Source organism: Pectobacterium sp. F1-1, from assembly GCF_025643735.1.
In the GTDB taxonomy this organism is placed as follows: domain Bacteria; phylum Pseudomonadota; class Gammaproteobacteria; order Enterobacterales; family Enterobacteriaceae; genus Pectobacterium; species Pectobacterium colocasium.
The window spans coordinates 1-57,671 of sequence record NZ_CP104733.1; the positions used below are offsets into that span (position 1 = coordinate 1).

Sequence of the window (57,671 nt, forward strand, 5' to 3'; positions counted from 1 at the left end):
GTGGAGTCCGCCGTGTCGCTTTCGCTTTGGCAGCAGTGTCTTGCCCGTTTGCAGGATGAGTTACCTGCCACAGAATTCAGTATGTGGATACGCCCGTTGCAGGCGGAGCTGAGTGATAACACTCTGGCGCTCTACGCCCCCAATCGCTTTGTGCTGGATTGGGTTCGTGATAAATACTTAAATAATATCAATGGCCTGCTGAATGATTTCTGCGGGATGGATGCACCTTTGCTGCGTTTTGAGGTGGGGAGTAAACCGCTGGTCCAGGCTCTCAGCCAGCATGCGCAGCCGCATCACAAGCAGGTCAGTGCTGCGCCTGCGCAGCAGGTACGCTCGGCACCGGTACGTCCAAGCTGGGATAACTCACCGGCACAGGCAGAGCATACCTACCGTTCCAATGTGAATCCCAAGCATACGTTTGATAACTTCGTTGAGGGTAAATCGAACCAGTTAGCGCGTGCGGCGGCGCGTCAGGTGGCCGATAACCCCGGTGGCGCCTATAACCCGCTGTTTCTTTATGGCGGCACAGGTTTGGGTAAAACGCACCTGTTGCACGCGGTGGGAAATGGCATCATTGCCCGCAAACCCAACGCGAAAGTGGTCTACATGCACTCCGAGCGCTTCGTGCAGGATATGGTGAAAGCGTTGCAGAACAACGCGATTGAAGAGTTCAAACGCTACTACCGTTCTGTTGATGCGCTGCTCATCGATGATATTCAATTTTTTGCGAATAAAGAGCGTTCGCAGGAAGAGTTCTTCCATACCTTCAACGCGCTGCTGGAAGGCAACCAGCAAATTATTCTGACGTCTGACCGCTACCCGAAAGAGATCAACGGCGTGGAAGATCGCCTGAAATCCCGCTTCGGCTGGGGCTTAACGGTCGCGATTGAACCGCCAGAGCTGGAAACCCGCGTGGCGATCCTGATGAAAAAGGCAGATGAAAATGACATTCGCCTGCCTGGTGAAGTTGCGTTCTTTATTGCCAAGCGCCTGCGTTCGAATGTGCGTGAGCTGGAAGGCGCACTGAACCGTGTTATCGCTAACGCCAATTTTACCGGCCGCTCCATCACCATTGATTTTGTGCGTGAAGCGCTGCGCGATTTGCTGGCGTTGCAGGAAAAACTGGTTACTATCGACAATATTCAAAAGACGGTGGCGGAATACTATAAAATCAAAGTAGCCGACCTGCTGTCTAAACGTCGTTCCCGCTCGGTGGCGCGTCCGCGCCAGATGGCGATGGCGTTGGCGAAAGAACTGACGAATCACAGCCTGCCGGAAATCGGCGATGCCTTTGGCGGGCGTGACCATACGACGGTGTTGCATGCCTGCCGCAAGATTGAGCAGTTGCGTGAAGAAAGCCACGACATCAAAGAAGATTTTTCCAATTTAATCAGAACTCTATCGTCATAACACTATGAAATTTATTGTTGAACGCGAACGTCTGTTAAAGCCATTACAACAGGTTAGCAGCCCGCTGGGCGGCCGACCGACTTTACCGATTCTGGGCAACCTGCTGATTCAGGTGACGGAAGACGCACTGTCGCTGACTGGTACCGATCTGGAAATGGAGATGGTGGCGAAAGTGGCGCTGACGCAGCCGCATGAGCCGGGTGCCACGACCGTCCCAGCCCGCAAGCTGTTCGATATTTGCCGGGGGCTGCCGGAAGGCGCGGAAATCACCATCATGCTGGATGGCGATCGCATGCTGGTGCGTTCTGGCCGCAGCCGTTTCTCGCTGTCTACGCTACCCGCGGCGGATTTCCCTAATCTGGATGACTGGCAGAGCGACGTTGAATTTTCTCTGCCGCAGGCGACGATGAAGCGTTTGATCGAAGCGACACAGTTTTCGATGGCGCATCAGGATGTTCGCTACTACCTCAACGGTATGTTGTTTGAAACCGAAGGTGAAGAGCTGCGCACGGTCGCGACTGATGGTCACCGTCTGGCGGTCTGTTCCATGCCAGTTGGTCAATCTTTGCCATCACATTCGGTGATCGTGCCGCGTAAAGGTGTGATGGAGCTGGTGCGTTTGCTGGATGGCGGCGATACACCGTTACAGCTGCAAATCGGTAGCAACAATATTCGCGCGCATGTCGGCGACTTCATTTTTACGTCGAAGCTGGTCGATGGGCGTTTCCCTGATTATCGCCGCGTATTGCCGAAGAACCCGGATAAAACGTTGGAAGCCAGCTGTGATTTGCTCAAACAGGCCTTCTCTCGTGCGGCGATTTTATCGAATGAGAAATTCCGCGGCGTACGCCTGCACCTGATTCAGAATCAGCTCAAAATTACTGCCAACAACCCAGAGCAGGAAGAAGCGGAAGAGATTCTGGATGTGCAGTACGACGGCACCGAGATGGAAATTGGCTTTAACGTCAGCTACGTACTGGATGTGCTGAACGCGCTGAAGTGCGAAGGTGTACGTTTGCTGCTGACCGATTCCGTTTCCAGCGTGCAGATCGAAGATAGCGCCAGCCGGGCGGCGGCCTATGTCGTTATGCCAATGCGGTTGTAGAATTATTGGGCAAGTTTACTTGCCCTTTCATCATTAAGATAACTGCAACATGGCTCTCACTCGTCTTCTCATCAAAGATTTCCGCAATATCGAGGCGGCCGATCTGGCGCTGGTTCCCGGCTTTAACTTTTTAGTGGGTGCCAACGGCAGCGGTAAAACCAGCGTACTGGAAGCGATTTATACGCTAGGGCACGGACGGGCGTTTCGTAGCATTCAGGCGGGGCGTGTCATCCGTCATGACCAGCCTGAGTTTGTGCTGCATGGCCGTATTGATGGCACAGAAACGGAGCGATCCGTAGGGTTAAGCAAAAACCGTCAGGGCGACAGTAAGGTGCGGATTGACGGCAGCGACGGCCATAAAGTCGCTGAACTGGCGCAACTGCTGCCGATACAGCTGATCACCCCGGAAGGATTTACCCTGCTCAACGGTGGGCCGAAGTTTCGTCGCGCCTTTCTCGACTGGGGGTGTTTCCATAACGAACCCGGTTTTTTCGCGGCCTGGAGCAACATGAAGCGTTTGTTGCGCCAGCGTAATGCGGCGCTGCGTCAGGTGAGTCACTATGGGCAGCTCAGAGCCTGGGATCAGGAACTGGTGCCACTGGCGGAACGTATCAGCGAGTGGCGCGCACAATACAGTGCGGCGATTGCCAATGATATCGCCACGACCTGTACGCAATTTCTGCCTGAATTTTCTCTCAGTTTCTCTTTCCAGCGCGGCTGGGATAAAGAAAGTGAGTATGCAGAACTGCTGGAACGGCAGTTCGAACGCGACCGTATGTTAGGTTATACGGCGCTGGGGCCGCATAAAGCCGACTTCCGCATCCGCGCCAGCGGCGTGGCGGTCGAGGATATGCTGTCCCGTGGTCAGCTCAAGCTGCTGATGTGTGCGCTGAGGCTGGCTCAGGGTGAATTTCTTACCCGTCAGAACGGACTCCGCTGTCTGTATCTGATTGATGATTTTGCTTCCGAACTGGATAGTACCCGCCGCCGTTTGCTGGCTGAACGGTTGAAAGCCACCCATGCACAGGTTTTTGTCAGCGCGGTCAGCGCTGAGCAGATAGAAGACATGGTTGGTGAAAAGGGCAAGATGTTCCGCGTGGAACAGGGTAAAATAACGGTTCAATCACAGGACTAAAATGAGCGAGAAACGTTGATGTCGAATTCTTATGACTCCTCAAGTATCAAGGTATTGAAAGGGCTGGATGCGGTACGTAAACGCCCAGGTATGTATATCGGCGATACGGACGACGGTACCGGCCTGCATCACATGGTATTCGAGGTTGTGGACAACGCTATCGACGAAGCGCTCGCTGGCTATTGTAAAGACATTATCATCACCATCCATGCCGATAACTCGGTATCGGTGCAGGATGATGGTCGTGGTATTCCGACGGGGATTCACCCGGAAGAGGGCGTGTCTGCGGCTGAAGTGATCATGACCGTGCTGCACGCTGGCGGTAAGTTTGATGATAACTCGTATAAAGTCTCCGGCGGCTTGCACGGCGTAGGGGTTTCCGTGGTTAACGCCCTGTCAGAAAAACTGACACTGGTTATTCACCGCGATGGAAAACTTCACGAGCAGACCTATAAACACGGCGTGCCACAGGCACCGCTGGCCGTGACGGGCGACACCAACAGAACCGGTACCACGGTACGCTTCTGGCCGAGCCATGAGACGTTCACCAACGTGGTGGAGTTCGAGTATGAAATTCTGGCTAAGCGTCTGCGCGAGCTGTCGTTCCTGAACTCCGGTGTTTCCATTCGCTTGATCGACGAGCGTGAGAAAGATAAAGCCGATCACTACCATTATGACGGTGGTATCAAGGCCTTCGTTGATTACCTTAACCGCAACAAAACGCCAATTCACCCGAATGTGTTTTATTTTTCGACGGTGAAAGATGACATCGGCGTGGAAGTGGCATTGCAGTGGAACGATGGTTTCCAGGAAAACATTTACTGCTTTACCAACAACATTCCACAGCGTGACGGTGGTACGCACCTGGCCGGCTTCCGTGCCGCGATGACCCGTACGCTGAATACTTACATGGATAAAGAAGGCTACAGCAAGAAAGCCAAAGTCAGCGCCACCGGTGACGATGCGCGTGAAGGGCTGATTGCCGTGGTTTCCGTGAAAGTGCCGGATCCGAAATTCTCCTCGCAGACCAAAGACAAGCTGGTTTCTTCCGAAGTGAAAACCGCTGTTGAATCCCTGATGAACGAGAAGCTGGTGGATTATCTGATGGAAAACCCGTCAGACGCCAAAATCGTGGTCGGCAAAATTATTGATGCTGCACGTGCTCGCGAAGCGGCGCGTAAAGCCCGTGATATGACACGCCGTAAAGGTGCGCTCGATTTGGCTGGCCTGCCGGGCAAACTGGCGGACTGTCAGGAACGTGATCCGGCGCTGTCTGAACTGTACCTGGTGGAAGGGGACTCAGCGGGCGGCTCTGCCAAGCAGGGGCGTAACCGTAAGAATCAGGCGATTCTGCCGTTGAAGGGTAAAATCCTGAACGTTGAGAAAGCGCGCTTTGACAAGATGCTGTCCTCGCAGGAAGTGGCGACGCTGATCACCGCGCTGGGCTGCGGTATTGGCCGCGATGAGTACAACCCGGACAAACTGCGCTACCACAACATCATCATCATGACCGATGCTGACGTGGATGGTTCGCACATCCGTACCCTGCTGTTGACCTTCTTCTACCGTCAACTGCCTGAAATTGTTGAGCGTGGCCACGTTTATATTGCGCAGCCGCCGCTGTACAAGGTGAAAAAAGGTAAGCAGGAACAGTACATCAAAGATGATGAAGCGATGGATCAGTACCAGATCATGCTGGCACTGGACGGCGCGACGCTGCACACCAATGCACAGGCTCCTGCGCTGGCGGGGGAACCGCTGGAGAAGCTGGTTTCTGAACATTATGCCGTACAGAAGCTGATCGGTCGTATGGAGCGCCGCTTCCCACGTGCATTACTGAACCGTCTGATCTATCAACCGACGCTGTCCGAAGCGGATTTGAGCGAGCGTGAAAAGGTGCAGGCGTGGGCGGAATCGCTGGTTAGCAGCCTGAACGAAAACGAAGTGCACGGCAGCACCTACAGCTTTGTCATTCACCATGATGAAGAACGTAGCGTATTTGAACCGGCGCTGCGTGTACGTACGCACGGTGTGGATACCGATTATCCGCTGGGCGCAGGCTTCGTCGCGGGTAGCGAATATCGCAAATTGAATCAGCTGGGTGAAAAACTGCGCGGCCTAATCGAAGAAGATGCGTACATCGAACGTGGTGAGCGTCGTCAACCGGTTGCCAGCTTTGAGCAGGCGCTGGAGTGGCTGGTGAAAGAGTCCCGCCGTGGTCTGACCGTACAGCGTTATAAAGGTCTGGGTGAAATGAACCCGGAACAATTGTGGGAAACCACGATGGATCCGACCAGCCGCCGCATGCTGCGCGTGACGGTGAAAGACGCTATTGCCGCTGATGAGCTGTTCACGACCCTGATGGGGGATGCCGTTGAACCGCGCCGTGCGTTTATCGAAGAGAACGCCCTGAAAGCGATGAATATCGATATCTGATTTAGATAAATTCTGACCGTTGATAAGTCTTTCTGAAGAGTGAAAACGGTGATAATGGAATAGAAGAGTAAAGCGTTTGCGCCATGGACAAAAGCGTCAGGAGCGCTTTTGAACGTCGCTTGCGACGGCCCTGTAAGGGTGAATCTCAGGGATGAGATTCATATCTGCGCAATCCGAGCGCACAGGGATGTGTTTACAGCGTCTTTACGATCTATCCATTATCACCGCTCGATCGGTTTATCAGCAACCTGAGCCAGCTCCCTGCGAAGCTGGCTTTTTTTAGGTTCATCGCGCTTAAGCGTGAACCAATAGAAAACGGCGGTAAAAGTGGTTAGTTTTGTATTCGCCAAAACACTAACCGACCACTCAACCGCCGTCTGCCATGAATGCTAACCTCTCTTCCCTTTTCTGGGAAGGCTTTACCGTTGACTCCTTTTCCCATTCCTCATCTGATGCGCTGCTTATTACGCTTCGCCCAGACCCCCGTTTTGCACCCCAGTGCCGCCGATGTGGCCGAAGAGACTGTGCCGTTCATGATGTCTCTGTACGTCAGGTTCGTGAGCGGGATTTGCTGCACTGGCGCGTCACCCTTCTGGTTCCTGTTCGTCGTCTTCGCTGCGCCTGCTGCGGTGTTGCCACCGAACGTATCTCCTGGTTGCCTGAGAGGCAGCGTTACACCTCTACATTATCCGTCTGGGTTGAGTCTCTTAGCCGTCTACTCCCCGTGAAGCACGTAGCACAGCTGACAGGCCTGCACTGGCACACCATCAAGAATATCGACCTCCGCCGTTTGCGTCGGGAATTGCAGGAGCCAGAGCGACATACACTTCGCCGCCTGATAATGGATGAGTTCGCCCTGTTTAAAGGCCATCGCTATGCCACTGTGGTCGTGGACGCTGATACGCAGCAGGTGCTGTGGGTCGGGGAAGGTCGCAGCCGCGCGGCCTTCCGCCCGTTCTTCACCTGGCTGGGACCGGAAGGCTGCGCGGCTATCGAGTCTGTCGCAATGGACATGAACACGGCGCTGGACCTTGAAGTCAGGGAGCAATGCCCACAGGCGGAAGTGGTCTATGATTTGTTCCACGTGGTGGCGAAGTTCGGTCGCGAGGTCATCGACAGGGTGCGGGTTGACCAGGCGAATCAGCTACGTGACAACGCGAAAGCCCGGAAGGTTATCAAGCGCAGCCGCTGGCTGTTGCTGCGTAACGCTGAAAATCTGCCAGCAGGTCATGATGTAAAGCTGGCAGAGTTGCTGGAGGCCAACCAGCCGCTGAACACCGTGTACGTGATGAAAACTGCGCTGAAAGAGCTGTGGTATGCGCCGGATAAGGAGGTGGCCCGGCATCGCTGGGATGAATGGTACAGGCAGTCTCAGGAGAGCGATATAAAAGCGCTGCAGCAGTTCGCAGATAAGCTCAAGGGCTACGTGAGCGGGATAATCGCCAGTGCTGAACATCGTCTGAATACGAGTGTGCTGGAGGGGATGAATAACAAAATCAAGGTACTAAAGCGAATGGCTTATGGATACCGGGATAACGACTACTTCTTCCTGAAAATTAAAGCAGCGTTCCCCGGTAAAGCGCGATGAACCTTTTTTTATGACGAGCTTCCTGCCCGCCACGAGCGACGTTGAAAAACGTTCCCTACGTTTTTTATATCTTTTCATCAGGCCGGCGCACGCCGTTTGGCGCTGCGCATTTCCTGTAGCAGAGTGATAAACGCCGTGATCAGCATAAAGATGACGGCAGACCAGAAAATGGCGTGAGGGTGACCGTGATCCAGCAGCCAGCCGAATAGCACCGGCCCCGCCGCCCCGCCGATGTTGAAGCCAGTAGAAACAATCCCAAATACCCGTCCTTCCGCGCCCGGCGGTGAGGCGGCACGCACCAGCATATCCCGAGAGGGCGCGATCATACCGGAGAGGAAACCGGCAGCAGCCAGCAACGGCACCAGCACGAGAGTCGGTAAGGAATACAGGGCAACAATACTGACCAGCACGGCGGTCACGGCCAGCGCCGCTGTCGCTACCAGCCCATGACGCCTGGTTTTATCCGCCAGTGAGCCGCCAGCCAATACGCCAAAGGCGCTGGCGAACAGGAACGCAGTCAGCGCTACGTTAGCCTGTGACAGCGACAAATCGTAGCCCGTGACTAACGCGGTAACCGAGAAGTTCTGAATCGAGCCCGTACTTAAATTCAGCAGCAGGAACAGAATCAACAGCGCCAGAATCGGCAGTGTGAACACAGCTGCACGCACTTTGCCAGGCTGGGTGCTTGCCACCGCAGGCTTCACTCGGCTAGGTTCATCGCGATCGGTCAGAAGCAGTGGTATCGTCAGTAAGCCGATGATACCGGAAACGATAAAGGCGCTATTGATGCCGGAAAAGGCGGCGATGGACAGCAAAATGCCGGGCGCAATGGCCGTACCCAGAAAGCCGGAGAAGGTATGCACCGAGAAGGCGCGGCCCATACGTTTTTCATCAATTCCGCGCGACAGTAAGGCGTAATCCGCCGGGTGATAAACCGCGTTTGCCACGCCAGCCAGCCCCATCGCGGCGACCAGCCAAACATAGCTGCCTGAGAAACCGAGCGAGAGAAAACAGAGGCTTCCGAGCGCTAAGCCCGCGGTTAATGTGCGGCGCGCGCCGATGCGGTCCACCATAAAGCCAATCGGCGTCTGTACACAGGCGGAGACGATGTTGAATACGCTAAGCGCAAACCCAAGTTCAACAAAACTGATATCGCGCTGGGCTGATAGCAGCGGAATAAGTGCAGGTAGCACCATCATATGGAAGTGACTCACCAAATGCGCTGATGAGATTTGCGCCAGTAGCGGTAATTTTATGAATTTCATATATATTTGCAGCTTACGGGTCTGTAGATTTTATTCTCGTGAGAGCTGGCGCAAGGACTGGGCGTCACTCCCTGGCAAAGGGATCATAAGGTTAGCATATTACTTATATCATCTATGGCGAATATTGATACCCGCCTTTTCGGCAGAATAGGGAGAGAGTAGCGTGACGATCAAATCATATTTGGGTGGGTGTTTATGTGGGCAGATTCGGTTCAGAGCCACGGGTGAACCGGGCAATCCCCATGCCTGCTCCTGTACTTATTGCCAGCAGCATTCCGGTGCGCCAACGCTGCTGTGGGTTGAGTTTCCCCGGTCAGCGGTTGAGTGGATTGGTGAAGGCGGAGAGCCCGCGCGCTATCGGTCGTCTGATTACTCCAGCCGGGCTTTTTGCCCGCACTGCGGCAGCACGCTGGGAGCGATTGATGATGAGCCAACCATTGCGCTGACAATTGGAAATTTTGATGAGAAAAACAGCCCGGAGCTGAAGCCAACGTCACATTCGTTCGAGGACGGCTGCCCACGTTGGGAATAATGCACGGGCCGTTTCCGGCCCGTGTGGGGAGTGGGTGAAGAAGGAGGATTACGAGAGCTTGAAGACCAGCACTGTCTGGGCGAGCTGTCTGGCCTGTTCTTCCAGCGACGCGGCCGCAGCCGTGGCTTCCTGCACCAGTGCGGCGTTCTGCTGGGTGACGCCGTCCATCTCATGAACGGCCTGTGTCACCTGGCTGATCCCACGCGATTGTTCGTCCGATGCGGAGACGATCTCATCCATGATGTCTTTTACCGACGTGACGGCACGCAGCATGTCCTGCATGGTCTCACCGGCGCTCTGAACCAGCGTGACGCCGCTGTCGACGCGGCTGGCGGATTCCGTAATCAGCGCGGTGATATCTTTTACGGCACTGGCGCTGCGCTGCGCGAGGTTACGCACCTCGTTGGCAACAACGGCAAAACCGCGCCCTTGTTCGCCCGCTCTGGCGGCTTCCACCGCCGCGTTGAGTGCCAGAATATTGGTTTGGAACGCGATACCATTGATGATGCTGGTAATGTCGGCAATTTTCTTCGAACTGTCGTCGATTTCACTCATAATGTGAACAACCTGACCGACTATCTTGTCACCTTTCTGAGCGATGTGGGCCGCGTTCTGCGCCAGTGTGGTGGCGTTATGGGCGTTATCCGCATTCTGTTTTACCGTCGCCGTAATCTGCTCCATGCTGGCGGCAGTTTCTTCCAGAGCCGCCGCCTGTTGCTCGGTACGGGAAGCCAGATCGGTGTTGCCTGCCGCAATTTCCGTCGCGCCGTGGCTGACGGATTCGCTGGTGCTAATCAGCTGCTCGGCGATATCCCTCAACTGTGCCTGCATGGCGTTCATGGCGTAAAAAATACTGCTGTCGTCCTTCGGTTGTACGGGGATGGTTTGCGTTAAATCCCCTTGCGCGACGGACAGGGCGATCTGTGCCGCCTGAGAAGGTTCCCCACCGATAGGACGAGCGACCTTGCGGTTAAATATGATGCCCAGTACGCCGGAAACCACCACGATACTCAGCACCATAAGCAGCAGCCCCAGGTTCCGCTGCTGCACCGTTTTCGCCATCACCACATTGACCGGAGCTGACAGGCCGAGTATCCAGGGCGTGCCGGTATTGCCGATGGTGACTGGCACATACACGTTAAACGCTGGCGTGTTCAGCACAGCATTGTCACGTTCAATCTGATAAGGCTGCCCTGTCGTGACATGCTCAAGCAGCGTTGGGTCGTTTTCAATTTTTTTGGTCACCCGGGCTTTGTCGGGGTGAGAAATGTAGGCGCCAGTGTGGGACAGCAGTTGGGCGTAGCCCGTTCCCTCATAGGGTTTTATGTTGTTGGTCAGCTGTTGCAGCGTATCCAGCGAGAAATCCGCGGTAACGGAGCCGTAAAATTTGTTGTTGATGATGATGGGCACGGCAATAGAGGTCAGCAGGACATCGACGCCGTTGTAAGGGTAGCTATACGGTTCCAGAATTACTTCTTTCTGGAGTTTCTTCGGCAGTAGATAGTAATCGCCGCTGCCGGGCGTTTCATAATCCACCAGATTATGCAGCGCAACATTGCCTGCGGTATCGCGGTCGACATAACGGACGAAGCGGCCTTGCGGATCCTGATCGGGCTGGCCAGCGTACTCTCGATCTTTGCCGTCGAACGCATCTGGTTCCCATGCCAGCGACATCGAAAGGAAATCAGGGTGGCTCTTCAGCGCATTCTTCAGCAGTGTTTCTGCGGTTTTCCGATCGGCGTTGCCTGCTTCTTGCAGGCTGACAACGCTCTGCACCAGATTGCGCGCTGCATGGAGTGCGACATCCAGTTTTTGCTGAATCAGGTAGCTGTTGGTATACGCCGTTTGCTCAAGATACTGCTGTGCGATGCTCTTTTGCTGCTGGCCGGATTGCCAGATCAGCAGGCCGATAGTGAGAATAAAACCGAGTGAGCGATGGGTTAAGCGGCGGGGCCTTTGCTGATGGAGTCGCGGATAATCAATTCGCCTTTGAAGTCTGGCGCAGGCAGGATGGTTTCACCTTCCAGCCGACACAGCAGCTTCTCAAGGGTATAGTTAATCATCTCTGCGACGGGGACGTGCACGGTAGTGAGCGGCGGGTAGAACCATGAGGCCATCGGCAAATCGTCGAACCCCAACAGCGAAACGTCCTGCGGAATCGTCAGGCCGTGTTCGCGCAACGCTTTTGCCGCGCCAATCGCCATATCGTCATTGCTGGCGACCAGTGCACTGAAGGTGGCCGCCTGTTGCAGCAGGATTTTTGCTGCCGTATAGCCGCTATCATGGGTCCAGTCGCCGGGTGCAACCCGCTTGTCGCTATAGGGAATCCCATTTTCCTCCAGCGCTTGCCGGTAGCCCGCTAGTCGGCTCGCGCCAGTGGGAGAATTCGCCGATCCGCAGATAAACGCAATATCACGGTGACCCTGCGCAATCAGGTAGTTGACGGCATTATGGCCGTGTTGTTGGTGGTCGGCGCAGATACTGTTGTCACCGTGCCGATGCAGCGTACGGTTGACGACCATGATCGGCTGTTCATGCTGTTCGATGATGCTTTCCAGTGCATCGATAGAAAGAAAGCGCGGATAGATAATGACGGCATCGCAGCGTAAATCGAGCAGAAACTGAATCGCTTCCCGTTCTTCTTCGGCGCTGTGTTTGCCGTCCGCCATGATGAGCTGCCGCCCGTATTTTTCCGTCATCGTCGCCGTTTGGAACAGCAATTCACTGAAATAGGGGCCGCTGTATAGCGTGTTGGTCACGACCAAACCAATGATTTGCGATTTGCTCGTGGCGAGCTGGCGCGCCAGCAGGTTGGGCCGGTAGCCAATCTCTTCGATCGCCCGGAATACCCGATCCCGCGTGGTTTTACTGACGTAGTTATTTCCCGTCAGCACGCGTGATACGGTGGCCTTGGAGACACCGGCTTTTTTCGCTACATCGAGCATGGTTACCATCGTACTTTCCCGTTCTCCTTTTGCGCAGCTTGATGCCGTCATTATAGGGAAAAATCCTCCTTTTTTATCATCAATGGCGAATGTAGGGATAAAAATATTCTCCACTTGCGCTATTTATGATCGCCTTCAAAAAACAGTAAAAACAATATGAAACCGGTTGCATATTATTTTTCGTCTTGCTTGAATAATAAAAAAACGGACGGTGAGGTGCAGTATGAATAAGATTTTACTCTGTTGCGCAGCAGGAATGTCTACCAGCATGCTGGTACAGCGAATGGAAAAGGTCGCCGAGCAAAAAGCGATCGCTGTTGAGATAAAAGCCGTAGGTTTTGAAGAGTTTAATGAACTCATTGAGCAATATGATTGCTGCCTTCTTGGTCCGCAGATTAAGTATAAACTTCCTGAATTCAAAGCAATAGCTGACGAAAAAGCGAAGCCGATTGCGGTTATTAATATGGTTGATTACGGCATGATGAATGGGGAGAAAGTCCTTAACGATGCCCTGGCGATGATCGCGTAATGTAACGGGAGGAATAATGAGTAAATTCACTGAGTCATTATTCAGCGTTATCGAAAACCGTATTAGCCCGATTGCGGCGAAACTTTCCAGCCAGCGTCATGTTGTGGCAATTAAGGATGGATTCATTGCCTCCATGCCTTTCTTAATTGTCGGCTCTTTTATGATGTTATTTGCTCATCCGCCTTTTAGCCCGAACAGTGAATGGGCGTTTGCGCAGTGGTGGCTGGGGATGGTGGAACGCCACGGCGAACAGATCATGATGCCCTACAATATGACGATGGGCATTATGGCGGTGTATATCACCAGCTCCATCGCTTATAACCTGGCGCAGAGCTATAAAATGAACGGTTTCATGGCGGCCAGCCTGGCGCTGATGTCGTTTATGGTCGTGGCGGCGCCGCAAATCGACAAAAGCCTGCCAGTTGGATCGCTGGGCGGCGAGGGGATTTTCACCGCGATTATCGTGGCGATCTATTCGACGGAGCTGATGCATTTTTTGCAGAAGCACAATATTGGCATCCGCCTGCCGGAACAAGTACCACCGAAAATCCGCCAGTCTTTCGATCTGCTGATCCCGATTCTTGCTATCTTCCTGACGCTTTTCCCGCTTAGCCTGTTTATGCAGAGCCAGTTCGGCATGCTGCTACCGCAGGCGATCATGGCTGTCTTTGCGCCGATTATTTCGGCATCTGACTCATTACCCGCCATTCTGATCGCGGTGCTGCTCTGTCACCTGCTGTGGTTTGCCGGGATTCACGGCGCTGTTATTGTCGGCGGCATTTTGCAGGCATTCTGGCTGACCAATTTAGGAATCAATCAGGAAGCGTTTAACGCGGGCGCACCGATCACCAAAATCTTTATTGAACCCTTCTGGCAGTTTTTCATCACGATAGGCGGCTCGGGAGCGACCATGGGGCTGGTCTTTCTCTATCTGCGCAGCCGTTCTGCTCACCTGCGCTCCATCGGCAAACTGGCCGTGGTGCCGAGCATGTTCAACATCAACGAACCGGTGATTTTTGGTTCACCCGTTGTGATGAACCCGCTGCTGTTCATCCCGTTTATTACTGCGCCGTTGGTGAATGCCACCCTTGCCTATATCGCGTTAAAAACCGATTTAGTGCATCGCGTCATTTCTCTTGCGCCCTGGACAACGCCGGGCCCGATTGGCGCAGCCTGGTCTACGGGGTGGGACTGGCGTGCGGTAGTGCTGGTGGGTACTGATTGTTGTTTCGTTCCTAATCTATTACCCCTTCTTCAAAATGTATGAACGTCAGTTGATCGAACAAGAAGTGGGTACAGCAGAGGAGGCCGTGAGTGATGCGCGATAAAACCATGCTTGATGAAACGACAGTCATGGAACTGATTATCTATGCGGGAGAGGCACGCTCCAGCTCAATGGAGGCGCTGAGCGCCGCCAGAAAATATGATTGGAACAAGGCTGAAGAACTGTTGAACACGGCTTCCGTTGCGGCGCGCAAAGCCCATCAAATCCAGACGGCCTTGATTGGTGCCGATGAGGGCAGCGGGAAAATCCCGGTCAACCTGATTCTGGTTCACGCGCAAGATCACCTGATGAACGCCATGCTATGCCGTGAATTGGTGGAGGAGCTGATTCAACTGCATCGGGAAATCGCCACCCTGAAGCAGTCTATTTATTAAACAGTCTATTCATTAAACCGTTTATAAATTAATAACATGTAAATCTGAACTAACGAAAAGGAAACAAGATGTCTGCTGAACAATTACCGAAAGACTTTCTGTGGGGCGGCGCGGTTGCGGCGCATCAAGTTGAAGGTGGTTGGGATCAAGGCGGCAAAGGCGTCAGCATCTGCGATGTCCTGTCCGGCGGCGCCCACGGCGTTGATCGTGTGATTACCGATGGCGTACAGCCTAGTGTCAGTTATCCGAATCATCAGGCGGTGGAGTTCTATTCCCACTATAAGCAGGACGTTGCCCTGTTCGCCGAAATGGGCTTCAAATGCTTCCGTACCTCGATTGCCTGGACACGTATTTTCCCCAATGGCGATGAGCTGGAGCCGAATGAAGCGGGTCTGCAATTCTATGACGACCTGTTCGATGAACTGCTGAAATACAACATCGAGCCCGTGATTACGCTGTCCCACTTCGAGATGCCGCATCATCTGGTTAAGCAGTACGGCGGCTGGCTGAACCGTAAAGTGGTGGATTGCTTTGTGCGTTACAGCGAAGTGGTCATGAAGCGTTACCAGGCCAAAGTGAAATACTGGATGACCTTCAATGAGATCAACAACCAGCGTAACTGGCAGTATCCGCTGTTTGGCTACTGCTGTTCCGGCGTGATTTTTACCGATCACGACAAGCCGGAGCAGGCGATGTACCAAACGCTGCACCATCAGTTTGTCGCCAGTGCGAAAGTGGTGAAGCTGGGTCATGAGATTAACCCGAACTTCAAAATTGGCTGCATGCTGGCGCTGGTACCGATCTATCCGTGGTCATGCCACCCGGATGACGTGATGTTTGCACAGGAAGCGATGCGTGAACGCCACCTGTTTGGTGATGTGCAACTGCGCGGTTATTACCCGTCTTACATCCTGAAAGAGTGGGCGCGCAAAGGCTACCAGATTGACATGCAGCCGGAAGATGAACAGACGCTGCGTGAAGGCTGCACGGATTATCTGGGCTTCAGCTACTACATGAGCAGCGCGGTACAGCTGGCGGCAAAAGGCCAGAAAAAAGAAGATGCGATCACGGGCTTTGACGGTGGCGTGAAAAACCCGCATGTGAAGGCATCGGAGTGGGGCTGGCAGATCGACCCGGTTGGTCTGCGCTATACGCTGAACAGCTTCTACGAGCGTTATCAGAAACCAATGTTCATCGTTGAAAACGGCTTTGGCGCGGTGGACAAGGTGGAAGCCGATGGCAGCATTAACGACGATTACCGCATCGAATATCTCAAAGCGCATATCGAGCAGATGAAAAAAGCCGTCGTGGAAGATGGCGTGGAGCTGATGGGCTATACCCCGTGGGGCTGCATTGACTGTGTGTCGTTCACCACCGGTCAGTACAGCAAACGCTATGGTTTCATTTACGTGGATAAACACGACGATGGCACCGGTACGTTCAAGCGCTCGAAGAAAAAGAGCTTTGACTGGTATAAGACAGTGATCTCCAGCAACGGTGCCGAGCTATAACGGCGATTGCAGAACATGTTTGCCATATAGCCGTGCGTAACCGCACGGCTTTTTACGTTGTGCGTCATACGCCTGTCACCCTGCCGTATTTCACTAACGACTTCATCGCTGAATCGCGTTAGCATGAAAACAGATAACTTGATGCTGGAAAAACTATGTCTGTAAAACTGATCGCTATTGATATGGACGGGACGTTGCTGACGCCCCAAAATCAAATTTCACCTGCGGTAAAAGTCGCGATTGCCGCTGCCAGAGAGAAAGGCGTGCAGGTGGTGCTGGCTACCGGCCGCCCTTACATCGGCGTTGAGCGTTATTTGATGGAGCTGGATTTACAGCAGGAAGGCTGTTATTGCATCACCAACAACGGTGCGCTGGTGCAGCGTACGGTCAACGGTGACTGCGTAGCGCAAACCGCGTTGAGCTTCGACGATTATCTCTATTTCGAAGCGCTGGCTTGCAAACTCGGCGTCCATTTCCACGCGTTGGACTTCAATTTCGTCTATACCGCCAATAAAGACATCAGCCCTTACACCATTCATGAATCTCACCTGACCGGGATGCCGTTGAAGTACCGTGCGGTTGAGGAAATGGATCGCAGCCTGACGTTCCCGAAAGTGATGATGATTGATGAACCAGAGATATTGGATCGCGCCATCAGCCAGATTCCACCGGAAGCCTTTGAACGCTACACCATCATGAAGAGCGCCGAATACTATCTGGAAATTTTGGATAAGCGCGTCAACAAAGGCGAAGGCGTGAAGATGCTGGCGGAGCACCTCGGCATTCCACGCGAAAGCGTCATGACGCTGGGCGACCAGCAGAACGATCTGGCGATGATTCGCTATGCGGGTATCGGCGTCGCGATGGGCAATGCCATCGACGAAGTGAAAGAAGCCAGCCAGTTTGTCACTAGAACCAATACGGAAGACGGCGTCGCTTATGCGATCGAGAAATTTGTGCTGAATTCTTAGAGGTGATAGGAATATCGAAGAACTATAAGGCTACTTTTAATGTAGCCTTACAGGATGGTTATTATTTCAATTCATTGCTTGAATGTTTTTTACTTCAGCAATGAAATCTACAACACTTTGCAAATCGCTAATGAATGACACTGGATATACTGACTGAACAGAATAAGGAACAACTAACTGAAGTGATTTATTCTTCATTTCTGTCAACTGTTGCTCACTAATTCCTGGTTGTATAGTAATTAGATGCTTACGTCCGATCTTATCCCCTTCGGCCAGAACTTGTCTCCATCTATCCTTGCATGTTGTTTTAGCGCCAAGCAGTCTTAGTTTTTCCTGAGGGAAAAGTGGATCATGGTAAGCAGAAAAATCAGGAAAGAGAAAGTCTGGTTTAGATTTATTTTCAGTCGTATTTTTTGACGAACCTTGCTGAAATTTTAACCCATGCAGACTAAATAAATAGTTCAAATGGTTTTCAAACGCAAAGCCAACACGGGACTTGCGTCTATTTTGTACACTTAGGGAAAAATCAATAAAATCATCAACATTATCGCCATTTTCACCAAACCCCTGAGCAAGTTTTTTAGCTACCTCAAAACGTTCGTATGTTCTGAACAATTTTTCTTCTTGCTCCAGCCATAACATTAAGGTTTCATCAGGTCCATATAATGGTTCTCCTGGCGTTTGCTCCCTTGCAAAAGAAGAGAATTCTTTTGATTTTGGAAAGCCATTAGGAAAACGCCTCAGCAATATTTCGAGTAAGTTATCATTCTTGCTTTCTGACTCTTCAAGCTCTATTCCCAAATCTTCAAATAGCATTCTTACTGGAAGAATAAGAGACTTGCCTTCGATAGACGATTGAGAAAATTCACTACTAATATTATTAATTCCAAATAAAGTTTTTAGCTGGAATTCTATAGCAGAACCTGACGGAGTAATAATTATTAACAAATCTCCGTTAATTTTTTTGATAATAAGAAAGAAGTCCCCTTCATTCATCATTGAAGATACGGGATTGGTTTTATAATACATTCTATATTCTGGTTTTCTATTCTTTTGATTATGGCGAGTATCATACCATGTCAGCGTATCCTCGTAAGAAATAGGATCGATTTCTTCACCTGATATATAAATAAGGTTGGCATTAAATAATATCTTTTCACCATTTTGGGGAACGGGAAGGTACCTGGCAAACCCTGCTTTTACTAACCCACCAATTTCGTGCTGATTAGATTTTTTAGAGTCAACATCGACAGCAGAAAGGTATTTAGCAACAGCGACTTCAAAATGGTTAGATAATTTTTCAAGCATTTTTATTATGTATCCCTTTAGTATCGATTTCTACTGAGCTACTTCCAGCACAAACCCACTCTTCTATCCTTTCTGAGAGATCTTGAATAGACAGTCTGTGTTTACCTTTTATAGCACATTCCCAAATAGTCATAATATGCCAGTTTTCATTCTTGAGTTCTTTGTGGATATTATTATCTCTGGTAACATTTTTTCCAATTTTCCCCATCCAAAATTCAGTTCTCGTTGCTGGGATTTTGAAAAGATAACATTCATGATGATGCCAAAAACATCCATGCGTAAAGATAATTTTTTTATACTCATCAATAACAAAGTCAGGCCTTCCAGGTAAATCCTTTACCTGTTTTCGAAACTTTAAGCCTAAGTCCTCAAGGATTTTTTCCAGTTTAACTTCAATGGCTGTATCACAGTTGCGAATCGCCTTCATATTTTTACTACGAATCGCAGGGTTATGAACATCAGCCATTTTTATACCTTACGCGACTTTTTTGCTGTTTTTTGACTTAATTGCATTCGCAATATAAGGCTTTAGCAGTTTTGCAACGGCTGAAAAAACAGGAACAACGACCGAATTCCCAAACTGCCGATATGCCTGGGTATCTGATACAGGAATACAGAATGATTTTTCACCAGGAGACTCGAATCCCATTAAGCGAGCACATTCACGAGGAGTTAACCTTCTTGGCCTATTTTCCAGATTTTTTTCATTATCGAAATCTTCTTCTCCTAGCTCCCGATCCCATCCGCGGTCTATCAGTATTTCTGAGCCATCTTTGTGGTAACGGGCTGACAAAGTACGGGCGACACTATCTGGATTACCAGGTGATACCAAGCCAAACCCAAATCCATTTCCCTTGGCCTGATGTTTTTTTGCGTAATTATATAAATATTTCCACAAAGTAGGAGTAAGGATATATTTTTTATCAACATTATCGTCGAGTAATTCTTTGATAGTTAATTTTTTATCTGGAAAGAATTGGTTAATTTCTTTCAGAGAAAATCCTTTGTGAATGTTGAGATCACGTCTAAATCCCACAAGAACAATGCGTTCTCTATGTTGGGGTAAGAAGTTCTTACCATCAATAACTTTAGGATCATTCGCTCCTGAATGTTCAGCGTCAGCAACCACATATCCCAGTTCATCCAGTGTTTGCATGATGACCCGAAATGTTTTTCCCTTATCATGGCTTTTCAGGTTTTTCACATTTTCTAATAAGAAAATAGGGGGTTTTTTGGCCGCAATAATTCTTGCAACATCAAAAAATAAAGTCCCTTGTGTGTCACATTCAAATCCATGGGCACGGCCTAAAGCGTTTTTCTTTGATACACCAGCAAGCGAAAAAGGCTGGCAAGGGAAACCCGCCAGCAATACATCATGGTCTGGGATTTCTCTATCTATGTTTTCATATGCTTCTTTTTCACTAACTGAAGAAGCATTGCTCAGTGTAATGTCTCTGATATCAGAGTTAAAAATATGACTTTTGGGGTCACAGTACCAATTCGCTTTGTAAGTTCTGGCTGCATTTTTGTCCCATTCACTGGTAAAAACACATTGCCCGCCAATATCTTCAAATCCTTTTCTTATCCCGCCTATACCAGCAAATAGATCGATAAACTGGAACGAATAGTCAGGATGATGGGCTGGGGGGGGTGGGAGCAAACTGTTAAGCATTTTTACTTCCAGATCGGTCAATGGCTTTTGTGGCATTTTCCCGTTCAGCCAGCGATTTAGGGTTTCACGAGTCCATTCACTGTGACTAATAGCACGAAGCGCTTCAGAGACATGTTTTTGATCATAAATATCAACAAGTTTTTTGACCAGGTCTTTATCTTCCTTTCTTTTATGAAGCTGATCTTGCTCATTATCTTTAATTAATTTTTGTGCAATCAGTTCAACATTTTTCATTTTTAACACCATTTAAAAAGGGAGATACTAGTGATAGAATATCACTAAATGGCACCATTATGAATGAAAAGTTTAAAGAAAATTACATCATGTTTGAAACTAGCTTTGTGCCTTAAAGTCATTTTCAAGCTAAACTCAATGGCAGATCGCATTAATGAAAAATTATTCTATTATTTCTTGATGTTAGTTTATTCGCAGTTACTATAATTCCTTTTCTTAATGCCAGTTTTTACGGATTTTATAAGAGGTTATATATGTCAAAATCCCCTTTTTCTCTTGAAAGATCGTGCATCAAAACATTGTCAGCAGTAGAAGCAGAAAGAAATCGCTCAAATCAGCATGAATTTAATGGTGTTAGAGCATTGAAGAATCTTTTTGGATTAGAAAAGTTTAAGCAAGATGCTTATTTTTCTATCCGAGGTGAGTGTGTAAGTTGTATTAAACCAATTACCTGGTATGATGCCAGAGAAGAACACAGTACAAGAACGGAACATCGATTATATTTTAGCGGGAATATTGTAATGAACGAGGCTCAGGAAGGAGATAACATTGTAATCGGTTTTGATAATAGTAATAAAATCCATATAATATTAATTAAAAGAAATACTCCTGAGCATAAAGGATCTATATGTAATTGGGAAGGAAAATGATCCTCTCTTTTTAATTAATGAAATTCTATGGTGCTATTTTTATTTAAAACAATAACTATGCTATTTGTTTTTTATAAATCTATTCCCCCATCGTCATTATTTAATAAATACATTAATAAAAATAACGACTTTGGCTGGAAATTATTTTAATTCCAGGCTATCCGTTATTTTTTCTTTCATAACCTGAGTGATGTGATTCACCACCTGACTGCGGGGAATTTGCGGGGGATAAACCGCGCAATACGCCATTTTTATATCAGGATTGAAAGGCTTAACGATAACCGGCGAAGGGCTGTTCAGGGCGGTAATAAAATCCACCACGCCGATGCCGACGTTTCTTGACGCCAGCACGCAGCAGTTAGCCATTGAGGTTTCGATGGGGTTATGCAAATAGATTTGTTCTTTTCTGGCGGAGATATCGATCTGTGCCCGCAGCGGTGTAGTTCTGCCGGGCAAAATAGCGCGCGTACCGGCCAGATCGGCGAGTGTAATTTCATCCACCGTCGCAAGCGGGTGATCCATCGCTAACACCGCGACAGCGCTTGCGTCTGCCAGCGGTTCGGCTTCCAGCCCTTTAATGCCGGGCTGGCCAAAATAAAACCCACGTCATAGTGATTTTCCGCAATCGCGTCCGTAATACGACTGCTGCTCTCGATGTCCAGAAACAGGGACAGATCGGGGTATTTCTTGAGTAAGGTCGGGAGAACCTGGTCGGAACAAAGAAACGAGAGCGCCTGAACGGCCGCAATACGCAGTATGCTGCCTTTGGCGTGGCGAATTTCATCGGCAATCAGCCCGATGTGATCCAACCCTAAGTAAAGGCGCTCGACTTCCCGGTATAGCTTCATCGCCTCGGCGCGTGGAATCAGGCCGCGCCCGTCTCTATCAAATAATTTCAGATTCAGCGCGTCTTCAAAATCTTTAATGAGCCGACTGACCGCGGGCTGGGTGATGTACATCATGTTGGCGGCGGCAGTGATGCCTCCGGTGAGGATGACTTTATGAAAGGCTTCAACCTGACGGGGATTGATACGCATGCTCGTCACCTTAAAACATAACATTTAGTTATCAATTTAACACAAAATGCAATTTTTCATTATCCAATCTGGCGCATAGACTCACAATCATAAGATTTAATACACTTCATCAGTACTCAATCATGGAATAGAGGGTTAGTGAATGAAGAAATCAACGCTGGCGTTATTGTTTACCGTTTTATTTTCATCTTCACCTTTGGTTTATAGCGCGGACCTGAATATCGGTTTGGCTTCCTCCACCACATCAATGGATCCGCAGTTTTATGTGAGTGGGGCGAATAGCGCAATGGCGCGCAATATTTTTGACGGTTTGGTTGTACAGGATGAAAAACAGCAGATTGCACCTGCCCTGGCAACCAGTTGGAAAGTGATTGACGACAAGACGTGGGAATTTGTATTGCGTCCTGGCGTTAAGTTTCACGACGGCAGTGATTTTACGGCTAAAGATGTGATTGCCAGCATTAAGCGTGTTGCGCTGGCATCAAAAAACAGCCCCAGCTCTTACGCACCTTACGTCAGCGACATTGCTGAAGTAATAGAAGTTAATCCACTAACGGTGCGGATTAAGACAAAAGAGGCTTCGCCGCTGCTGCTGAATAATTTAAGTCGGATTTCCATTTTACCGGCCCGACTTGAAAACGTCCCGACGGAAACGTTGAATTCAGGAAAAGATGTGATTGGTACAGGGCCATTCAAATTTGTTTCCTTGGGTGCCGGACGACCGGGTAGTCCTTAGTCGTAATGATGATTACTGGGGAGGAAAAGCAGAGTGGGACAACGTTACTGTCCGTGTATTTAAGAACAGTAGTGCACGTGTAGCAGCCGTATTATCCGGTGATGTGGACATGATCGAAAACGTTCCAACAGCCGACAGCAGTAATATTGAAAAAAATCAGCAGTTAAAAACGATTTCAACACCAGGGAATCGTGTTATTTACCTTCACATGGACCAGCAGCGAGAGGAATCACCGTTCGCCAAAGGTCCTGATGGTAAAAACCCATTACTAAAAAAAGAAGTACGCCAGGCGATGTCTTTAGCTATTAATCGTCAGGCAATCGTCGACCGTGTGATGGAGGGGCAGGCTGTTGTTGCCTCTCAGCTTGTACCGAAGGGGTACCCAGGCTATTCCGCTTCCATTCCTGCGCCGGTTTATAATCCGGAGAAAGCCAAACAGGAACTGGCGGCGGCGGGTTACCCCGACGGCTTCACGCTGACCTTCCACGCGTCGAACGATCGTTATCCTAATGATTCTAAAATTGCTCAGGCCATTGGCCAAATGTTCACGCGCGCCGGCATCAAAACCGAAGTCGTTACGATGCCCGGCAGTGTGTACTTCTCACGTGCGTCTCGTCTCGAATTCAGTTTGATTATGGGCGGGGCCGCGATTGAAACCGGGGAAGCTTCTGGCGTATTGGGGCCATTGTTGGAAACCTTTGGCCCCAATGCAGGACAGGGGAATCGTGGTCGCTATTCCAATCCTGTCTTTGATAAAACGCTGAACGAAGCACGCGTCACGCTGGATGAAACCAAACGTGATGCGCTGCTGGCTGAGGCGATGAACATTGGCATGAACGATCTGGGGGTCATTCCGGTCATGTTCCTGTCCAACACCTGGGCGATGAAAAAGCAGTATACCTATGTGGGCCGTTCCGATGCCTACACGCTGCCGTACTTCGTCCGTACTGCCAAATAGTCACCTGTCATTTATGGTTCAAATAAGGGGTGAATATTCACCCCTTATTTATCTCGTGATAAGGAGAACGGTGTGAATACATTTAGCCGTGTTTTTCCTTCCCTTATTACCGTTAGCATTACTTCTTTTGCCCCGTCATGGCGTGGTTTTCTGCACCCTGAAATCTGTTATGAATAACCTTAAAAGAAAAAAGGAATCATCGAAGGATGAGCGCGTTACCTATTATTATTGATTGTGATCCGGGGATAGATGACGCGATTGCGTTATTAAGTGCATTTGTGGCACCCGAGTTGGATATTCGCGGTATTTGCACGGTGTGCGGTAACCAATCGTTGGACAAGACGGTGCATAACGCGCTGCAAATTGTTGAACTGGGCCAGCGCACGGATATTCCCGTTTTCGCCGGCTGCCATCGGCCGCTGTTGCGTGAACCGATCCACGGTCAGTTCCACGGGGAAAGCGGACTGGGCCAGACGGTGCTGCCTGAGCCACAAAAACAGGCCGAAGTGCAGCATGCCGTGAGTTTTATTATTGCGCAGTGCAAGCAGGCAATCGCTGACGGCACGCCGATCACGCTCTGTACGTTAGGGCCGTTAACTAATGTGGCCATGGCGCTGCGTATGGCTCCTGAGATTGCTGACGGTATTGCGCGCATTGTGATGATGGGCGGCGCCTACCGTGAAGCAGGCAACCGCAGCCTGACGTCTGAATTTAATATGCTCGCCGACCCACAGGCGGCGAAGATAGTGTTTGATTCATCGATTGCCCTTGTCGCGCTACCGCTGGATGTCACGCATCAGGTGATTTTGACGCCGGAATTGGTGGCGCGTTTCATCGCGCTATCCGGGCGGATTTCCGCGCCGTTGGGTGAAATGATGGCGTTTTGGGATCGCAATGACATCCGTCGCTATGGTTCACGCGGCGGCCCGCTGCACGATCCGCTGGTTATCGCCTGGGTGCTGGCGCCACACTGTTTCACGACGGAAAAAGCCAGCGTTTACATTGAGCAGGAAAGCGAGCTGTGCATGGGGCAGACCGTTGCCGACTGGTACGGAAAAACTGACCGTCAGCCGAATGTGGATGTGGTGACGGGGGTTGATGCCAAACAGGTTGTCGAGCTGTTTGCTGACCTATTGAGCCGCTATGGAGAGGGTGTCTGATATGGTTCAAGAACGCATTATTATTGATACCGATCCCGGCGTTGACGATGCGATAGCCATCTGGCTGGCATTGGCTTCACCCGAGCTAGACGTACTGGGGATTACCGTTGTGGCAGGCAATGTGCCGCTTGCCGCCACGCTACCGAATGCGTGCAACGTAGTGGGTGTGACGGGCAGAACCGATGTGCCCATTTTTGCTGGTGCTTCACGCCCGCTCATCCGCGATCAGGTTTTCGGTAAATACGCCCATATCGGCAAATTCTCTGCTGACTGGGTACCGGAGAGCACGCTGTCGCCGGAACAGGAACACGCTGTTGATTTTCTGGTGCGGATGACGCGTCAGGCGGCGGCCGACAATAACCCCATCACCATTTGCGCACTTGGCCCGCTGACGAATCTGGCGTTGGCGCTGTGCTTCCATCCTGATGTCGCACGCGGCATCAAACAGATTGTTTCCATGAGCTGTGCCTTTACCGCGATGGGGAATCGCGTACCGTGGGCGGATTTTAACGTCTATGCCGATCCGCATGCGGCGGAAATCGTTTTTTCTTCCGGTGTTCCCCTCGTCATCATGCCGTTGGATGTGACCTTTCAGGCATTAATTCAGACGGAACAGGTTGAGGACATCGAACGCAGCGGCGGCGCGCCGGGTAAGGCGATGGCCGCGCTGTTGCGCATGTTTGATCGTAGTGAAGTTGAGCGCTTTGGTCGCGAAGGTGGACCGATTCATGATGCGACCGTCATTGCGTGGCTGTTAAAACCGGAGCTGTTCACATCAAAACGTGCGCGCATTGGGGTAGAAGTTGCCGGTAAAACCGCGGGTTATGCGTTTGCCGATTTTTATCACAAACTGGGTGAGCCTGAGAATGCGCTGGTCGCGCGGGAAATCGACGAACAAGGGTTTCTCGGGCTGATTGCCGATCGCCTGCGCCGCTATTCTTGTGAAGAAATCAATGCTTCTGAAGACCTAAACGGTTCCGGGAGGCGCTAATGATAGCCTACCTGCTGAGCCGAATCGGACAAACGCTGCTGACGCTGGCTGTGATGTCGGTGCTGGTGTTTGTGGGTGTCTATCTGGTTGGTAATCCGATCGATATGTTGTTGGGGGCGACGGCCACGCCAGCGGAACGGCTGGCGGTGATTCAGTCCTTCGGTCTGGATAAGCCCGTCTGGGAACAGTACGGGCTATTTGTCTGGAACGCCTTTCAGGGCGATATGGGCAACTCGTTTATCTTTAATCAACCCGCGCTGACGCTGATTTTTCAGCGCATGCCTGCCACGCTCGAACTGGCGATGTTGGCGTTCGTGATGGCGCTGGTTGTTGGTATCCCGCTGGGGATTTACGCTGGCCTGAAGCCGGACAGCGCAGTGTCCAAATCCATTATGACTTTCTCCATCCTCGGTTTTAGCCTGCCCACGTTCTGGATCGGGCTGGTGATGATCATGCTGTTTAGCGTGAAGCTGGGTTGGTTGCCTTCCTCTGGCCGGGGCGATGTCCATGAACTGTTCGGTATTCCATTCAGTTTTCTGACCCGCGATGGTCTCGAACACCTGCTTTTGCCCGCGTTTAACCTCGCGCTGTTTAAAATCTCGCTGGTTATCCGCCTGATGCGCGCGGGTGTGATGGAGTGCCTGCAACAGGATTATGTGCAGTTTGCCCGTGCGAAAGGGCTGTCGGAAACCCGTATCGTACTGGTTCATGTGCTGCGCAACACGCTGATTCCGCTGATTACCGTGCTGGGGCTGGAACTGGGGTCGCTGATCGCGTTCGCGGTGGTGACGGAAACCATTTATGCCTGGCCGGGCATGGGCAAGCTGATTATCGACTCGATCGCCGTGCTCGACCGTCCGGTTATCCTGGCTTATCTGATGATTACCGTCGTGATGTTCAGCGTGATCAACCTGCTGGTCGATTTGCTGTATGTGCTGGTCGATCCGCGCGTGCGACTGGGAGGAGACAAGGGATGACAGGGAATACGATACACCAGCCCGCTGCCGTGCAAAAAAACGCTCACCCGGTAATGCGCGTGGTGATGGCGCTGCTCAACGATCGGCTGGCGCTGTGCGGACTGATTATGCTGGCGGTTTTCGTGCTGCTGGCACTGCTTGCCCCACTGCTGTCGCCGCAGAATCCCTACGATCTGATGCAGCTCGACATCATGGATGGCCGGCTCGCACCGGGTGCGCAGAGCATGGCGGGCATGACGTATTGGCTGGGGACGGACGATCAAGGGCGTGACCTGTTCAGCGCGATTCTGTACGGTACCCGCATCAGCCTGATGGTGGGCTTCTCCAGTGCGGTGCTTGCGCTGCTGATTGGTGCTTCGTTGGGGCTGATTAGCGCCTACGTCGGTGGAAAAACGGACGCGACGATCATGCGTATCGTCGATATCCAGCTCAGTTTCCCGCCTATCCTGATCGCGCTGATTCTGCTGGCGGTGCTGGGGCAAGGGGTTGATAAGATCATCATGGCGCTGGTGGTGACGCAGTGGGCTTACTACGCCCGGACGATTCGCGGGTCGGCGCTGGTGGAACGTCGCCGCAGCTACGTGGACGCGGCGCGTAGCATGGCGCTGTCCAACCGTCGCATTCTGTTTCGCCATATTTTACCCAACTGTCTGGCACCGCTGATCGTGGTGGCAACGATGCGCATTGCCTACGCCATCATGCTGGAAGCCACACTTTCATTTCTGGGGATCGGGCTGCCCGTGACGGAACCGTCACTGGGGCTGCTGATCTCTAACGGTTTTGAATACCTGATGTCGGGCGACTATTGGATCAGCTTCTTTCCGGGGCTGACACTACTGCTGCTGATTGTGGCGATCAATCTGGTCGGGGATGCGCTACGCGACATCCTCAACCCGCGGAACTAAGCCGTGGGAACGCCCATAGGAATGAGGGGTAACGAACACATGACAGCGCCGATTATGTCCGTTTCGCATCTGACCACCGCCTTTCAGGTGAACGGCGAGTGGATGAACGTGGTGCGGGATTTATCTTTCACGATTGGCGAGAAAGAGACAGTCGCCGTGGTGGGGGAATCTGGTTCAGGGAAAAGCGTGATGGCGAAATCCATCATGCGCTTGCTGCCACCCGGCCAAAGCCGAATTGAGGGGCAGATTCATTTTGGCGACACCGAACTGCTCTCGCTCCCCAATAAGGCGATGCAGGATGTGCGTGGCAACCGTATCGGCATGATTTTTCAGGAGCCGATGACCAGCCTGAATCCGGTCTTGCCGATTGGCTACCAGATTACGGAAGTGCTGCGCCGCCATCGCGGCATGGGCAAAGCCGAAGCGCGCGCCGAAGCGGTGCGCCTGCTGGAGAAAGTACGCATTCCGGCGGCCAAATCGCGGCTGAACGAGTACCCACAGAGCTTCTCTGGCGGGATGCGTCAGCGCGTGGTGATTGCGATTGCGCTGGCCTGCCATCCAAAGCTGTTGATTGCCGATGAACCGACGACGGCGCTGGACGTCACGATTCAGGCACAAATTCTGACGCTGATAAAAACCCTTCAGGAAGAAGAAGGGATGTCGGTGCTGTTTATCACCCACGACATGGGCGTGGTGGCGGAAGTGTCCGACCGCACGCTGGTGATGTATCAGGGTGAAATGGTAGAAAACGCCGTCACGCGAGAGATCTTTCATCATCCGCAACAGCCCTATACCCGTATGTTGCTGTCTGCGGTACCCAAATTAGGCTCGATGTCTGGCAGCGCATGGCCACAGCGTTTCCCGCTGATCGATCTCAAAACGGGCGAACGCCAGCCGGTGCCGGAGGCGGTGAATACCGTGTCGGGTGAGGAACCGGTGCTGACGGTAAAAAATCTGGTCACCCGATTTGATATCCGATCAGGTTTTTTCCGTCGGCTGTCCGGGCGGGTTCATGCGGTGGAAAATATCTCGTTCGATCTCTGGCCGGGCGAAACGCTTGCGCTGGTTGGGGAATCGGGCTGCGGTAAATCCACCACCGGACGGTCGATTATTCGCCTCAACGACGCCGTCAGCGGCGACATTCAGCTGCTGGGAAAAAATATCCTGACGGCGGATAAGCGTGAGCTGACCGAGTCGCGGCGGCAGATTCAAATGGTGTTTCAGGATCCGTATGAAAGCCTGAATCCGCGTATGCGGATAGGGGAAGCCATCGCCGAACCGATGCTGCTGCACGGTCTGGCGACCCGCCAGAATGTGAGTGCGCGAGTGAGCGAACTGCTGGAACAGGTAGGGTTATCTGGCGATATGGCTTCGCGTTTCCCGCACCAGTTCTCCGGCGGGCAGCGGCAGCGAGTGTGTATTGCGCGCGCGCTGGCGTTGGAGCCGAAAGTGATTATTGCCGATGAATCGGTATCGGCGCTGGATGTGTCCGTCAAAGCGCAGGTGATCAACCTGATGCTGGATCTCCAGCAGAAGCTGGGGCTGTCATTCCTGTTTATCTCGCACGATATGGCGGTTGTCGAGCGTATCAGCCATCGTGTGGCGGTGATGTATCTTGGCGAAATTGTGGAGATCGGTCCACGTTCGGCGATCTTCGACAATCCGCAGCATGATTACACCCGGCGTCTGATTTCTGCGGTGCCCGTGCCTGACCCGGATACCCGTCCGGTGCGCAATATCACCAATGATGAATTGCGCAGTCCGGTGCGTGCCCCTGATTTCCATCCTCCAGCACGCCGCTATAAACAGGTTGGCGAAGGGCATTTCGTTCTGGAGTGAACGAATCGCGTTTACTGAAAATCCAGAACGACTTAATTACAAAGTAAGCGCGATACGCTTACCATCAGGCAAGGTCACATCTAGCGTAAGCTTGCCGCCTAGGGCAGTGACATAGCGTTTCAGCGTTGACAGTTTTGGGTCATTCTCGACCTTCTCCATCTTAACAATAGATGGCTGCTTGACGCCCAGAGCTAATGCAAGCTGAGTCTGCGACATGTTCAGCTCTTCGCGTAGTTTCGCTAAAGTGATTTCCTGACGGATCTCAGCCGTGCGCGCTTCAATGCGGGCGCGGCTCTCCGGTGAACGTTTAGCCATCATTTCTTTAAATGTCGCCATCTTCTTTTACCTCCGGTGATATCAGATGCGATGTAAACTCAGCGTCTGCGATCTTAATCATACGTTCGTAGAACAATTTTTCATTTTCGCCTTTCTTATCTCCCGCACATAAAACAATCGCTTTACGTGTCCGATCAAATGCGAAGAATGTTCGGAATGGGTGGCCGCCAACCTGAACTCGAAGCTCCTTCATATTTTTGTATTGTGAGCCTTTAATCTGATCAACCTGTGGTCGCCCTAGCTGTGGGCCATCTTCTTCGAGTATACCGAGGTGTGCCAAAACCTCTTCCTGTACCGTTTCGGTTTGCTCATCAAACCACGTATCGAATAGTGCCCGTGTGACTATTTCTCATGCCAATCTGTAAACCTCCATGTCCTGCACTCTGTAAGTACAATATAACCTTAAGGCTATATTAGCAAGCGTTCCTCGTTAGCAATAGTGGGTATATGACTAGGTGAGCTATCCCTAGCTTGGACGAAAAATATTATCTGGTGGACGGCATGGACAACGATGATTTTAAGCTAACGTTGTATTTTACAACGCAATAGTATTATGGGTCTTTTCAAGGTGGCAGGAGGGCTGTAGGAATGGCGACTTTTGCAGTACGTCGTATAAACAATAGCGATCTAGACGAGTTCAGGCGAGTAAGGCTCGAAGCACTTAAGCTTCATCCAGAAGCATTCGGTGCGTCTTTTGAAGAAGAAAGCCAGAAACCAGAAACATTCTTTGCTGAACGCCTCCGCCTAAACTCGATTTTTGGAGGATATGACCTCGAAAACAGGTTGCAGGGTATCGTGGGTGTAAGCGTCAACACTGCACCAAAACTGAGTCATGTGGTCATGATTTGGGGAATGTATGTTCGAGCTGAAATGAGAGGGACTGGCCTGTCTCGATCGCTTTTGGAAGCGGCATTACAGGCATCTTGCAATGCGAAAACAGTGAAACTTTCAGTCGCTGCAACCAACAAATTGGCACAAGCCCTTTATTGTTCTTTTGGATTTAGAGAGTGGGCAATAGATACCGCTGCACTGTACATTGATGGTAAATATCATGACGAAATCTTGATGAGGCTTGATATTAATTAGATAAGTCGTAATCCCAGACTTTTTTGCACTGGCTACTACGTACTTGCTAAAACACTCACGGAGACACTTCGTGCTGCGCCACCGAATGGCCTACGGGATCGTCTCAAAGTGAATTTGGCATTATTATCCCATAAAAAAACGGACTTTCCTCTTGAATGAGGAAAGTCTGTTTAATTTTTTGATTGTTTATCAGCAGCCATTATTTGTAGATAACAGCGACGCCGCGCAGTTGGTTGTCACCCGTGGCAGACGTGATAGTGAAGGCGCTGGCACCAGCTTTTTCTGCTTTCTGAGCCAGCTGTGCTTGCAGTGAATCCAGGCTACGAGCGGTAGCGCTCACTACGCCAACTTTCTCCAGGCTCTGTGCCTGTTGTGAAGAGACCTGATCGGCAGCGAAAGCACCGAAAGACAGGGTAGAAAGTACGACAGCAGCGGCGAAGAATTTTACGTTTTTCATGTGATGTATCCTGTTCAATGTTGTTTGGAGTGAAAGGACATTTCCTTTCGATGAAGAGGATATTACGCCGCTGCGGGGAGAAGGGAAAACGGAGTGTTTTGAGAATATCTGTCAATATTTTTGATGTTTAATCTGGCGATAAGATACCCTATCTCGATCGCCAGAACGAAGGCTATATCGCCGCCTGGTGAGGTAAAGGAGGCGCGGTGGGTGCCAACACGCGCTCCAACACGCGGGCTTCCAGCTCTGCCAGCTTTGCCGAACCACGACGCCGTGGCCGGGGTAAATCGACCGTAATATCCAGCCCCACACGCCCTTCTTCGATCAGAATCACCCTGTCGGCCAGCGCAATAGCTTCAGAGACATCGTGCGTGACCAGCAGTACGGTAAATCCGTGCTGGAGCCACAGATTTTCGATCAGGCTTTGCATCTCGATGCGGGTTAAGGCATCCAGCGCGCCCAGTGGTTCATCCAACAGCAGTAAACGCGGGTGGTGAATGAGCGCGCGTGCCAGCGCGACGCGCTGTTTCTGACCGCCGGACAGCGCTGCTGGCCAGTCGTTCGCGCGATCCGCCAGCCCGACGGAGGCCAGTGCCTCCTGCGCTTTCTCACGCCAGTTGCCGCGCAGCCCCAGCCCGACATTGTCGATCACCTTTTTCCACGGCAGTAGGCGCGCTTCTTGAAACATCAGCCGCGTGTCATCTTTTGCGCTGCTGAGTGGTGCGGTGCCGGTCAGCAGTTCGCCGCTGCTGGCGGCTTCCAGCCCGGCGAGCAGGCGCAGCAGGGTACTTTTGCCGCAGCCGCTGCGGCCGACGATGGCAACAAACTGCCCGGACGGAATGCGCAGCTGCACGTCATTCAGCACGGTGCGGTGGCCGTAGTGTTTGGTGATGGCATCCAGCGCCAGCGGCGTCCCTTTGGTGAGCGGCGACGGTGAATGCGCGTGCGTTGCAGAATCGGTAAAAGCGGTCATGATGCGTCCCCCGATGAGGTTTGATAAGCCGGATTCCAGCGCAGCCAAATGCGCTCCAGACCCTGAGCACTGACATCGGCCAGCTTGCCGAGCAGGGCGTAAAGAATGATGGCCACCACCACCACGTCCGTTTGCAGGAACTCGCGGGCGTTCATGGCGAGGTAGCCGATGCCGGAATTGGCAGAAATGGTCTCCGCGACAATGAGCGTCAGCCACATAAAGCCCAGCGCAAAACGAATGCCGACCATGATGGATGGCAGCGCACCGGGCAACACCACCTGAGAAAACAGGCTCAGGCCGGACAGTCCGTAGCTGCGCGCCATCTCCAGCAGGCCGCGATCGATGTTTTTAATGCCGTGATAGGTGTTGAGATACACCGGGAATAGCGTGCCCAACGCCACCAGAAAGATCTTGGCCGCCTCATCAATGCCGAACCACAGAATGACCAGTGGAATCAGCGCCAGATGAGGAACGTTGCGGATCATCTGCACTGAGCTGTCCAGCAGCCGCTCGCCCCAGCGCGACAGCCCGGTGATAAAACCGAGCACCAATCCGATACTGCCGCCGATAGCAAACCCGATCAGGGCGCGCCAGCCGCTAATCGCCAGGTGTTGCCACAGCTCGCCGCTGGAGATGAGCGACCAGCCTGCGGTAATCACCGAACTGGGCGCAGGCAGAATCCGGTTGGATAACCAGCCGAATTCGACGGATATCTGCCACGCGACCAGCAGCGTTACGGGGAGTAAGAAGGGCGCAAACCGCTGTGCCAGTGAAGAGAGCGTTCTTGCCATGATCGGTTCCTCAGCTTTGCGAGACTTTGCGTGGCACATAGCGGTTTGCCACCACTTCTCCCACGTTGCTCACCGCATGCAGCGGCGTGGGCTGTTGCGCCAGATTGAGGTGTGGGAACAGCAGTTCACCCACGCGATACGCCTCTTCCAGATGCGGATAGCCGGACAGAATAAAGGTATCTATTCCGAGATCGGCGTATTCCTGAATACGTTCGGCCACCGTTGGGCCATCGCCAACCAGCGCGGTGCCGGCGCCGCCGCGTACCAGACCAATGCCTGCCCATAGATTCGGGCTGATCTCCAGCTTGTCCTTTTTGCCGCCGTGCAGGGCGGCCATGCGCTGCTGACCGACGGAATCGAAACGCGCCAGCGCCGCCTGTGCGTCGGCGATGGTTTTGTCATCCAGATGGGAGATCAGCCGATCGGCAGCCTGCCAGGCTTCTTCGGTGGTTTCCCGCACGATGACGTGCAGGCGAATACCGAAGCGAACCTCACGCCCCTGCGCCGCCGCTTTGGCGCGGACTTCCGCCAGCTTTTCTTTAACCTGCTCAGGCGGTTCACCCCAGGGTCAGGTAGAGATCGACCTGTTCTGCCGCCAGATTCTGTGCGGCCTCAGAGGAACCACCAAAGTAGAGCGGTGGACGCGGCTGCTGAACGGGCGGGTAAAGCAGCTTGGCGTCTTTGACCTGAATGTGTTTGCCTGCGAAATCGACGGTTTCGCCTTCCAGCAATCTGCGCCAGATATGGGTGAATTCCGCTGACGCTTCGTAGCGTTCTTCATGGCTGAGGAACAGCCCTTCGGCGGCCAATTCTTCCGGATCGCCGCCAGTCACCAGATTGAACAGCGCCCGACCATTGGACAACCTGTCCAGCGTAGCGGCCTGGCGTGCGGCGATAGTGGGAAATCACGCCGGGGCGCAGGGCAACGAGAAATTTTAGCCGCTGCGTCACTGGAATGAGCGAGGCGGCAACCAGCCAGGAATCCTCGCAGGAGCGGCCTGTCGGTAGCAACACGCCACCAAACCCTTGCCGCTCGGCGGCCTGTGCCACCTGTTGCAGATAGCTGTAGTCAACATGACGTGCGCCCTCAGTGCTACCAAGATAGCGACCGTCTCCGTGGGTGGGCAGAAACCAGAATACGTTAAGACTCATGGTGTGAACTATATGAACGCATCCCGTTTGCAAGGCTTCCGTTGTGTTGACGTTGACGGATAGGTCGCAGCTCTATATCCGGCCTTATTGCAGCCTGTGCCGCGGGCCTCGATGAGATTCGCCGACTTGCTCCTTATTCTCCTGGCGGGCTTTATGCCCGACACACCATTCAGGTTTAGCAAGTCCCGGTCTTACCTGTCGTCGTCATCACGCTGGCTGCCCTCGCAACCTTTCCGCATTCATCCTTTTGTTAAGGGTTAATGGTTTTCAGCATCCGCTGTTAATACGGCCTGATGCTGACGTAATCTTTCCGGTACTCCCGTTCGTGCGCCGCCACCGCCCACACCGTGCGCGCCAGTTTGTTGGCCATCGCGACTATCGCCACACTGGTCGGCCGCCGTTTCTTTAACTCCGTTATCCACGGTCCCGGCTCTTTCGCCAACAGGCTCGCTGCCCTCGCTCCATGGATAAACAGCGTACGCAGGTAGGTGTCACCGCGTTTGCTTATCCCCAGCAGGCGAACCTTGCCGCCAGTGCCGGTCTGTTTTGGGACGAGTCCGACATAGGCCGCGAACTCCCGTCCCGACCGGAACGCATGAGCCTCGCCCATCGTAGCCACCGCCGCCGTGGCTATCAGTGGCCCTACGCCGGGTATAGCCATCAGCCGTCGGCAGGTCTCGTTCTGTTTCGCCAGCGCCGTCAGTTGTTGCTCAATGCCGTTAATCTGAGCATCCAGCTCACTCAAGCGACGGTGCTGCTCTTCAATCTGGGCGATGAGGAACAGCGGCAGGCGGTTTTTCAGCCTCTCCAGCGCCACGGGCAGAGCCTTGTCCAGCGCGGTACGTCCTTTGCGTACTGTTTCACCAAATTCGAGCAGTAAGCCATGCAGGGCATTGGTCTGCGCGGTGCGGAACTTCACCCACTGGCGGCGCATGCGATGCAGTGCCAGAACGGCCTGCTGCTCTTCGCTCTTTACGGCAATCCCCCGTCCCGGTTGCTGGACCGCCATCCATATGGCGCGGGAGTCCATGACATCGTTCTTGTTGCCCATCAGGAAGGCTTTGACGAATTTCGCCTGAAGCAGGCGAACCTGATGACCAAGTTTCTTCAACTCCCGGGCCCAGTGCTGAGAGCCGCCACAGGCTTCCATACCAATCAGGCAGGGTTCACGGTTGCTGAAGAAGGTCAGAACATCCTGACGTCGCAGCTGTTTATCCACCACTTCGCCGCTATGTTTGTCGATGAAGTGAACCTGAATCAGGTGTTTTGCGATATCAACGCCAACAGGGGTATAGTTATTCATGTGTGGAGTCTCCAGTCAGGGGAACGATGAGTATCCCGTTATAGGCACGATGATGCCGGAAATCTGCGAGGCTCCACACCCCGTCTTTCAGCCTCTGTGCTACTCGTCAAATAGTTGGGATGCGTTCATCTCATTCTCCTTGAACAGCCTTGTTTGGGGTAAGCAAAATGTGTGTGCGATAAGCGAATTAGTTCGCCTTGGGATGCCAGACGCGCTCTGCGATATTGACCTTCACCGGCACCAGCCGGTTTTCATAAAACAGGTCGGCGGTGGATTGCTGTGCCTTGATCGTGGCGGCATCCAGTGGTTCGATGGTGGTTGGCGGGCGATGATCGAGTGCCGTTTCAATCACTTTTTCCGGTAGTCCTACCGCGTTGGCTAACAGAGTGACGCTTTGTGCCCGGTCGCTGATGGTTAACGCATCGGCTTTGGTCAGTTCGTCCAGCACCTGACGAATAAAGCTGCCGTGTGCTTCGGTATAAGGGCGGGATGCGAGGTAGAAAGAGCCGGTTTTCTCCAGCCCGCTGCTGTCAGCCAGCACACGGACGCCGCCTTCCAGCAGTGCGGCGGAATAGTAGGGATCCCAAATGGCCCATGCATCGACATTACCTTGCTGGAACGCCGCGCGGGCGTCAGCGGGAGTCAGGTAGGTCGGTTTGATATCGGTGAATTTCAGCCCGTCACGTTGCAGCGCGCGCAGCAGCGTATTGTGCGCGCTGGAGCCTTTCTGAAAGGCAACTTTACGGCCTTTTAAATCGGCGACGGTTTTCACCGGGCTGTCTTCCCGCACCAGAATCACTTCGGCCTGAGGTTTAGGCGGTTCCACACCGACATACAGCAGGTCAGCGCCAGCGGCCTGCGCAAAAATCGGCGGGATATCGCCGGTGCCGCCCAGATCGATGCTGCCAACGTTGAGCGCTTCCAGCATCTGTGGGCCGGCGGGGAACTCAACCCAGCTGACTTTGGTGTTGGGGAACTGCTTTTCCAGCAACTGGTGTGCTTTTGCCAGCACCAGACTGACCGAACCTTTCTGATAGCCGACGCGCAACTGCGCTGGCACGCTGTCCTGCGCATAGGCGGCGGACATAAGCAGCAGGGCGCCGGCAGCCAGAATGGCAGGAATGTGGCGTAGCCGCGTCGTTATGCTATTCCATAGCCGCGCGCTTTCTCCACGCCTTTCCATGACTGATTTTTTCATCATCAATGACATGCCTATGACCTCTCCCTTATAACGAAAAGTTAAAATACAGCGAGAAAATGCAACATCAGGTGATAAACATAGCAGGGGGAGGGTGGGCTTTTTAAATCTCAATTTGTCGTTTTTATAGCCAAAAGTAGGAAATGCCTGAAATCAGCACACTTAGCGTAATAAGCGCCGCAATAGTGGGTTTTACCTATCCTTCACGTCTGAAATACGTTTTCCATGACCTGCCTCACATTGTTTCCAGCAATGCCTACCATTTCGTGAACCTATTCTCATATATTGGTTTTTTTCATGGAAAACGGTTTCCATTGTGTTTCCATGATGATGTTTCCAATGACTGTGTTGATTCACGATGACTTTATTGATGACGCTTTTTATTCATAACGATTTTTATTCATAACGCTTTTTATTCGTAACGCAATGCGACGGGGTATTGAAAATGAAAAGGATCATGCTTTGTTGTTCCGCTGGGATGTCTACCAGCCTTTTAGTGAGAAAGATGAAGGAGGCGGCCAGCACACGTGGTCTGGACGTTGAGATTGCCGCCTACGCCGCCCATGAATTTGATGAGCAGGTCGGGAAGTATGACGTTGTGCTGCTGGGGCCACAGGTGAAATATATGCTGGCGTCCTTTCAGGAGAAAGCTGAGGGAAAAGGCGTGCCTGTAGCAGCGATAGATATGATGGATTACGGTATGCAGCGCGGTGACAACGTGCTGGATTTCGCCTTTTCACTGATCGAAAAATCAGGACAACCGCTATGAGTGGCCTCTATCAGTCGATGGTGAATATCATCGAGCAAAAAATTACCCCGCTGGCGGGTGTGGTCGGGCAGCAGCGTCACATCATCGCGATTCGTGATGGTTTTATCGCCGCGCTGCCTTTCATGATCATCGGTTCGTTTATGCTGGTGTTCATCTTCCCGCCGTTCGCGCCGGACACCACGCTGGGGTTTGCCCGCGCGTGGCTCGATTTCTCCGTTGCTTACCGTGAACAGCTGATGCTGCCGTACTACCTCAGTATGGGGGTCATGACCTTCTTTATCTCGGTGGGGATAGGGGCCAGCCTGGGTAAGCACTACAAGCTGGATCCGATCATGACCGGCCTGCTGGCGCTGATGGCATTCTTGCTGGTGGCCGCGCCTTATCATGAGAAGCAAATTTCTACCCAGTACTTTTCCGGTGAGGGGATTTTTACCGCGATTCTGACGTCAATTTATGCCGGTGAAGTGTATGCCTGGCTGAAGAAACGCAATATCACCATTCGCCTGCCGAAAGAGGTGCCAACCGGCGTGGCGCGTTCGTTTGAGATCCTTATCCCCGTGCAGGTTATCGTTGCGACGCTGCATCCGTTTAACCTGTTCATCCAGTCCGCGACCGGCATGATTATCCCGGAAGCCATCATGCACCTGCTGGCACCGCTGATTTCGGCGTCGGATTCGCTGCCTGCGATTCTGATTTCGGTGTTCATTTGTCAGATTCTATGGTTTGCCGGGATTCACGGCGCGCTGATCGTTACCGGGATTATGAACCCGTTCTGGATGACCAACCTGGCGCTGAACCAGGCCGCGCTGTCAGCCGGGGCGCCGCTGCCGCATATTTATTTGCAGGGATTCTGGGATCACTACCTGCTGATCGGCGGGGTTGGCTCCACGCTGCCGTTGGCCTTTTTGCTGCTGCGTAGCCGCGCGGTTCATCTGCGTACGATTGGCCGTATGGGTGTCGTGCCGAGCTTTTTCAACATCAATGAACCGATTCTGTTTGGTGCACCGATCATCATGAACCCGCTGCTGTTCCTGCCGTTTATTTTCGTGCCGATGGTCAATGCCGTCATTGCCTATACGGCGACGAAGCTCGGTTGGATCGCGCAGGTGGTTTCCCTGACACCGTGGACGACGCCGGCGCCAATTGGCGCATCATGGGCGGCGAACTGGGCGTTCAGCCCGGTGATCATGTGTCTGCTCTGCATGGTGATGTCGGCCGCGATGTATTACCCGTTCCTGAAAGTGTATGAGCGCACGCTGCTTAAACAGGAGCAGGAGAAACAACAGCAGGCTGCGGGCGAAGCCAGCGCCAGCGCATAAACACGAGTGAAGCAGAGAGGAACGTATGCACGATCATCTTCAGAAGGATTTTCGCTTTCCGGCGAATTTTTGGTGGGGCAGCGCCAGTTCGGCACCGCAAACGGAAGGCGAAAGCCTTAACTATGGTAAAAGTGCCACCGTGTGGGACGAATGGTTTGCCACGCAGCCCGGTCGTTTTCATCAGCAGGTTGGGCCGGCAGATACTTCCACGTTTTATCAGCACTGGCGTGAAGATATCGCGCTGCTGAAGACGCTGAATCACAACACGTTCCGAACGTCGATCTCGTGGGCGCGGCTGATTCCTGATGGCGTCGGTGAACCGAATCCGCAGGCGGTGGCGTTTTATAATCAGGTCATTGATGAAATGCTGGCGCAGGGCATCACGCCGTTTATCAATCTGTTCCATTTTGATATGCCGATGGTGATGCAGCGGCTGGGCGGCTGGGAAAATCGGGCGGTGGTGGTGGCCTATGCGGGCTATGCGGCGACCTGCTTCCGCCTGTTTGGCGACAGGGTCAAACACTGGTTTACCTTCAATGAGCCGGTGGTGCCGGTGGAAGGCGGGTATCTGTATGATTTCCACTACCCGAACGTGGTGGATTTCAAACGCGCTGCGACGGTGGCGTACCACACGATGCTGGCGCATGCGCTGGCGGTGAGGGCCTATCGCGAACAGTCGCAGGGCGGAGACATTGGCATTATCCTCAACCTGACGCCTTCCTACCCGCGCTCCCAGCATCCGGCTGATGTCAACGCGGCCAACATAGCCGACCTGATGTTTAACCGCAGTTTCCTCGACCCTGCACTGCGGGGCGAATACCCGCGGGAACTGGTTGATTTGCTGCATCGATACGGCCAACTGCCAAGTTGCCAGCCTGACGATCGTGCGCTGCTGGCCGATGGGATTGTCGATCTGCTGGGCATTAACTACTACCAGCCGCGCCGTATTCAGTGCCGCGACAGCCTGGTCAATCCTGATAGTCCGTTTATGCCCGAGTGGTTCTTTTCCAGCTATGAAATGCCGGGACGAAAAATGAATCCCTATCGTGGTTGGGAGATTTACGAACCGGGCATCTATGACATTCTGACCAATCTGCGGGTGAATTACGGCAATCCGCGCTGCTTTATTTCGGAAAATGGCATGGGGGTGGAGAACGAACAGCGTTTCGATGCCAACGGCCAGATTCAGGACGATTACCGCATCGATTTTGTCCGCGAGCACTTGAAGTTTGTACACAAAGGTATCGCGGAAGGCAGCCATTGCCTCGGCTACCATATGTGGACGTTTATCGATAACTGGTCGTGGTCGAATGCCTACAAGAATCGCTATGGTTTTGTGCAGTTGGATTTGGCGACGCAAAAACGCACGGTGAAGAAAAGTGGGGAATGGTTCGCGGCGATAGCGGCCGAAAATGGTTTCCAAGGTACAACGTTGTAAGTCTATCCACATCGGTGTGGCAATCTGCCACACCGAATTCACCGTTCTTCCTACTTCCGCACGTTCTCACTTCCGTATCAATAAAAAACCGGCTTGCCCTGATGAGGAGGCAAGCCGGAAAGAGGGTAATACGTGATGTCTTACAGGATAGCTAACTGGGATAAAAACTCAGGGTAGACAACGATTAGTTGAAGATTACCGCAGAGCCACGCAACTGATCGTTACCGGTCGCAGACGTGATGGTATAAGCTTTAGCGCCCGCTTTTTCTGCTTTCGCGGCGAGCTGAGCTTGCAGTGAGCTCAGGTCTTGAGCGGTAGCGGTAACGACGCCTGCTTTTTCCAGGTTCTGTGTCTGTGAAGGAGACACATATTCAGCAGCAGAAGCACCGAAAGTCATGGTAGCGAGAACAACAGCAGCGGCGATGGTTTTTACGTTTTTCATGATGTCTTATCCTTTTTCTGATTGATAGGTGAAAGGGGGCTGCCCTTTCGATAGGAAGAATGTTACGCCGATGCTAATAAATTAAAAAACGGATGTTATTGAGAGAGTTATTCTATTTTTTTGAATGATATTATTGGTTGTTGTTTGTTTTTTTTAAATATAAAACAATATGTTATACATAAAACTGAAATTTATTTACAAAATACTGACTGATATTGAATAAGCGGGGTGATGACTTGCCTGTTGAAGTTCAACTAACGTTTAATGCTACTGGTCACCAACTTACCAACATTAATTGCTGGTCATGTGACGGAAATTGGTTGATTTATGACATAAGACCCTATGGATCTTCATTCACAGGGCTGACCATTGAGCGAGTACACCTGAAAAGCCGGGAAACCGAGGTGATTTACCGGGCGACGGCGGGGGCGCATGTGGGCGTAGTGACCTGTAGCCCACAGGAACCGCTGCGCTATGTTTTTATCCACGGGCCGGAAAATCCAGATAGCGAGTGGCAGTATGATTTTCACCATCGTCGTGGAACGATAGTGGCGGACCGCCAGCGCGATGAGGCCATCACGCTTGATGCTTTCTCTATTACGCCGCCTTATCAGGCTGGCGCGCTGCGTGGCGGTACGCATGTCCACGTCTTCAGCCCGGATGCCAGCCGCCTGAGCTTTACCTATAACGACCATGTGCTGCATGAGCGCGATCCGGCATTGAACTTGCGCAATGTGGGCGTGGCTGTGCCACTACAGGCTGTCGTCGTTGAGAAACGCCATCCGCGTGAATATGGCGGTAGCCATTATTGTGTGCTGGTCAGCAAAACGACGCCGCAGCCTCAGCCCGGCAGCGATGAAATCAACCGTGCCTATGAAGAAGGCTGGGTAGGAACGGCCGGCTATATCCAGCAAGATGGCTCGCGGCAGCGCTGGGCGTTGGCGTTTATCGGCGATACGCGTGCGGCGGATGGGACGACGGTTCCGGAGATCTTTATCGTCGATTTGCCGAACGCGCTGGAAGATTACGCCAAAGAAGGGGAGGCGCCACTGGCAGGGACGGCAACGTCAATGCCCGCACCGCCAGCGGGCGTGCAGCAGCGGCGTTTAACCTTTACGCACTCGCGGCGTTATCCTGGGCTGGTGAATCAGCCGCGCCACTGGCTGCGAACCTCGCCCGACGGCAGTGAGATTGCTTTCCTGATGCGCGATGACGCGGGCGTGGTACAGCTATGGACGCTTTCCCCGAATGGCGGTGAGCCAAGGCAGGTCACGCATACGGAATACGGTGTACAGTCTGCCTTTAACTGGCACCCGAGCGGACGTTCTCTGGCGTTTGTGTGTGACAACAGCATCATGCTGTGTGATGCGCAAAGCGGTGAGCTGGTTCGGCTAACGACACGGACGGACAGCCCACCCAGTGGGGATGCCGTGGTTTTTTCACCTGACGGGAAACACATTGCGTATATGCGGGAGATTGACGGCTTTAATCAGCTTTTTGTGGTGACCACCGCGTAACGAGTACACGCGAGTTCATGGCGAGCACGGTTGTTATCAAAGCTGATCATGCGGCGCATTGTTGTTAGACATGGTGGTGTTATTAGGCATGCTGGTGTTATGGGACATCGTGTTGCTATGGGATACCGTGTTGCTATGCGGCATCGTGGCAAGCTGTGAACTGGCGGTTTGGTTTTGCTCTTCGCTGTGTAAAATGCGTTCGCGTGTTGACAGCGTGTTCTTATCGTTGCCCGCGCGGTAGTAGTCGTAGGGCAGCAGCAGCGTGTCAGCAACCGCCGAGAACGGCAGGTCAATCGCCACCAGCGGCATCATGGCCCAACTGGTGTCGTCGTCACGCAGCATATCCACACTGGCGCGCGTACCGGAATAGTAGCCCTGATCGTTTCCGGTGTGCGTCATCACGCTGGAGCAGCCGCTGGTCGCCACCGCGCCGCTACCGGTGATGATGAAAGAGAACAATGCGCTTTTCAGTAAGGTCATATTACCTGTCCATTAATAACCTGCTGCCAGAGCGGGTCGAAGCCTAATATTGGTCACTTAAGTCCGTTGTTAGGGGAAACACAGGGGGAGGTTCCCGCAGGGAGGCCTCACCCCTGTGGTCGCCCCGTGTATCTCGATACTTAAACGATCAGCACTTGGCCAAATCTGCCTATCTTGAGTGTATGTGATAACGCCCGCAGTGCGAGTGAATATTGCATGAAACGTAGCGATTTTTCCTTTTTGCCTCTTGAAAGTCTGAGGGGGGTCACCATATTGATAATAAGCCGGAAGAAAATGATACGCCGTCAGGGTATCTGTCCCGGCTGTGAGCCTGTCCTTAGGGAAGGTAAAAATAAATCCTCGCTGCATGTTTAGGAGGCTGTTTTATGCGTAACCCCGATTTTCTCCGCTGTACCGTTCCGCTATTGGTTTTGATCGCCTGTTCAATCTATTAGAAACCGGCCAGACCCAGAGTAACGGCGGCTATCCTCCCTACAACGTCGAGCTGGTTGACGAGAACCAATACCGTATTGCGATTGCCGTAGCGGGCTTCGCCGAGCAAGAACTGGACATCACAGCACACGATAACTTATTGATTGTAAAAGGCGCCCACGCCGGTGAGCAGGTTGCCCGCAACTACCTGTATCAAGGTATTGCCGAGCGCAACTTCGAGCGTAAATTCCAACTGGCCGAACATATTCAGGTAAAAGGCGCCAATCTGGAAAACGGGCTGCTGTACATCGATCTCGAGCGCATCGTGCCGGAAGCGATGAAGCCGCGCCGGATTGAAATCAAGTAAATCAACATTACGTTATTTGCACGAATCGCGCATTGCCTGAAAGGGCAGCGCCATAAATAAGCATATCGTCTGCCGAATGGGGACGACGTCAGCTATGGCATCGTGGCTGGCATAAGGTATGCCCGTATGGGCACTTAATCTCGCTTCTTAGAAGGAGTCATATCATGCGTAACTACGACTTATCACCTTTACTGCGTCAGTGGATCGGTTTCGACAAATTAGCCAGCTCAATGCAAGGCAGCCAGGAACCGATTGATTTTCCTCCGTATAACATCGAGAAGAAAGACGACAACCACTACCGCATCACGCTGGCGCTGGCGGGGTTCCGACAGAGCGATCTGGATATCGAAGTAGAAGGCCCACGCCTGACCGTGAAAGGTTCTCCGGCACCGACCGAGAAAGCAGTGGAGTATCTGCATCAGGGGCTGGTATTTAAGCCTTTCACGCTGAGCTTTACGCTGGCCGAGCATCTGCATGTGTCCGATGCACATTTTGAAAATGGCCTGCTGCATATCGATCTGGTGCGCGACGTGCCGGAAGCCTTGCAGCCGCAGCGCATCGCCATCGGCGGTGGTCGCCCGGCATTGAACCAGCAGCCCGCTGAAGATGCGTCATAACGCGACATCCGCGTCATTAACCTGATGATTTCCCGCGCCCGTCTCATTACGGGCGCGGTTTTGTGTTGCCCGCCACGTTTCCTTACCCAGCATTCTGCCAGAATCAAAAATAGCAGCAGTGGCATTTCCCAATAAAAACGTCCGCAAAGGATACGGGCATGAGTGATATCGCACTTACCGTGAGTATGCTGGCGCTGGTTGCGGTTCTGGGGTTATGGATCGGCAATTGGCGGATTTATGGCGTCGGTTTAGGGATTGGCGGGGTTCTGTTCGGTGGGATCATCGTCGGGCATGTTGCCCATCAGTATCAAATTCAACTGAATGATGACATGTTGCACGTCATTCAGGAGTTTGGGCTGATTCTGTTTGTCTATACCATCGGCATTCAGGTCGGGCCGGGTTTCTTTTCCTCTCTGCGCGTATCGGGCCTGCGCCTGAACGCGTTCGCCCTGCTGACGGTTTTCCTCGGCTGTGTCGTGACCGTCCTGCTGCATAAACTGCTCAATATTCCTTTGCCCATTATTCTCGGTATTTTTTCCGGTGCGGTGACCAACACGCCGTCGCTGGGCGCGGGTCAGCAGATTCTGACCGATCTCGGGTCGAGTTCGGCATTGGTTAACCTGATGGGGACGGGCTACGCGATGGCGTATCCGCTGGGGATCTGCGGAATTTTACTGGTGATGTGGCTGATGCGCGTGCTGTTCCGCGTGGCGGTGGAGAACGAGGCGAAGCAGTTTGAAGTCAGCAACGGCCAGCATCATGAACAGCTGCACACCATGAATGTGTCGGTGACGAATACCAATCTGCAAGGGCTGGCGATTCAGGATGTGCCGATTCTGAATCGCGACACCATTGTCTGCTCCCGTTTAAAACGCGGCGATGAGCTGATGGTGCCGTCGCCGCAGACGCTCATTCAGCTGGGCGACTATCTGCATCTGGTTGGAGCGAAAAACGATCTTGAGCAGGCGCGGCTGGTCATCGGTAATGAAGTCGCGGCGTCGCTCTCGACGCGCGGTACGGATCTGCACGTTGAACGCGTGGTGGTGACGAATGAGAAGGTGCTGGGACGCAAGATTCGCGAGCTCAATTTGAAGCAAAACTACGATGTCGTGATTTCGCGTCTGAACCGTGCGGGCGTTGAGCTGGTCGCCAGCAATCAGGCCAGCCTGCAATTTGGCGATATTCTGAATCTGGTGGGGCGAAAAGCGGCGATCGATGCCGTGGCGGATATCGTGGGAAACGCCCAGCAGAAGCTCCAGCAGGTACAGATGCTGCCTGTCTTTATCGGCATTGGGTTGGGCGTATTACTGGGCTCTGTACCGCTGATGATTCCCGGCTTTCCCGTCGCGCTGCGGCTCGGGCTGGCGGGGGGGCCACTGGTAGTGGCGCTGGTTCTGGGGCGCATCGGCGGTATCGGTAAACTGTACTGGTTTATGCCGCCTAGTGCGAACCTGGCGCTGCGCGAGCTTGGCATTGTGCTGTTCCTATCGGTGGTGGGGTTGAAATCCGGCGGCGATTTCATCGATACGTTATTGAACGGCGACGGGGTGTGGTGGATTGGTTACGGTGCGCTGATTACCATTGTGCCGCTGCTGCTGGTCGGCATACTGGCGCGCACGCTGGGTAAGATGAACTATCTGACGCTGTGCGGCATGCTGGCCGGTTCCATGACCGATCCGCCCGCATTGGCATTTGCCAATGGGTTGCACTCAACCAGCGGTGCGGCAGCGCTGTCTTATGCCACGGTTTATCCGCTGGCGATGTTTCTGCGCATTATGTCGCCGCAGCTATTAGCTGTACTTTTTCTCACCCTCTAAATGTTATCAGCTGGATAAAAAATACTATTTTTTCGCCGGGAAAGGGGTATTTATTTTTTTATTTATGAATAGAGGAATACCTGAGTAAATAAATAAGGAATTGATAACTCACTGTCTGGAAAAGAATTATATTACCATTATTAGGTATAAGGTTTTTTTATCATTTACTTATCGTTAATTACGTTAATTTTATGTTCCATGAATGTCAAAAATTATTGAATTTAAAAGATTTTTTATCGGGAAATTAAAGGTGTGATAGTTTCTTAAATAAATTAATGAACCCCTTTAGTAATTAAAGTAACGCTATTTTACAGGCGCATTATAATACTATCTCTTCATTAATCACTTGATTTGATAAGACGAGAGAAGCACCCTGAACCCTTGTTTTCTCGTCTTTTTTTTCCGCAGATGATTCCTGTTGCGTTGTTTTCAGCAGGGTGACGAAGGAAGAATAACGAAATACCCACTCCTCCGCACGGGACATCCGTCGTGAATATCGCCTGAATAATTCGAGAGCAGCACAAACTCGGCTCGAAGTATGACGGGGAATACAGAATCCGTTTTAATGAAGAGTGGTGTTCTTATGTCTGCGAATAATAGCAGGTTGTTAAAGCTTCTAGTTATCCTTTGTATTGCCGGTGGTTTATGGCTATTGCCGGTTCCTGATGGGGTTAAACCCGATGCCTGGCATCTGATGGCGATTTTCATTGCCACGGTTGTCGGTCTGATTCTCTCTCCTTACCCGCTTGGCGCGATGGCGATGTTCAGCCTGACCTCGGTCGCCATCTTAGGGTTATTATCCATTAAAGATGTGCTGGCGGGCTTTAGCGATCCCACCATTTGGATGATCGCCTGTGCCTTCTTTATCTCTCGCGGCTTTATCAAAACCGGCTTCGGTCGGCGTATTGGTCTGCTGTTCATCAGCAAGCTGGGGAATAGCTCGCTCGGTCTGGCGTATGGTCTGGTGTTTACCGACCTGCTGTTCGCCCCAGCGATGCCTTCTACATCTGCACGCTGCGGTGGGATTATCACGCCGCTGTTTCGCTCGATTGCCGAAGCCTACGATTCCACGCCGGAGAAAGGCACACAGCGCCGCATTGGTGCGTTTTTGGTGCAGTCCATTTTCCAATGTAATGCCGTGACTTCCGCGATGTTCATGACCTCCATGGCGGGTAACCCGATGGTGGCGAAACTGGCTTCGCAGTTCGGCATTCACATCAGTTGGACGGATTGGGCATTGGCGACACTGCTGCCAGGCTTTCTGTCTCTGGCGCTGATTCCTTACCTGATCTACCGTTTCTACCCGCCTGAACTGAAGAAAACCTCAGAAATGCGTGCGATCGCCGTCGAAAGACTGCGTGAAATGGGCAAAATGACCCGCGACGAGTGGGTGGTGCTGGGCGTGTTCCTTGGGCTGGTGACCTTCTGGGTGCTGGGCTCCACGTTGAATATCGACGCGACCCTGACCGCACTGGCTGGCCTGAGTGTGCTGTTGCTCAGTCGTGCGCTGAGCTGGGACGACGTGGTGGGTGAGAAAGAAGCCTGGCACACCGTGGTGTGGTTTGCTGTGCTGATGACGCTGGCGGGCCAGCTTAACAAAATGGGCCTGATTGCCTGGCTGGGCGGTCTGGCTGGCAGCGCGGTGAGTGGTATGCACTGGCTGCCGATGCTGGGCCTGCTGCTGCTGGTTTACTACTATAGCCACTATCTGATGGCGAGTGCGATTGCCCACATCAGCGCCATGTATGCGATTTTCGTCTCTATCGCGCTGGCCGCTGGTGCACCGCCGATGCTCACCGTACTGGTGTTCGGTATCTTCAGTAACCTGTTTATGTCTACGACACACTACTCCAGTGGCCCGGCACCGATTCTGTTCGGCACAGGCTACATGCCGTTGGGCACCTGGTGGAAGATCGGTTTCTCCATCAGTCTGGTTATCATCCCTATCTGGCTGGGTGTTGGCAGTATGTGGTGGAAAGTCCTCGGTTTCTGGTAAAAACGTAGATACGTACTGGCTTTCCTGATGCGAGAAATACGCAGCAACACGTTAAGCCTGATTTCCTTTCTCTAAGCCTACGCCCTGTCTCTGTGACGGGGCGTAGGCATCACGGCACGCGAAACGCGACGAAACAGTATAAGATAACGGTGTGATGATGTTTGTTTCGGAGAGTGACATGGGCAAAAAAAAGGCACCGCTAAAGCTGGGAACATCGGTGTTTCTGATGGTGTCAGTTGTGCTTGGCGCGGTGTTGCTGGTGGTCTATTCCTTGCTGTTTTTTCGCATTAATCAGCTATCAGAAGATCATCTGCGAGAAAAAGCCTTTGCTATTGCTCGCACATTTGCAGCCTCTCCCGTTGTTATTGATGAACTTAAAGGGATTGGTCGGCCTGAAGAAGTGCAGCTCGCGGCGGAGACGATTCGCCAGCGTAATCAACTGCTCTTCGTCACGGTGACTGACATGGATACGGTGCGCCATAGCCACCCTGAACCGGAAAGAATTGGTGAGCATTTTGCTGGCCGGGATATCTACCCGGCGCTGTTGGGCATGGAAAATACCGCCATTAACCGGGGGACGCTCGATCCCGCGCTGCGGGTCTTTACGCCGGTTTTCGACAATAACCATAAGCAGGTTGGCGTCGTCGCGCTGGGGATTGCCTTAACCAGCGTGCAGAAAGTGATCAGTGATAACCGCTGGATGATTCCCTGGACGCTGCTGGCAGGGGCGCTGGTTGGCTGGTTGGGCACATTGATTTTGGTGAAGGTTCTCAAGCGCATTATGCTGGGATTCGAGCCGTTTGAAATCTCGAATCTGTTTGAACAGCGCAACGCGATGCTCAAACACATTAAAGAAGGCGTCATCGCGGTCGATCAACAGGGTCGGATTACGGTGATCAATGATGAGGCGCGACGGCTTTTCCGGCAGAATAAGCCGCAGGGCAGTGAAACGCCGGGCCTGAAGCCAGCCGAACGCGTCAGCGAACAGTGGCTTGAACATCTGCACCTGAAGCAGGTGCTAGAGAGCGGTACGCCACGGCGCGATGAAGAGATTAACTTTAACGGCCACCTGCTGCTGACTAACACTGTGCCGGTCTTTGTGAAGGGCGATATTATCGGCGCGATTGCGACGTTCCGTGATAAAACAGAGATCAGCCAACTGCTGCAACGGTTGAGTGGGATGTCCTACTACGCGGATGCGCTGCGTGCGCAGTCGCACGAGTTTATGAACAAGCTGCACGTCATCCTGGGGATGTTGCACTTAAAGTATTACTCACAGCTGGAAGACTATATCCTTAAGACCGCCAATAATTATCAGGCGGAAATCGGTTCGATTATTCGTAAAGTGAAATCGCCAGTGATTGCCGGCTTCCTGTTGGGTAAAATCAACCGCGCGCGCGATCTCGGCATTACGCTCTCCATCAGCGAGGAGAGCCTGCTGCCGGATACCGATGATGTCGATGCCACCAATGAATTGATTACCGTATTGGGTAATCTGATTGAAAATGCGATGGACGCGATTGATGGGCAGGAAAACTGCGAAATCAGCGTGAGTTTCCATCATCAGAACGGCCGCCTTCACTGCACCGTGGGGGATGACGGCCCCGGCATTTCGCCGGAGAGTCAGGCGCGCATTTATGAACAGGGATTCTCTACCAAAGGCAGCGGGCGCGGTATCGGCCTGTACCTGACCAAACAGAGTCTGGAGAAGATTGGCGGCACTATCGAGTTTGAATCAGAACCTGAGGTGTACACCCAGTTTTTCGTTACTATTCCTTATCAAGCAAGGCTGTTTGACCATGATTAATGTACTGATTGTTGATGACGATGCCATGGTTGCAGAGCTTAACAAATCTTATCTGAACCAGGTTTCTGGATTTAGCTGCTATGCGACCGTCCCCACGTTGCAGCAGGCGCGAAACCTGTTGATGCAACCTGATTCGGAAATCGATTTGGTACTGCTGGACATTTATATGCAGCAGGATAATGGACTGGATCTGCTGCCGACTATCCGTGAGTTCAGTGAAAAGACGGACGTTATCATCATCTCTTCTGCCAGCGATGTGTATACCATCAAGAAAGCGCTGCACTACGGCGTTGTAGATTATCTGATTAAGCCGTTCCAGTTCTCGCGTTTCGAGCAGGCGCTGACCGCCTATCGCGAAGAAGCAAACTTGTTCAAGCACCGCGATTTTGTTGGGCAGTCGGATATTGATAACCTGATTCGCCGTACCAGCAGCAGCACGGTCAGCGAACGTAAGAAATTGCCGAAAGGGCTGACCAGCCTGACGCTGCGTACCGTCTGCGAGTGGATTGAAGGCAATCAGGGTATCGAGTTCTCAACCGAGATGCTGGCGAATGCGATTGGTATCTCCCGCGTCTCCTGCCGTAAATACCTGATCTACCTGTCTGACACCGGCATCCTGACCACCAATATCCTGTACGGCTCTACCGGCCGACCGGTTTACCTGTATCGTTTACTGCCGGAAAAGCAGGACTCGCTGCGCCAATACTGTGAATAAAAAGCGGTGAGTAAACAAAAACGCCACGGCAATGACCGTTAATACTGTTCACTTAAGCGTGGATTTAGGGGGAAACACGGTGATGAGGTTCCCGCAGGGATACCTCGCACCGTGGTAGCCCCCGGTATCTCGATTCTTAAACGATCGGCATTACGGCAATGACCGTGGCGTTTTTGTTATTGCGGAATCGTGGTTGGGTTAGGCAAACCAGCCCAGAAGCAGCGTGGCGGCGATGACGGTAGACGCGCCGCCGATACGCGTGGCGATCTGTGCGAACGGCATCAGGGACATGCGGTTAGAGGCAGACAGAATCGCAACATCACCTGTACCCCCAAGCCCGCTGTGACAGGTGGTGACGATGGAAGCCTCAATCGGGTACATATTCAGGTAAGGCGCAATCAGGAAACTCACCAGCGCCATGGACAGCACCACAGAACCGCAGACGATGACGTAGCCGACAGAGAAGACCGCCACGACGCTCTCCAGCGGGATATACAGCATACCAAGCCCGATCATCAGCGGCCATACCAGGGAGCTGGAGACGAATTTGTAAACGCTGTGTGCGCCCGTTTCCATGATGGCAGGAATAACACGTCCGTATTTACAGAAGACAGCAATCAGAATCATCAGTACCGGACCAGGGATGTGCACCAGTTTTTCAAACAGGCCACCGATGATGAAGAAGGCGCAAATCATCAACAAGCCACCGCCCATCAGGTGGAAATCGACGGGTTTTGGCGCGTCGTTTACGGCAAACATCGCGTTGTCTTCATCGCTGCGCACCAGACGGCCTTCGCCGTTCAGATCCTTGCGGCGCATACCCAGACGGGACAGCACGCCAGCACACAGAATGGCGAAGATGTTGCCAACAACGGCTGCCGGCGCTAACTGAGCCACATACACATCTGGTGCTTGCCCCAGAATGGCAGAATAGGCGAGAGACAACGGCAGGATGCCTTCCCCAATACCGCCGCCGATAATGGGCACGATAATGAAGAAGAAGGTGTGGTAGAAGCTGTAGCCGCACAGTTTACCGACCAGTAAACCGGTTGCCAGCGCGGTTGCCGTGCCGACGACCAGCGGAACGAACATACGTATCATCCCCTGAATCAGTATCTTGCGGTTCATACCCAGGATACTGCCAACCACCAGACAGGCGATGACGAAATACAGGAAGTTCGCCTCTTTCATCAGCAGGTGGACGGTTTTCATGGTGTTGTCGTTGAACAGCTCAAAATACACCATGACGGAAGGCACCATCAGGCACAGAATCGCCGGGCCACCGATATCTTTGAACACCGGGATGTTGCTGCCAATGTGTGCCAGTAAAAAGCCCATTGTCATGATGACGGCGAAACCGCCGATCATGTTTTTAGGCAGGTATCCTTCATAGGCCGCGATAGCGACAATGGCGGCGATCGCCATAAAAAGTGCAACGGGAACGGAGCCGATTTTCTTTTTAAACACGCTGCCGATAAACGATGACTGTGTTTCCAGCGCGAGATCGTTCTCACATAGAATATCAGTTTCAATTTTTTTCATTATATTCACCCTGCTAGGACAGTTGGTACAGAAAGAAATGACATGCCTGCCGCGTCATGTTGTTTCGATATTTCTTGTGCGTCGTTATCGACGTTTTTGTCGTCGATATCGGTATGTTTATCGAACGTTATTAATGCCAATAGCGGCGGATGTTTATTATCAAAAAAGCAGCAAATACGTTTTTTTGGTTTTTTTATCAGTTAGTAACAAAAAGATAAGAAAGAGTGGATGTTATTTAACAATGAATCTTGTTGGAGGGTAATCTAGCATGAGGGAATGTTAAAAATAATACGTTAATTGCGTATTTGTGAACTTATCAGCAACTCCATTTTAAATAACTTATATTGTTTTTTTGTAATTAAAATAATTTATTGAGTGCATCGGAGGAGTTAAAAGAGGGGGGTGATGTAAATCACAGAGTGAAAATACCACTTTATGGGAATAAGTAAATAGCTCACTTTCATTTTAGTGAAAATATTTATTTAACTAAAATAGCCAATTAACTATTGAGTAATATCATTTTCTTGCGGGTCGCTACCCAGGCGATGCTACTGCGAACAGAATGCGTCCTCAACCCTACATCAGTTGCCTTTTTATCTATGCTTTATCTAACGGATGTCTTCAGCAACGGATCTCTGGTAACGACTATCCCACAGATAAACAATGCAGGAGAAGCCCAGTTGGAGGAGGGGGAAAAGGCGTTTCTTCCGTCGCACAAAGTTTTTTTCTGTAGCGTAGATAGTCCAGTTTCTGCTTATGGTGCCGTGGCAGATATCAGAATTTCTTATTATCTGTCAGGATTTTCACCTGCTGTTAACGTTTTTAACAAAAAATAGTGCTCAAATCTTGGACATGTAAGACCAGATGACTATAGTTTTTTTAATGGTGATAATTTCTTTATGTCGGTAATGTATCGGGTTTTATCGCTGTTTTTTAATAAAAAGACAAAACATCCACCTTTTTTAAGGTGATGGTTTTGTATTTTCTCTTTTAAGAAAATGTAAGGAAATTTTGTAAATCCCTACTGCTCATATTGACGTCACCGCCATCTGTTGAGAAATTGAGGGCGTCATAGGGATATAAGGAGGAAAGCAGCGGCTTGTCTGAATGATTCTACGTCTTCATCCAGCATCCGTGAGCGGGTTGTGGCGCGTCGAGGTGTAGGTTGTAGTTATTATGACTATATCCAACAGCGTGGCGGCCATCGGTTTTTGGTAACCCCTTTGCCTCTCCCCATTATTTTAATTTTGCCTTCGGGCGACAGGGTACAGACCACAGCTCGTAAAAAATACAGGTCTGGCCAACCATACCCAATTGATTTCGAGATGCAGAACGAAATATAGCGCTGTTAACCACTGTGCGTTTAACGACAGAATTAACGCGTATGCAGCTTGGAGTATGGCAGGTATAGCACACAACATCATCCACAATGGAGCACAAGTAATGGAAAAATCCCTGGTTAAATCAAGGGTGTTGAAATTCGGCCTTGGCTTGCTCGCCATGTCCGTCGCCGCAGGCGTTCAGGCAAAAACGCTGGTTTACTGCTCAGAAGGCTCCCCGGAAGGTTTTAACCCACAGCTGTTCACCTCCGGTACGACATTTGATGCCAGCTCTATTCCTATTTATAACCGCCTGGTGGAATTTAAAGACGGCACCACGGACACCACTCCAGGGTTGGCTGAAAAATGGGATATTAGCGAAGATGGCAAAACCTATACTTTCCATCTGCGTAAAGGCGTGAAATGGCAAGACGGCAAAGATTTCAAACCTTCCCGCGAGTTCAATGCTGATGACGTGATTTTCTCCTTCATGCGTCAGCAGGATGCCAACCATCCGTACCACAAAGTGTCTGGCGGCAGCTATGAATACTATCAGGGTATGGGGATGCCAGAGCTGATCAGCAAAATTGAAAAAGTCGATGACTATACCGTCCGCTTTGTGCTGACTCGCCCTGAAGCGCCGTTCCTTGCCGATTTGGCGATGGATTTTGCTTCCATCCTGTCAGCGGAATACGCCGATAAGATGCTGAAAGCCGGTACGCCGGAGAAAATCGACCTGAACCCAATCGGTACAGGTCCGTTCCAGCTACAGCAGTACCAAAAAGACTCCCGTATTCTGTACAAAGCCTTTGAAGGCTTCTGGGGCACCAAGCCGGGTATTGACCGTCTGGTCTTCTCCATCACGCCAGATGCTTCTGTACGTTACGCCAAGCTGCAAAAAGATGAATGCCAGATCATGCCGTATCCTAACCCGGCCGATCTCGCGAAGATGAAAGAAGATAAAAACATCACGTTGCTTGAGCAGCCTGGCCTGAACGTCGGCTATCTGGCTTACAACGTTGAGAAAAAACCGCTGGATAACGTCAAGATTCGTCAGGCGTTGAACTATGCGGTGAACAAGTCTGCCATCATCGAAGCGGTTTATCAGGGTGCTGGTCAGGCTGCGACCAACCTGATCCCGCCGACCATGTGGGGCTACAACAACGACGTTAAAGACTACAGCTACGATCCTGAAAAAGCGAAAGCACTGCTGAAAGAAGCGGGTATGGCTGACGGTTTCTCAATCGACCTGTGGGCGATGCCAGTACAGCGTCCGTACAACCCGAACGCACGTCGTATGGCGGAAATGATTCAGTCCGACTGGGCGAAAGTTGGCGTGAAAGCCAAAATCGTCACCTACGAGTGGGGCGAGTATCTGAAGCGTGCGAAAGACGGCGAACACCAGACCGTGCTAATGGGCTGGACGGGTGACAACGGGGATCCGGATAACTTCTTCGCGACCCTGTTCAGCTGCGATGCAGCTAAAAATGGCTCCAACTACTCCAAGTGGTGCTACAAGCCGTTTGAAGATTTGATCCAACCCGCGCGCGCCGTTTCCGATCACGAAAAACGTATTGAGCTGTACAAACAAGCACAGGTGGTGATGCACGATCAGGCTCCGGCACTTATTGTTGCGCACTCCACCGTGTATGAACCAGTACGTAAAAATGTGAAAGGTTATGTGGTTCAGCCGCGTGGTGTGCATAGCTTCAACAACGTGACGTTGGATTAAGTCAGCCACTCGTTTTTCACGGACATTGAAAACCCCGACCTTGCGGTTTCTCGTTAGAGGAGCCGTGTAGGCGGGGTTTCTTGCCCGTTAAATTTTATGGTGGGCTTCCTGCCCACACACCCTGTGGGCCGTCGTCCACGACGTTTAAAATCGTTCCTGACGATTTTTTATGCTGTGAGCAATGATAAGCCTGATGGCCAACGAGCCAGCAGGCATGAATAGAGAGTTCGGGATATGTTGCAGTTCATACTCCGGCGTTTGGGGCTGGTTATCCCAACGTTTATTGGTATCACCCTGTTGACCTTCGCATTCGTGCATATGATTCCGGGCGACCCGGTGATGATCATGGCGGGGGAACGCGGTATTTCCGCCGAGCGCCATGCGCAATTGCTGGCTGAAATGGGGCTGGACAAGCCGCTTTGGCAACAATACATCCACTATATCGGCGGTGTGTTGCAGGGCGATCTGGGAATCTCCCTCAAGAGTCGCATCCCCGTGTGGGAAGAATTTGTGCCTCGCTTCAAGGCGACGCTGGAACTGGGTATCTGCGCGATGTTGTTTGCTATCGCGGTTGGGATTCCGGTTGGTGTGCTGGCTGCGGTCAAACGCGGCTCTGTTTTCGATCATACCTCTGTTGGCCTGGCGCTGACGGGTTACTCCATGCCTATCTTCTGGTGGGGCATGATGCTGATCATGCTGGTCTCCGTTCAACTTGACCTCACGCCCGTTTCGGGGCGCATCAGCGATACTGTGTTTCTTGACGACAGCATGCCGCTGACTGGCTTTATGCTGATCGACACTCTGTTCTGGGGCGAGAAAGGCGATTTTATCGACGCGGTTGAACACATGATTCTGCCTGCCATTGTGTTGGGCACCATTCCTCTGGCAGTGATTGTGCGTATGACGCGTTCCGCAATGCTGGAAGTGCTGGGTGAGGATTACATCCGTACCGCCCGCGCCAAAGGGCTGAGCCGTCTGCGCGTGATTGTCGTGCATGCGTTGCGTAATGCAATGCTGCCGGTGGTGACGGTCATTGGCTTGCAGGTCGGCACTATGCTGGCCGGAGCGATCCTGACGGAAACCATTTTCTCCTGGCCGGGGCTGGGACGGTGGTTGATCGATGCGTTGCAGCGTCGTGACTATCCGGTGGTTCAGGGCGGCGTGCTGCTGGTAGCAACCATGATCATTCTGGTTAACCTGCTGGTGGATGTGCTCTACGGCGTGGTTAACCCACGCATCCGTCACAAGAAATAAGGGGAAGGCTAAGATGACAAATGTCACTGAACCTGTTGTAAACAGCGCACCGAAGCCGATGACCCCGCTACAGGAATTCTGGCACTATTTTAAACGTAACAAAGGGGCGGTCGTCGGCATGGTGTATGTCGTGCTGATGCTGATTATCGCCATTGGCGCCAACGTGTTGGCACCACATGCCCCTGCCGAGCAGTTCCGCGACGCGTTGCTTCGTCCGCCTGTCTGGCAAGAGGGCGGAAGCTGGCAGTTCATTCTGGGCACCGATGATGTCGGGCGTGATGTCCTGTCCCGCCTGATGTATGGCGCACGTCTGTCGCTGCTGGTCGGCTGTCTGGTGGTGGCGCTGTCGCTGGTGCTGGGGGTGATCTTCGGCCTGCTGGCCGGGTATTTTGGCGGTGTGGTTGATGCGCTCATCATGCGTATCGTCGATATCATGCTGGCACTGCCAAGCCTGCTGCTGGCGTTGGTGCTGGTGGCCGTTTTTGGGCCTTCGATTGTGAACGCCTCGCTGGCGCTGACCTTCGTGGCATTGCCGCACTACGTCCGTTTAACCCGCGCGGCGGTGCTGGTGGAGGTTAACCGCGATTACGTCACGGCTTCACGCGTGGCGGGAGCCGGTTCGGCGCGCCAGATGTTCGTCAACATTCTTCCTAACTGCCTGGCACCGCTGATTGTGCAGGCGTCTCTCGGCTTTTCTAACGCCATTCTTGATATGGCTGCTTTGGGTTTCCTCGGTATGGGCGCACAGCCGCCAACGCCAGAGTGGGGCACCATGCTCTCGGACGTTTTGCAGTTTGCGCAAAGCGCCTGGTGGGTGGTGACGTTCCCCGGTTTGGCAATCTTACTGACGGTATTGGCGTTTAACCTGATGGGGGACGGCTTGCGTGATGCTCTCGACCCCAAACTCAAGCAGTAACAGAGGTAGAGAGATGGCGTTGCTCAATGTAGATAAACTGTCGGTTCACTTTGGTGACGAGGATTTGCCGTTTCGGGCGGTCGATCGCATCAGTTATCAGGTGGAAGAAGGGCAGGTGGTCGGTATCGTCGGGGAATCCGGCTCCGGTAAATCCGTCAGCTCGCTGGCGATAATGGGGCTGATTGACTACCCCGGCAAAGTGATGGCCGACAAGCTGGAATTTAACCAGCGCGATTTAAAGCAAATTTCCGAGAAAGAACGGCGTAATCTGGTGGGTTCTGAGGTCGCGATGATCTTCCAGGACCCGATGACCAGTCTGAACCCGTGCTACACCGTGGGCTAC

The 57,671-nt window shown here is 52.2% G+C and carries 45 protein-coding genes and 6 pseudogenes (1 of these 51 running past the window's edge); 33 read left to right on the forward strand and 18 right to left on the reverse strand.

The genetic code is table 11. The annotated features are described in order from the left end of the window. Nucleotides 1-12 precede the first annotated feature (12 nt). The 5 genes from dnaA to NAL19_RS00025 all read left to right on the forward strand — a co-directional run bounded on the left by dnaA (nucleotide 13) and on the right by NAL19_RS00025 (nucleotide 7,674). Nucleotides 13-1,410, forward strand: coding sequence for a chromosomal replication initiator protein DnaA (dnaA, locus tag NAL19_RS00005; RefSeq protein ID WP_263058416.1), 1,398 nt, complete (start codon nucleotides 13-15; stop codon nucleotides 1,408-1,410). Between the two features lie 4 nt (nucleotides 1,411-1,414). Beyond that, nucleotides 1,415-2,515 (forward strand): DNA polymerase III subunit beta, encoded by a 1,101-nt coding sequence (gene dnaN / locus NAL19_RS00010; RefSeq protein WP_012772749.1) that lies wholly within the window; start codon nucleotides 1,415-1,417, stop codon nucleotides 2,513-2,515. 49 nt (nucleotides 2,516-2,564) lie between these two features. After that, on the forward strand, nucleotides 2,565-3,650 hold the full coding sequence (gene recF, locus NAL19_RS00015; protein ID WP_010281217.1) for a DNA replication/repair protein RecF: 1,086 nt from the start codon (nucleotides 2,565-2,567) through the stop codon (nucleotides 3,648-3,650). An 18-nt stretch (nucleotides 3,651-3,668) separates the two neighbouring features. Beyond that, on the forward strand, nucleotides 3,669-6,086 hold the full coding sequence (gene gyrB / locus NAL19_RS00020) for a DNA topoisomerase (ATP-hydrolyzing) subunit B (RefSeq protein ID WP_263058417.1): 2,418 nt from the start codon (nucleotides 3,669-3,671) through the stop codon (nucleotides 6,084-6,086). Between the two features lie 382 nt (nucleotides 6,087-6,468). Continuing rightward, nucleotides 6,469-7,674: an ISL3 family transposase gene (locus NAL19_RS00025; RefSeq protein ID WP_225086319.1), complete on the forward strand. Its 1,206-nt coding sequence runs from the start codon at nucleotides 6,469-6,471 to the stop codon at nucleotides 7,672-7,674. A 77-nt stretch (nucleotides 7,675-7,751) separates the two neighbouring features. Here the strand turns inward: NAL19_RS00025 and NAL19_RS00030 are convergent, their stop codons facing one another. Further along, nucleotides 7,752-8,939, reverse strand: coding sequence for an MFS transporter (locus tag NAL19_RS00030; RefSeq protein ID WP_263058418.1), 1,188 nt, complete (start codon nucleotides 8,937-8,939; stop codon nucleotides 7,752-7,754). A 163-nt stretch (nucleotides 8,940-9,102) separates the two neighbouring features. Here NAL19_RS00030 and NAL19_RS00035 point away from each other — a divergent pair, with 163 nt between their 5' ends. Next, the gene (locus NAL19_RS00035) at nucleotides 9,103-9,471 is read left to right on the forward strand and encodes a GFA family protein (RefSeq protein ID WP_263058419.1); all 369 of its coding nucleotides are present in this window, start codon (nucleotides 9,103-9,105) and stop codon (nucleotides 9,469-9,471) included. Nucleotides 9,472-9,519: 48 nt separating this feature from the next. On the opposite strand, the gene NAL19_RS00040 is transcribed toward NAL19_RS00035, so the two are convergent. Both NAL19_RS00040 and NAL19_RS00045 read right to left on the reverse strand, forming a co-directional pair. Next, on the reverse strand, nucleotides 9,520-11,454 hold the full coding sequence (locus NAL19_RS00040) for a methyl-accepting chemotaxis protein (RefSeq protein WP_263059763.1): 1,935 nt from the start codon (nucleotides 11,452-11,454) through the stop codon (nucleotides 9,520-9,522). Continuing rightward, entirely contained in the window at nucleotides 11,412-12,425 is a 1,014-nt protein-coding gene (locus NAL19_RS00045; protein WP_225086372.1) for a LacI family DNA-binding transcriptional regulator, read from the reverse strand. The genes NAL19_RS00040 and NAL19_RS00045 overlap by 43 nt, the downstream gene beginning before the upstream one ends. Nucleotides 12,426-12,639: 214 nt before the next feature. Here NAL19_RS00045 and NAL19_RS00050 point away from each other — a divergent pair, with 214 nt between their 5' ends. The 5 genes and pseudogenes from NAL19_RS00050 to yidA all read left to right on the forward strand — a co-directional run bounded on the left by NAL19_RS00050 (nucleotide 12,640) and on the right by yidA (nucleotide 17,086). Further along, nucleotides 12,640-12,945: a PTS sugar transporter subunit IIB gene (locus NAL19_RS00050; protein ID WP_180743490.1), complete on the forward strand. Its 306-nt coding sequence runs from the start codon at nucleotides 12,640-12,642 to the stop codon at nucleotides 12,943-12,945. 16 nt (nucleotides 12,946-12,961) lie between these two features. After that, a pseudogene (locus NAL19_RS00055) lies at nucleotides 12,962-14,273 on the forward strand (PTS sugar transporter subunit IIC). Further along, a complete protein-coding gene (locus NAL19_RS00060) occupies nucleotides 14,263-14,604 on the forward strand; it encodes a PTS lactose/cellobiose transporter subunit IIA (protein WP_411561444.1) in 342 nt (113 codons plus the stop codon). The pseudogene NAL19_RS00055 and the gene NAL19_RS00060 overlap by 11 nt, the downstream one beginning before the upstream one ends. Nucleotides 14,605-14,672: 68 nt before the next feature. Continuing rightward, nucleotides 14,673-16,115: a 6-phospho-beta-glucosidase gene (locus NAL19_RS00065; RefSeq protein ID WP_263058420.1), complete on the forward strand. Its 1,443-nt coding sequence runs from the start codon at nucleotides 14,673-14,675 to the stop codon at nucleotides 16,113-16,115. A 155-nt stretch (nucleotides 16,116-16,270) separates the two neighbouring features. Continuing rightward, nucleotides 16,271-17,086, forward strand: a complete 816-nt coding sequence (yidA, locus tag NAL19_RS00070) for a sugar-phosphatase (RefSeq protein ID WP_263058421.1) — start codon at nucleotides 16,271-16,273, stop codon at nucleotides 17,084-17,086. Nucleotides 17,087-17,152: 66 nt separating this feature from the next. On the opposite strand, the gene NAL19_RS00075 is transcribed toward yidA, so the two are convergent. From NAL19_RS00075 to NAL19_RS00085, 3 genes are read right to left on the reverse strand one after another with little or no spacing between them, the layout of a single operon-like run. Then, the gene (locus NAL19_RS00075) at nucleotides 17,153-18,394 is read right to left on the reverse strand and encodes a type II restriction endonuclease (RefSeq protein ID WP_225086376.1); all 1,242 of its coding nucleotides are present in this window, start codon (nucleotides 18,392-18,394) and stop codon (nucleotides 17,153-17,155) included. Beyond that, nucleotides 18,387-18,860 (reverse strand): very short patch repair endonuclease, encoded by a 474-nt coding sequence (locus tag NAL19_RS00080; RefSeq protein ID WP_225086377.1) that lies wholly within the window; start codon nucleotides 18,858-18,860, stop codon nucleotides 18,387-18,389. Before NAL19_RS00080 ends, NAL19_RS00075 begins: the two co-directional genes overlap by 8 nt. A gap of 9 nt (nucleotides 18,861-18,869) precedes the next feature. Continuing rightward, nucleotides 18,870-20,300 carry a DNA cytosine methyltransferase gene (locus NAL19_RS00085; protein ID WP_263058422.1) on the reverse strand — a complete coding sequence of 477 codons (1,431 nt, stop codon included), beginning with the start codon at nucleotides 20,298-20,300 and terminating at the stop codon, nucleotides 18,870-18,872. Between the two features lie 254 nt (nucleotides 20,301-20,554). Here NAL19_RS00085 and NAL19_RS00090 point away from each other — a divergent pair, with 254 nt between their 5' ends. Then, nucleotides 20,555-20,950: a type II restriction endonuclease gene (locus tag NAL19_RS00090; RefSeq protein ID WP_263058423.1), complete on the forward strand. Its 396-nt coding sequence runs from the start codon at nucleotides 20,555-20,557 to the stop codon at nucleotides 20,948-20,950. A gap of 141 nt (nucleotides 20,951-21,091) precedes the next feature. Here the strand turns inward: NAL19_RS00090 and NAL19_RS00095 are convergent. Next, nucleotides 21,092-21,987 (reverse strand): annotated as a pseudogene (locus NAL19_RS00095) (LysR family transcriptional regulator). A 142-nt stretch (nucleotides 21,988-22,129) separates the two neighbouring features. Here NAL19_RS00095 and NAL19_RS00100 point away from each other — a divergent pair. From NAL19_RS00100 to NAL19_RS00125, 6 genes and pseudogenes are all read left to right on the forward strand, one after another. Next, a pseudogene (locus NAL19_RS00100) lies at nucleotides 22,130-23,681 on the forward strand (ABC transporter substrate-binding protein). 206 nt (nucleotides 23,682-23,887) lie between these two features. Then, nucleotides 23,888-24,841, forward strand: a complete 954-nt coding sequence (locus NAL19_RS00105; protein WP_225086381.1) for a nucleoside hydrolase — start codon at nucleotides 23,888-23,890, stop codon at nucleotides 24,839-24,841. Nucleotide 24,842: 1 nt separating this feature from the next. Beyond that, a complete protein-coding gene (locus tag NAL19_RS00110) occupies nucleotides 24,843-25,832 on the forward strand; it encodes a nucleoside hydrolase (RefSeq protein WP_263058424.1) in 990 nt (329 codons plus the stop codon). Next, nucleotides 25,832-26,809: an ABC transporter permease gene (locus tag NAL19_RS00115; protein ID WP_263058425.1), complete on the forward strand. Its 978-nt coding sequence runs from the start codon at nucleotides 25,832-25,834 to the stop codon at nucleotides 26,807-26,809. The genes NAL19_RS00110 and NAL19_RS00115 overlap by 1 nt, the downstream gene beginning before the upstream one ends. Continuing rightward, complete coding sequence (locus NAL19_RS00120; RefSeq protein WP_263058426.1) at nucleotides 26,806-27,714, forward strand: ABC transporter permease; 909 nt, start codon at nucleotides 26,806-26,808, stop codon at nucleotides 27,712-27,714. The genes NAL19_RS00115 and NAL19_RS00120 overlap by 4 nt, the downstream gene beginning before the upstream one ends. Before the next feature lie 39 nt (nucleotides 27,715-27,753). Further along, nucleotides 27,754-29,553 carry an ABC transporter ATP-binding protein gene (locus tag NAL19_RS00125; protein WP_263058427.1) on the forward strand — a complete coding sequence of 600 codons (1,800 nt, stop codon included), beginning with the start codon at nucleotides 27,754-27,756 and terminating at the stop codon, nucleotides 29,551-29,553. A 36-nt stretch (nucleotides 29,554-29,589) separates the two neighbouring features. On the opposite strand, the gene NAL19_RS00130 is transcribed toward NAL19_RS00125, so the two are convergent. After that, complete coding sequence (locus NAL19_RS00130; protein ID WP_180779427.1) at nucleotides 29,590-29,889, reverse strand: helix-turn-helix domain-containing protein; 300 nt, start codon at nucleotides 29,887-29,889, stop codon at nucleotides 29,590-29,592. Then, a complete protein-coding gene (locus NAL19_RS00135; RefSeq protein WP_263059765.1) occupies nucleotides 29,876-30,235 on the reverse strand; it encodes a type II toxin-antitoxin system RelE/ParE family toxin in 360 nt (119 codons plus the stop codon). Before NAL19_RS00135 ends, NAL19_RS00130 begins: the two co-directional genes overlap by 14 nt. A 242-nt stretch (nucleotides 30,236-30,477) precedes the next feature. Between NAL19_RS00135 and NAL19_RS00140 the strand changes: the two genes are divergently transcribed. Then, nucleotides 30,478-30,975 (forward strand): GNAT family N-acetyltransferase, encoded by a 498-nt coding sequence (locus NAL19_RS00140; protein ID WP_225086386.1) that lies wholly within the window; start codon nucleotides 30,478-30,480, stop codon nucleotides 30,973-30,975. A gap of 199 nt (nucleotides 30,976-31,174) precedes the next feature. Here the strand turns inward: NAL19_RS00140 and bhsA (NAL19_RS00145) are convergent, their stop codons facing one another. The 6 genes and pseudogenes from bhsA (NAL19_RS00145) to NAL19_RS00170 form a co-directional block, all read right to left on the reverse strand. Further along, on the reverse strand, nucleotides 31,175-31,432 hold the full coding sequence (gene bhsA, locus NAL19_RS00145; RefSeq protein ID WP_263058428.1) for a multiple stress resistance protein BhsA: 258 nt from the start codon (nucleotides 31,430-31,432) through the stop codon (nucleotides 31,175-31,177). A 172-nt stretch (nucleotides 31,433-31,604) separates the two neighbouring features. Continuing rightward, on the reverse strand, nucleotides 31,605-32,405 hold the full coding sequence (ssuB, locus tag NAL19_RS00150; RefSeq protein WP_263058429.1) for an aliphatic sulfonates ABC transporter ATP-binding protein: 801 nt from the start codon (nucleotides 32,403-32,405) through the stop codon (nucleotides 31,605-31,607). Further along, nucleotides 32,402-33,196 carry an aliphatic sulfonate ABC transporter permease SsuC gene (gene ssuC, locus NAL19_RS00155; protein ID WP_205549541.1) on the reverse strand — a complete coding sequence of 265 codons (795 nt, stop codon included), beginning with the start codon at nucleotides 33,194-33,196 and terminating at the stop codon, nucleotides 32,402-32,404. Before ssuC ends, ssuB begins: the two co-directional genes overlap by 4 nt. Before the next feature lie 10 nt (nucleotides 33,197-33,206). Beyond that, a pseudogene (gene ssuD, locus NAL19_RS00160) lies at nucleotides 33,207-34,348 on the reverse strand (FMNH2-dependent alkanesulfonate monooxygenase). A gap of 280 nt (nucleotides 34,349-34,628) precedes the next feature. Continuing rightward, complete coding sequence (locus NAL19_RS00165; RefSeq protein ID WP_263057333.1) at nucleotides 34,629-35,651, reverse strand: IS110 family transposase; 1,023 nt, start codon at nucleotides 35,649-35,651, stop codon at nucleotides 34,629-34,631. A gap of 187 nt (nucleotides 35,652-35,838) precedes the next feature. After that, nucleotides 35,839-36,861 (reverse strand): sulfonate ABC transporter substrate-binding protein, encoded by a 1,023-nt coding sequence (locus NAL19_RS00170; RefSeq protein WP_317630299.1) that lies wholly within the window; start codon nucleotides 36,859-36,861, stop codon nucleotides 35,839-35,841. 433 nt (nucleotides 36,862-37,294) lie between these two features. On the opposite strand from NAL19_RS00170, the gene NAL19_RS00175 reads away from it, so the two are divergent. Genes NAL19_RS00175 through NAL19_RS00185 form a run of 3 tightly spaced genes read left to right on the forward strand, consistent with a single transcriptional unit; the run spans nucleotide 37,295 to nucleotide 40,375 of the window. Continuing rightward, on the forward strand, nucleotides 37,295-37,618 hold the full coding sequence (locus NAL19_RS00175; protein WP_225086392.1) for a PTS sugar transporter subunit IIB: 324 nt from the start codon (nucleotides 37,295-37,297) through the stop codon (nucleotides 37,616-37,618). Continuing rightward, nucleotides 37,615-38,937, forward strand: coding sequence for a PTS sugar transporter subunit IIC (locus NAL19_RS00180; RefSeq protein ID WP_263058430.1), 1,323 nt, complete (start codon nucleotides 37,615-37,617; stop codon nucleotides 38,935-38,937). Before NAL19_RS00175 ends, NAL19_RS00180 begins: the two co-directional genes overlap by 4 nt. A gap of 25 nt (nucleotides 38,938-38,962) precedes the next feature. Continuing rightward, nucleotides 38,963-40,375 (forward strand): glycoside hydrolase family 1 protein, encoded by a 1,413-nt coding sequence (locus NAL19_RS00185; RefSeq protein WP_263058431.1) that lies wholly within the window; start codon nucleotides 38,963-38,965, stop codon nucleotides 40,373-40,375. 184 nt (nucleotides 40,376-40,559) lie between these two features. Here the strand turns inward: NAL19_RS00185 and bhsA (NAL19_RS00190) are convergent, their stop codons facing one another. Continuing rightward, nucleotides 40,560-40,817: a multiple stress resistance protein BhsA gene (gene bhsA, locus NAL19_RS00190; RefSeq protein ID WP_263058432.1), complete on the reverse strand. Its 258-nt coding sequence runs from the start codon at nucleotides 40,815-40,817 to the stop codon at nucleotides 40,560-40,562. A 236-nt stretch (nucleotides 40,818-41,053) separates the two neighbouring features. Here bhsA (NAL19_RS00190) and NAL19_RS00195 point away from each other — a divergent pair, with 236 nt between their 5' ends. Beyond that, a complete protein-coding gene (locus NAL19_RS00195; RefSeq protein WP_263058433.1) occupies nucleotides 41,054-42,334 on the forward strand; it encodes a DUF3748 domain-containing protein in 1,281 nt (426 codons plus the stop codon). 36 nt (nucleotides 42,335-42,370) lie between these two features. Here the strand turns inward: NAL19_RS00195 and NAL19_RS00200 are convergent, their stop codons facing one another. Next, nucleotides 42,371-42,814 carry a YceK/YidQ family lipoprotein gene (locus NAL19_RS00200; protein ID WP_263058434.1) on the reverse strand — a complete coding sequence of 148 codons (444 nt, stop codon included), beginning with the start codon at nucleotides 42,812-42,814 and terminating at the stop codon, nucleotides 42,371-42,373. Nucleotides 42,815-43,200: 386 nt separating this feature from the next. Here NAL19_RS00200 and ibpA point away from each other — a divergent pair. The 6 genes and pseudogenes from ibpA (at nucleotide 43,201) to dcuR (ending at nucleotide 50,565) form a co-directional block, all read left to right on the forward strand. Then, nucleotides 43,201-43,613, forward strand: a pseudogene (gene ibpA, locus NAL19_RS00205) (small heat shock chaperone IbpA). A gap of 164 nt (nucleotides 43,614-43,777) precedes the next feature. Then, complete coding sequence (gene ibpB / locus NAL19_RS00210; RefSeq protein WP_263058435.1) at nucleotides 43,778-44,230, forward strand: small heat shock chaperone IbpB; 453 nt, start codon at nucleotides 43,778-43,780, stop codon at nucleotides 44,228-44,230. A 158-nt stretch (nucleotides 44,231-44,388) separates the two neighbouring features. Continuing rightward, a complete protein-coding gene (locus NAL19_RS00215; RefSeq protein ID WP_263058436.1) occupies nucleotides 44,389-46,047 on the forward strand; it encodes a putative transporter in 1,659 nt (552 codons plus the stop codon). 583 nt (nucleotides 46,048-46,630) lie between these two features. Further along, nucleotides 46,631-48,043, forward strand: a complete 1,413-nt coding sequence (locus NAL19_RS00220) for an anion permease (RefSeq protein ID WP_225086399.1) — start codon at nucleotides 46,631-46,633, stop codon at nucleotides 48,041-48,043. Nucleotides 48,044-48,221: 178 nt separating this feature from the next. Next, nucleotides 48,222-49,850: a sensor histidine kinase gene (locus tag NAL19_RS00225; protein ID WP_225086400.1), complete on the forward strand. Its 1,629-nt coding sequence runs from the start codon at nucleotides 48,222-48,224 to the stop codon at nucleotides 49,848-49,850. Continuing rightward, a complete protein-coding gene (dcuR, locus tag NAL19_RS00230) occupies nucleotides 49,843-50,565 on the forward strand; it encodes a two-component system response regulator DcuR (RefSeq protein ID WP_010281107.1) in 723 nt (240 codons plus the stop codon). The genes NAL19_RS00225 and dcuR overlap by 8 nt, the downstream gene beginning before the upstream one ends. Before the next feature lie 198 nt (nucleotides 50,566-50,763). On the opposite strand, the gene NAL19_RS00235 is transcribed toward dcuR, so the two are convergent. Then, complete coding sequence (locus NAL19_RS00235; RefSeq protein ID WP_263058437.1) at nucleotides 50,764-52,107, reverse strand: 2-hydroxycarboxylate transporter family protein; 1,344 nt, start codon at nucleotides 52,105-52,107, stop codon at nucleotides 50,764-50,766. Nucleotides 52,108-53,550: 1,443 nt separating this feature from the next. On the opposite strand from NAL19_RS00235, the gene dppA reads away from it, so the two are divergent. The 4 genes and pseudogenes from dppA to dppD all read left to right on the forward strand — a co-directional run. Then, nucleotides 53,551-55,158 (forward strand): dipeptide ABC transporter periplasmic-binding protein DppA, encoded by a 1,608-nt coding sequence (gene dppA, locus NAL19_RS00240; protein ID WP_263058438.1) that lies wholly within the window; start codon nucleotides 53,551-53,553, stop codon nucleotides 55,156-55,158. Nucleotides 55,159-55,392: 234 nt separating this feature from the next. Then, entirely contained in the window at nucleotides 55,393-56,412 is a 1,020-nt protein-coding gene (dppB, locus tag NAL19_RS00245; protein ID WP_263058439.1) for a dipeptide ABC transporter permease DppB, read from the forward strand. A gap of 13 nt (nucleotides 56,413-56,425) precedes the next feature. After that, nucleotides 56,426-57,328, forward strand: a complete 903-nt coding sequence (gene dppC, locus NAL19_RS00250; RefSeq protein ID WP_225086403.1) for a dipeptide ABC transporter permease DppC — start codon at nucleotides 56,426-56,428, stop codon at nucleotides 57,326-57,328. A 13-nt stretch (nucleotides 57,329-57,341) separates the two neighbouring features. Next, nucleotides 57,342-57,671, forward strand: a pseudogene (dppD, locus tag NAL19_RS00255) (dipeptide ABC transporter ATP-binding protein) (it continues 652 nt past the right edge of the window).

Coding starts and splice junctions, on each gene's coding strand:
- dnaN (WP_012772749.1), top strand. CDS start 1,415: ATGAAATTTATTGTTGAACGCGAACGTCTGTTAAAGCCATTACAACAG.
- recF (WP_010281217.1), top strand. CDS start 2,565: ATGGCTCTCACTCGTCTTCTCATCAAAGATTTCCGCAATATCGAGGCG.
- gyrB (WP_263058417.1), top strand. CDS start 3,669: ATGTCGAATTCTTATGACTCCTCAAGTATCAAGGTATTGAAAGGGCTG.
- NAL19_RS00025 (WP_225086319.1), top strand. CDS start 6,469: ATGAATGCTAACCTCTCTTCCCTTTTCTGGGAAGGCTTTACCGTTGAC.
- NAL19_RS00030 (WP_263058418.1), bottom strand. CDS start 8,939: ATGAAATTCATAAAATTACCGCTACTGGCGCAAATCTCATCAGCGCAT.
- NAL19_RS00045 (WP_225086372.1), bottom strand. CDS start 12,425: ATGGTAACCATGCTCGATGTAGCGAAAAAAGCCGGTGTCTCCAAGGCC.
- NAL19_RS00050 (WP_180743490.1), top strand. CDS start 12,640: ATGAATAAGATTTTACTCTGTTGCGCAGCAGGAATGTCTACCAGCATG.
- NAL19_RS00060 (WP_411561444.1), top strand. CDS start 14,263: ATGCGCGATAAAACCATGCTTGATGAAACGACAGTCATGGAACTGATT.
- NAL19_RS00065 (WP_263058420.1), top strand. CDS start 14,673: ATGTCTGCTGAACAATTACCGAAAGACTTTCTGTGGGGCGGCGCGGTT.
- yidA (WP_263058421.1), top strand. CDS start 16,271: ATGTCTGTAAAACTGATCGCTATTGATATGGACGGGACGTTGCTGACG.
- NAL19_RS00075 (WP_225086376.1), bottom strand. CDS start 18,394: ATGCTTGAAAAATTATCTAACCATTTTGAAGTCGCTGTTGCTAAATAC.
- NAL19_RS00080 (WP_225086377.1), bottom strand. CDS start 18,860: ATGGCTGATGTTCATAACCCTGCGATTCGTAGTAAAAATATGAAGGCG.
- NAL19_RS00085 (WP_263058422.1), bottom strand. CDS start 20,300: ATGAAAAATGTTGAACTGATTGCACAAAAATTAATTAAAGATAATGAG.
- NAL19_RS00090 (WP_263058423.1), top strand. CDS start 20,555: ATGTCAAAATCCCCTTTTTCTCTTGAAAGATCGTGCATCAAAACATTG.
- NAL19_RS00105 (WP_225086381.1), top strand. CDS start 23,888: ATGAGCGCGTTACCTATTATTATTGATTGTGATCCGGGGATAGATGAC.
- NAL19_RS00110 (WP_263058424.1), top strand. CDS start 24,843: ATGGTTCAAGAACGCATTATTATTGATACCGATCCCGGCGTTGACGAT.
- NAL19_RS00115 (WP_263058425.1), top strand. CDS start 25,832: ATGATAGCCTACCTGCTGAGCCGAATCGGACAAACGCTGCTGACGCTG.
- NAL19_RS00120 (WP_263058426.1), top strand. CDS start 26,806: ATGACAGGGAATACGATACACCAGCCCGCTGCCGTGCAAAAAAACGCT.
- NAL19_RS00125 (WP_263058427.1), top strand. CDS start 27,754: ATGACAGCGCCGATTATGTCCGTTTCGCATCTGACCACCGCCTTTCAG.
- NAL19_RS00130 (WP_180779427.1), bottom strand. CDS start 29,889: ATGGCGACATTTAAAGAAATGATGGCTAAACGTTCACCGGAGAGCCGC.
- NAL19_RS00140 (WP_225086386.1), top strand. CDS start 30,478: ATGGCGACTTTTGCAGTACGTCGTATAAACAATAGCGATCTAGACGAG.
- bhsA (WP_263058428.1), bottom strand. CDS start 31,432: ATGAAAAACGTAAAATTCTTCGCCGCTGCTGTCGTACTTTCTACCCTG.
- ssuB (WP_263058429.1), bottom strand. CDS start 32,405: ATGACCGCTTTTACCGATTCTGCAACGCACGCGCATTCACCGTCGCCG.
- ssuC (WP_205549541.1), bottom strand. CDS start 33,196: ATGGCAAGAACGCTCTCTTCACTGGCACAGCGGTTTGCGCCCTTCTTA.
- NAL19_RS00165 (WP_263057333.1), bottom strand. CDS start 35,651: ATGAATAACTATACCCCTGTTGGCGTTGATATCGCAAAACACCTGATT.
- NAL19_RS00170 (WP_317630299.1), bottom strand. CDS start 36,861: ATGTCATTGATGATGAAAAAATCAGTCATGGAAAGGCGTGGAGAAAGC.
- NAL19_RS00175 (WP_225086392.1), top strand. CDS start 37,295: ATGAAAAGGATCATGCTTTGTTGTTCCGCTGGGATGTCTACCAGCCTT.
- NAL19_RS00180 (WP_263058430.1), top strand. CDS start 37,615: ATGAGTGGCCTCTATCAGTCGATGGTGAATATCATCGAGCAAAAAATT.
- NAL19_RS00185 (WP_263058431.1), top strand. CDS start 38,963: ATGCACGATCATCTTCAGAAGGATTTTCGCTTTCCGGCGAATTTTTGG.
- bhsA (WP_263058432.1), bottom strand. CDS start 40,817: ATGAAAAACGTAAAAACCATCGCCGCTGCTGTTGTTCTCGCTACCATG.
- NAL19_RS00200 (WP_263058434.1), bottom strand. CDS start 42,814: ATGACCTTACTGAAAAGCGCATTGTTCTCTTTCATCATCACCGGTAGC.
- ibpB (WP_263058435.1), top strand. CDS start 43,778: ATGCGTAACTACGACTTATCACCTTTACTGCGTCAGTGGATCGGTTTC.
- NAL19_RS00215 (WP_263058436.1), top strand. CDS start 44,389: ATGAGTGATATCGCACTTACCGTGAGTATGCTGGCGCTGGTTGCGGTT.
- NAL19_RS00220 (WP_225086399.1), top strand. CDS start 46,631: ATGTCTGCGAATAATAGCAGGTTGTTAAAGCTTCTAGTTATCCTTTGT.
- NAL19_RS00225 (WP_225086400.1), top strand. CDS start 48,222: ATGGGCAAAAAAAAGGCACCGCTAAAGCTGGGAACATCGGTGTTTCTG.
- dcuR (WP_010281107.1), top strand. CDS start 49,843: ATGATTAATGTACTGATTGTTGATGACGATGCCATGGTTGCAGAGCTT.
- NAL19_RS00235 (WP_263058437.1), bottom strand. CDS start 52,107: ATGAAAAAAATTGAAACTGATATTCTATGTGAGAACGATCTCGCGCTG.
- dppA (WP_263058438.1), top strand. CDS start 53,551: ATGGAAAAATCCCTGGTTAAATCAAGGGTGTTGAAATTCGGCCTTGGC.
- dppB (WP_263058439.1), top strand. CDS start 55,393: ATGTTGCAGTTCATACTCCGGCGTTTGGGGCTGGTTATCCCAACGTTT.
- dppC (WP_225086403.1), top strand. CDS start 56,426: ATGACAAATGTCACTGAACCTGTTGTAAACAGCGCACCGAAGCCGATG.